Annotated in this window: 57 protein-coding genes; 23 read left to right on the forward strand and 34 right to left on the reverse strand. The window is 51.7% G+C overall.

The annotated features are described in order from the left end of the window. Positions 1-83 precede the first annotated feature (83 nt). A complete protein-coding gene (locus HAP95_RS13630) occupies positions 84-341 on the reverse strand; it encodes a GlsB/YeaQ/YmgE family stress response membrane protein (RefSeq protein WP_226832786.1) in 258 nt (85 codons plus the stop codon). A gap of 242 nt (positions 342-583) precedes the next feature. Here HAP95_RS13630 and HAP95_RS13635 point away from each other — a divergent pair, with 242 nt between their 5' ends. Beyond that, on the forward strand, positions 584-1576 hold the full coding sequence (locus HAP95_RS13635) for a sulfotransferase family protein (RefSeq protein ID WP_215884703.1): 993 nt from the start codon (positions 584-586) through the stop codon (positions 1574-1576). Positions 1577-1618: 42 nt separating this feature from the next. Further along, positions 1619-2419 (forward strand): glycosyltransferase family 25 protein, encoded by an 801-nt coding sequence (locus HAP95_RS13640; RefSeq protein WP_215884704.1) that lies wholly within the window; start codon positions 1619-1621, stop codon positions 2417-2419. Here the strand turns inward: HAP95_RS13640 and HAP95_RS13645 are convergent. The 7 genes from HAP95_RS13645 to HAP95_RS13675 form a co-directional block, all read right to left on the reverse strand. Beyond that, entirely contained in the window at positions 2382-2930 is a 549-nt protein-coding gene (locus tag HAP95_RS13645) for an HdeD family acid-resistance protein (protein ID WP_215884705.1), read from the reverse strand. The two genes, HAP95_RS13640 and HAP95_RS13645, sit on opposite strands and share 38 nt — an antisense overlap. Before the next feature lie 13 nt (positions 2931-2943). Further along, a complete protein-coding gene (gene glgP, locus HAP95_RS13650; protein WP_226832787.1) occupies positions 2944-5475 on the reverse strand; it encodes an alpha-glucan family phosphorylase in 2532 nt (843 codons plus the stop codon). An 82-nt stretch (positions 5476-5557) separates the two neighbouring features. After that, positions 5558-6478, reverse strand: a complete 921-nt coding sequence (locus tag HAP95_RS13655; RefSeq protein WP_215884707.1) for a beta/alpha barrel domain-containing protein — start codon at positions 6476-6478, stop codon at positions 5558-5560. Positions 6479-6604: 126 nt separating this feature from the next. Further along, the gene (locus HAP95_RS13660) at positions 6605-6949 is read right to left on the reverse strand and encodes a hypothetical protein (protein ID WP_215884708.1); all 345 of its coding nucleotides are present in this window, start codon (positions 6947-6949) and stop codon (positions 6605-6607) included. 52 nt (positions 6950-7001) lie between these two features. Further along, a complete protein-coding gene (gene ppk2, locus HAP95_RS13665; RefSeq protein ID WP_215884709.1) occupies positions 7002-7847 on the reverse strand; it encodes a polyphosphate kinase 2 in 846 nt (281 codons plus the stop codon). A 138-nt stretch (positions 7848-7985) separates the two neighbouring features. Further along, positions 7986-9065: a cytochrome d ubiquinol oxidase subunit II gene (locus HAP95_RS13670; RefSeq protein ID WP_215884710.1), complete on the reverse strand. Its 1080-nt coding sequence runs from the start codon at positions 9063-9065 to the stop codon at positions 7986-7988. Between the two features lie 11 nt (positions 9066-9076). Continuing rightward, positions 9077-10525: a cytochrome ubiquinol oxidase subunit I gene (locus HAP95_RS13675; RefSeq protein WP_215884711.1), complete on the reverse strand. Its 1449-nt coding sequence runs from the start codon at positions 10523-10525 to the stop codon at positions 9077-9079. A 291-nt stretch (positions 10526-10816) separates the two neighbouring features. Here HAP95_RS13675 and HAP95_RS13680 point away from each other — a divergent pair, with 291 nt between their 5' ends. The 8 genes from HAP95_RS13680 to HAP95_RS13715 all read left to right on the forward strand — a co-directional run bounded on the left by HAP95_RS13680 (position 10817) and on the right by HAP95_RS13715 (position 17228). Then, complete coding sequence (locus HAP95_RS13680) at positions 10817-11434, forward strand: SPOR domain-containing protein (RefSeq protein ID WP_215884712.1); 618 nt, start codon at positions 10817-10819, stop codon at positions 11432-11434. Positions 11435-11490: 56 nt separating this feature from the next. Beyond that, on the forward strand, positions 11491-12162 hold the full coding sequence (locus HAP95_RS13685) for a Crp/Fnr family transcriptional regulator (RefSeq protein WP_226832788.1): 672 nt from the start codon (positions 11491-11493) through the stop codon (positions 12160-12162). Positions 12163-12329: 167 nt separating this feature from the next. After that, a complete protein-coding gene (locus tag HAP95_RS13690; RefSeq protein ID WP_215884714.1) occupies positions 12330-12809 on the forward strand; it encodes a hypothetical protein in 480 nt (159 codons plus the stop codon). Positions 12810-13244: 435 nt separating this feature from the next. Then, a complete protein-coding gene (locus tag HAP95_RS13695; RefSeq protein ID WP_215884715.1) occupies positions 13245-14699 on the forward strand; it encodes a cytochrome ubiquinol oxidase subunit I in 1455 nt (484 codons plus the stop codon). 89 nt (positions 14700-14788) lie between these two features. Next, complete coding sequence (locus HAP95_RS13700; protein WP_215884716.1) at positions 14789-15871, forward strand: cytochrome d ubiquinol oxidase subunit II; 1083 nt, start codon at positions 14789-14791, stop codon at positions 15869-15871. 79 nt (positions 15872-15950) lie between these two features. Further along, the gene (locus tag HAP95_RS13705; RefSeq protein WP_215884717.1) at positions 15951-16250 is read left to right on the forward strand and encodes a hypothetical protein; all 300 of its coding nucleotides are present in this window, start codon (positions 15951-15953) and stop codon (positions 16248-16250) included. 15 nt (positions 16251-16265) lie between these two features. Then, complete coding sequence (locus tag HAP95_RS13710) at positions 16266-16487, forward strand: hypothetical protein (RefSeq protein ID WP_215884718.1); 222 nt, start codon at positions 16266-16268, stop codon at positions 16485-16487. Positions 16488-16517: 30 nt separating this feature from the next. Further along, the gene (locus tag HAP95_RS13715) at positions 16518-17228 is read left to right on the forward strand and encodes a Crp/Fnr family transcriptional regulator (protein WP_226832789.1); all 711 of its coding nucleotides are present in this window, start codon (positions 16518-16520) and stop codon (positions 17226-17228) included. 148 nt (positions 17229-17376) lie between these two features. Here the strand turns inward: HAP95_RS13715 and atpC are convergent, their stop codons facing one another. From atpC to HAP95_RS13780, 13 genes are read right to left on the reverse strand one after another with little or no spacing between them, the layout of a single operon-like run. Then, positions 17377-17892, reverse strand: coding sequence for an ATP synthase F1 subunit epsilon (gene atpC / locus HAP95_RS13720; RefSeq protein WP_215884719.1), 516 nt, complete (start codon positions 17890-17892; stop codon positions 17377-17379). 27 nt (positions 17893-17919) lie between these two features. Continuing rightward, a complete protein-coding gene (locus HAP95_RS13725; RefSeq protein WP_215884720.1) occupies positions 17920-20229 on the reverse strand; it encodes a plasma-membrane proton-efflux P-type ATPase in 2310 nt (769 codons plus the stop codon). Between the two features lie 28 nt (positions 20230-20257). Next, positions 20258-21553: a phosphopyruvate hydratase gene (gene eno / locus HAP95_RS13730; protein WP_215884721.1), complete on the reverse strand. Its 1296-nt coding sequence runs from the start codon at positions 21551-21553 to the stop codon at positions 20258-20260. 14 nt (positions 21554-21567) lie between these two features. Next, the gene (pyk, locus tag HAP95_RS13735; protein ID WP_226832790.1) at positions 21568-22995 is read right to left on the reverse strand and encodes a pyruvate kinase; all 1428 of its coding nucleotides are present in this window, start codon (positions 22993-22995) and stop codon (positions 21568-21570) included. Continuing rightward, positions 22992-24383 (reverse strand): FAD-dependent oxidoreductase, encoded by a 1392-nt coding sequence (locus tag HAP95_RS13740; protein WP_215884722.1) that lies wholly within the window; start codon positions 24381-24383, stop codon positions 22992-22994. Before HAP95_RS13740 ends, pyk begins: the two co-directional genes overlap by 4 nt. Positions 24384-24398: 15 nt before the next feature. Next, positions 24399-25355, reverse strand: coding sequence for a 1-phosphofructokinase family hexose kinase (locus HAP95_RS13745; RefSeq protein WP_215884723.1), 957 nt, complete (start codon positions 25353-25355; stop codon positions 24399-24401). Beyond that, positions 25352-26359 (reverse strand): bifunctional enoyl-CoA hydratase/phosphate acetyltransferase, encoded by a 1008-nt coding sequence (locus HAP95_RS13750; RefSeq protein ID WP_368356594.1) that lies wholly within the window; start codon positions 26357-26359, stop codon positions 25352-25354. The genes HAP95_RS13745 and HAP95_RS13750 overlap by 4 nt, the downstream gene beginning before the upstream one ends. Further along, positions 26325-27512 (reverse strand): acetate/propionate family kinase, encoded by a 1188-nt coding sequence (locus HAP95_RS13755; RefSeq protein WP_215884725.1) that lies wholly within the window; start codon positions 27510-27512, stop codon positions 26325-26327. The genes HAP95_RS13750 and HAP95_RS13755 overlap by 35 nt, the downstream gene beginning before the upstream one ends. After that, the gene (locus HAP95_RS13760) at positions 27500-28690 is read right to left on the reverse strand and encodes a 2-oxo acid dehydrogenase subunit E2 (RefSeq protein WP_215884726.1); all 1191 of its coding nucleotides are present in this window, start codon (positions 28688-28690) and stop codon (positions 27500-27502) included. Before HAP95_RS13760 ends, HAP95_RS13755 begins: the two co-directional genes overlap by 13 nt. Then, positions 28687-29679 carry an alpha-ketoacid dehydrogenase subunit beta gene (locus tag HAP95_RS13765; protein WP_215884727.1) on the reverse strand — a complete coding sequence of 331 codons (993 nt, stop codon included), beginning with the start codon at positions 29677-29679 and terminating at the stop codon, positions 28687-28689. Before HAP95_RS13765 ends, HAP95_RS13760 begins: the two co-directional genes overlap by 4 nt. Then, a complete protein-coding gene (locus HAP95_RS13770) occupies positions 29676-30740 on the reverse strand; it encodes a thiamine pyrophosphate-dependent enzyme (RefSeq protein ID WP_215884728.1) in 1065 nt (354 codons plus the stop codon). Before HAP95_RS13770 ends, HAP95_RS13765 begins: the two co-directional genes overlap by 4 nt. Further along, entirely contained in the window at positions 30733-31083 is a 351-nt protein-coding gene (locus tag HAP95_RS13775) for a carboxymuconolactone decarboxylase family protein (protein ID WP_215884729.1), read from the reverse strand. Before HAP95_RS13775 ends, HAP95_RS13770 begins: the two co-directional genes overlap by 8 nt. Before the next feature lie 37 nt (positions 31084-31120). Continuing rightward, positions 31121-33700: a plasma-membrane proton-efflux P-type ATPase gene (locus HAP95_RS13780; RefSeq protein ID WP_215884730.1), complete on the reverse strand. Its 2580-nt coding sequence runs from the start codon at positions 33698-33700 to the stop codon at positions 31121-31123. A 256-nt stretch (positions 33701-33956) separates the two neighbouring features. On the opposite strand from HAP95_RS13780, the gene HAP95_RS13785 reads away from it, so the two are divergent. The 5 genes from HAP95_RS13785 (at position 33957) to HAP95_RS13805 (ending at position 40430) form a co-directional block, all read left to right on the forward strand. Further along, a complete protein-coding gene (locus HAP95_RS13785) occupies positions 33957-35336 on the forward strand; it encodes a dihydrolipoyl dehydrogenase (RefSeq protein WP_215884731.1) in 1380 nt (459 codons plus the stop codon). A gap of 62 nt (positions 35337-35398) precedes the next feature. Beyond that, positions 35399-36433, forward strand: a complete 1035-nt coding sequence (locus tag HAP95_RS13790; RefSeq protein WP_215884732.1) for an HlyD family secretion protein — start codon at positions 35399-35401, stop codon at positions 36431-36433. Between the two features lie 3 nt (positions 36434-36436). Further along, the gene (locus HAP95_RS13795) at positions 36437-38209 is read left to right on the forward strand and encodes an ATP-binding cassette domain-containing protein (protein ID WP_215884733.1); all 1773 of its coding nucleotides are present in this window, start codon (positions 36437-36439) and stop codon (positions 38207-38209) included. Further along, on the forward strand, positions 38206-39321 hold the full coding sequence (locus HAP95_RS13800) for an ABC transporter permease (protein WP_215884734.1): 1116 nt from the start codon (positions 38206-38208) through the stop codon (positions 39319-39321). Before HAP95_RS13795 ends, HAP95_RS13800 begins: the two co-directional genes overlap by 4 nt. Beyond that, the gene (locus HAP95_RS13805; RefSeq protein ID WP_215884735.1) at positions 39321-40430 is read left to right on the forward strand and encodes an ABC transporter permease; all 1110 of its coding nucleotides are present in this window, start codon (positions 39321-39323) and stop codon (positions 40428-40430) included. The genes HAP95_RS13800 and HAP95_RS13805 overlap by 1 nt, the downstream gene beginning before the upstream one ends. On the opposite strand, the gene HAP95_RS13810 is transcribed toward HAP95_RS13805, so the two are convergent. From HAP95_RS13810 to HAP95_RS13825, 4 genes are all read right to left on the reverse strand, one after another. Beyond that, a complete protein-coding gene (locus HAP95_RS13810) occupies positions 40372-40917 on the reverse strand; it encodes a GNAT family N-acetyltransferase (RefSeq protein WP_215884736.1) in 546 nt (181 codons plus the stop codon). The two genes, HAP95_RS13805 and HAP95_RS13810, sit on opposite strands and share 59 nt — an antisense overlap. Further along, positions 40914-41201: a type II toxin-antitoxin system TacA family antitoxin gene (locus HAP95_RS13815; RefSeq protein WP_215884737.1), complete on the reverse strand. Its 288-nt coding sequence runs from the start codon at positions 41199-41201 to the stop codon at positions 40914-40916. The genes HAP95_RS13810 and HAP95_RS13815 overlap by 4 nt, the downstream gene beginning before the upstream one ends. Positions 41202-41782: 581 nt before the next feature. Further along, the gene (locus tag HAP95_RS13820; protein WP_215884738.1) at positions 41783-43066 is read right to left on the reverse strand and encodes a type II toxin-antitoxin system HipA family toxin; all 1284 of its coding nucleotides are present in this window, start codon (positions 43064-43066) and stop codon (positions 41783-41785) included. Beyond that, positions 43063-43455: a helix-turn-helix domain-containing protein gene (locus HAP95_RS13825; RefSeq protein ID WP_215884739.1), complete on the reverse strand. Its 393-nt coding sequence runs from the start codon at positions 43453-43455 to the stop codon at positions 43063-43065. The genes HAP95_RS13820 and HAP95_RS13825 overlap by 4 nt, the downstream gene beginning before the upstream one ends. 199 nt (positions 43456-43654) lie before the next feature. Here HAP95_RS13825 and HAP95_RS13830 point away from each other — a divergent pair, with 199 nt between their 5' ends. From HAP95_RS13830 to HAP95_RS13855, 6 genes are all read left to right on the forward strand, one after another. Continuing rightward, positions 43655-43981 (forward strand): type II toxin-antitoxin system TacA family antitoxin, encoded by a 327-nt coding sequence (locus HAP95_RS13830; protein ID WP_215884740.1) that lies wholly within the window; start codon positions 43655-43657, stop codon positions 43979-43981. Then, entirely contained in the window at positions 43932-44267 is a 336-nt protein-coding gene (locus HAP95_RS13835) for a GNAT family N-acetyltransferase (protein WP_215884741.1), read from the forward strand. Before HAP95_RS13830 ends, HAP95_RS13835 begins: the two co-directional genes overlap by 50 nt. Positions 44268-44545: 278 nt before the next feature. Further along, positions 44546-44779: an antitoxin gene (locus HAP95_RS13840; protein ID WP_368356592.1), complete on the forward strand. Its 234-nt coding sequence runs from the start codon at positions 44546-44548 to the stop codon at positions 44777-44779. Then, positions 44776-45183 carry a type II toxin-antitoxin system VapC family toxin gene (locus tag HAP95_RS13845; protein WP_215884742.1) on the forward strand — a complete coding sequence of 136 codons (408 nt, stop codon included), beginning with the start codon at positions 44776-44778 and terminating at the stop codon, positions 45181-45183. The genes HAP95_RS13840 and HAP95_RS13845 overlap by 4 nt, the downstream gene beginning before the upstream one ends. A 162-nt stretch (positions 45184-45345) precedes the next feature. Beyond that, positions 45346-45561: a type II toxin-antitoxin system TacA family antitoxin gene (locus tag HAP95_RS13850; protein WP_215884743.1), complete on the forward strand. Its 216-nt coding sequence runs from the start codon at positions 45346-45348 to the stop codon at positions 45559-45561. After that, the gene (locus HAP95_RS13855) at positions 45515-45784 is read left to right on the forward strand and encodes a GNAT family N-acetyltransferase (RefSeq protein WP_215884744.1); all 270 of its coding nucleotides are present in this window, start codon (positions 45515-45517) and stop codon (positions 45782-45784) included. Before HAP95_RS13850 ends, HAP95_RS13855 begins: the two co-directional genes overlap by 47 nt. A gap of 211 nt (positions 45785-45995) precedes the next feature. On the opposite strand, the gene HAP95_RS13860 is transcribed toward HAP95_RS13855, so the two are convergent. The 9 genes from HAP95_RS13860 to HAP95_RS13900 all read right to left on the reverse strand — a co-directional run bounded on the left by HAP95_RS13860 (position 45996) and on the right by HAP95_RS13900 (position 55157). After that, positions 45996-49499 (reverse strand): pilus assembly protein, encoded by a 3504-nt coding sequence (locus HAP95_RS13860; protein ID WP_215884745.1) that lies wholly within the window; start codon positions 49497-49499, stop codon positions 45996-45998. Between the two features lie 2 nt (positions 49500-49501). After that, on the reverse strand, positions 49502-50023 hold the full coding sequence (locus tag HAP95_RS13865; RefSeq protein WP_215884746.1) for a pilus assembly PilX family protein: 522 nt from the start codon (positions 50021-50023) through the stop codon (positions 49502-49504). Positions 50024-50025: 2 nt separating this feature from the next. Then, positions 50026-51204 (reverse strand): PilW family protein, encoded by a 1179-nt coding sequence (locus HAP95_RS13870; RefSeq protein WP_215884747.1) that lies wholly within the window; start codon positions 51202-51204, stop codon positions 50026-50028. A gap of 1 nt (position 51205) precedes the next feature. Beyond that, on the reverse strand, positions 51206-51757 hold the full coding sequence (locus tag HAP95_RS13875) for a type IV pilus modification PilV family protein (RefSeq protein ID WP_215884748.1): 552 nt from the start codon (positions 51755-51757) through the stop codon (positions 51206-51208). Further along, entirely contained in the window at positions 51754-52317 is a 564-nt protein-coding gene (locus tag HAP95_RS13880; protein WP_215884749.1) for a pilus assembly FimT family protein, read from the reverse strand. The genes HAP95_RS13875 and HAP95_RS13880 overlap by 4 nt, the downstream gene beginning before the upstream one ends. Then, on the reverse strand, positions 52307-53560 hold the full coding sequence (locus tag HAP95_RS13885; protein ID WP_215884750.1) for a type II secretion system F family protein: 1254 nt from the start codon (positions 53558-53560) through the stop codon (positions 52307-52309). The genes HAP95_RS13880 and HAP95_RS13885 overlap by 11 nt, the downstream gene beginning before the upstream one ends. 356 nt (positions 53561-53916) lie before the next feature. Continuing rightward, positions 53917-54138: a hypothetical protein gene (locus tag HAP95_RS13890; protein WP_215884751.1), complete on the reverse strand. Its 222-nt coding sequence runs from the start codon at positions 54136-54138 to the stop codon at positions 53917-53919. Continuing rightward, positions 54128-54340 (reverse strand): hypothetical protein, encoded by a 213-nt coding sequence (locus HAP95_RS13895; protein WP_215884752.1) that lies wholly within the window; start codon positions 54338-54340, stop codon positions 54128-54130. The genes HAP95_RS13890 and HAP95_RS13895 overlap by 11 nt, the downstream gene beginning before the upstream one ends. Positions 54341-54422: 82 nt before the next feature. Beyond that, the gene (locus HAP95_RS13900) at positions 54423-55157 is read right to left on the reverse strand and encodes an EAL domain-containing protein (protein ID WP_215884753.1); all 735 of its coding nucleotides are present in this window, start codon (positions 55155-55157) and stop codon (positions 54423-54425) included. 364 nt (positions 55158-55521) lie between these two features. On the opposite strand from HAP95_RS13900, the gene HAP95_RS13905 reads away from it, so the two are divergent. Together HAP95_RS13905 and HAP95_RS13910 are read left to right on the forward strand one after the other, a co-directional pair. Next, positions 55522-56259 carry an SDR family oxidoreductase gene (locus HAP95_RS13905; protein WP_215884754.1) on the forward strand — a complete coding sequence of 246 codons (738 nt, stop codon included), beginning with the start codon at positions 55522-55524 and terminating at the stop codon, positions 56257-56259. A gap of 167 nt (positions 56260-56426) precedes the next feature. Beyond that, the gene (locus HAP95_RS13910; RefSeq protein WP_215884755.1) at positions 56427-56801 is read left to right on the forward strand and encodes a tyrosine-type recombinase/integrase; all 375 of its coding nucleotides are present in this window, start codon (positions 56427-56429) and stop codon (positions 56799-56801) included. The last annotated feature ends 255 nt before the right edge of the window (positions 56802-57056 follow it).

The raw sequence follows: 57056 nt of genomic DNA on the forward strand, positions 1-57056 counted from the left end.
CCCGCCATGCCAGCCACTGACTGGCCGCGCCCAGAATAACCAGACCTGCCAGAATCAGCATGATGTTCATAACGGTTTATTTTTTAGAGTTTTTTGATTAGCTTGACGATAAACAAAAGAATAATGGCACCAATAAAGGCAACAATAATGGCACCGATAATGCCCGCCCCAAAAAGGCCAATCAAGCCAATCGTCGTCAGGACAAAGCCACCGATGAAAGCGCCGATGATGCCGACAATGATGTCTCCGATGGTGCCAAACCCCCGGCCTTTGATGAGTAATCCGGCCAGCCAGCCAGCGATTCCACCGACGATGAGAAAAACAATAATGTTCATTAACATGGTTCAATCCTCTTTGAATTTTAGTAATAGCCTACGAAATTAACACATAACGCCTTTTCAAGTCATTATAAATATATATAGATACTTATATGTTATCATAAATCAAGCTTTTTTATTCTTACAAAAAGGATTTTCATATTTCTTAACAATTTTGATTGTTGCTATGTCTTATCTGGAGTGGCCCTAAAACCTTACACTGTGCACTGCAACCTTGGTCTTTAGCCTGTTTTCAGGTTGACCATGTGTTTGTGGAGCTTTTTTATACAACATTACAGCGTGTAAGAGGTTTTATAGTGATTAATGAGTTTTTGGAGCATGCCCCCGATGGTCAACAAATTCAGAGAACTATCGTAACGGTCATCGGCATGCATAGAAGTGGTACGAGTGCCATTGCCAAAGGTCTGGAGTGTTTGGGGCTCAATATGGGGGATGCTTTGATTGCGCCCGGAGAAGACAATCCGAGGGGCTACTGGGAAGATGCCGAGGTCTTGCGAATCAACAAGGAAGTTCTTGAACGTTTAAATATTGCGTGGAATGACATCCGGATTGTGCCGGAAGCTCTTTTTTTAGGTGCAGCACTGAAAGATCTCCATGCTCAGGCGGAAAAGTTATTGATCAGTCGTGCAGATCAATACGCCATGTGGGGATTCAAAGATCCTAGAACTTTAAGAGTCTTGCCTTTCTGGTTGCATGCTGCAGAACAGTCAGGGGTTAATCTTCAGTTTGTCGTCGCTCTGCGGCACCCTTATGCCGTGGCGCTATCGCTGCAAAAGCGCAATGGTATATCCCTTACGAGAGGCCAATTGATGTGGGCGGCATATATCTTACCTTTTCTGCCGCTTATTAAAAATTATCCTCATGTTTTTATTTCATATGATGATTTGTTGGAACAGCCAGCACTTATCCTGGAAAAAATCGCTTTACATCTGGCGCTTTCGATAGACGAGAATAAACTCAAAAAATATGTTGAACAGTTTTTAAGTCAATCTCTAAGACATCATTCTGTTTCGCTTCATGATGAAGATTATACCAAACAGGTGTTGCCATTGCTCGATGAAATATATCATATTCTAACCGCCATTAAACAAAATGAAAGTAACGCACAGTGGGTTCTATGGGCAGCATGTTATGAAGAATATCAACGTTGTCAAAGCATTCTTGAAGAGCTCGATGCTGAAAGCGATTACCACTGGAAACGGCGAGGAAGTTTCCTGAAGAGGTTGATTTATGGTTAGGCATAACGGTAAGAATATCAACACAGGGAAAGGATCATTGCATTGAAGAAACGTATGCCTCCTATTCATGTGATTTCCATGGCGAGTCACCCTGAACGCCGTCATCATATTTCAGCAGAAGCCAGGCGTTTGCAAGTACATTTAAATTTGTTTGAAGCTTGTGCACCTAGGCACATTGCTGATTACCCCAATTATTATGATCGGGCGTACCGAAAAAAGTATTTCGGATATGAAATGGCCCCTGGCGAAGTCGGGTGTTTTATGAGTCATCGTGCATTGTGGCAACTATGCGCACAATCAGAGGATGTGGCTTGGTGTATTCTCGAGGATGATGTAGTACTAGGGCCTGATTTTGTTGGAAAAGTTGCGCTCGCTATGGATACTGCCGGGGAGTGGGATATTTTGCGTCTGATGAGTGAACGTTGGGATCGGCGTGGTAAACTGTATCGTCGTGTGAATAATGAATTTCGGCTGATGCGTTACGTTCGACAGCCACAGGGAACGGCTGCCTATCTTATACGACCAGAAGCCGCCAAAGTATTACTGAAACATACTGAAAAAATGCGTGACGCAGTAGATAAGATGATGGATCAATACTGGTTGCATGGATTGCGCATGTTGGTTCTTGAACCTGCTCTTGTTTCTATTGATGAGAAGCTGCAATCCATTATTCAAGAGCGCGGATGGTCTGCGGAGCACCGAACATCTCGTCCATTCTGGCGACGTCTGCAAAGAGATGTCAGGAATGGCTGGGAAAGTCTCTGCGCAAGGAGTTATCTGTGGGCACACACTTTCAAGAAAATATTTATCCGGGTTTTATATTGCGCAACATCAGCAGAATGATTCCATCAAATATCAGGTTGACGCCCACAAATATGCCGACCAGGATCAATGAACCTCGAGGCCAGGTGACAACGAAGAGAAGGGCAATGAAAATATCTACAATACCACTAAATATAGACCAGCCCCGCCCATGCCCCGGATAGATTTTCATTTGCGTGAAATTTCGGTAAGCATCAATGATGAAATACAGAATGAACATCAAACCAATTGCAGCAATTCCTGCTTTCGGTAAGGCAATCATGATGCCACCAGTGATAAAAAGCAGTAAGGGTTTCAGCCAGTCAGCCAGTTGATGCTCGTGCATCTGAATGCTGTGTGCAATCCAGGTGAATCCGGCAATAATCAGCATGGCTGCAATAATGCCATCAGTTACTGCAGAAAGAATAATTGGGCTTAAAAGTCCAAATATTCCGATTATAATTAATAAAATGGCTACAGGTAGTAAGTATTTACCGAACATTTTCTTTTCGGTTTCAATGATATTCTGCAGATCAGGAATGTTGGGATTCAATTTTTTGTTCCTTTTAACGGTACCAGAGTATTTCCGCACTCTCCATGGGCACCAGGCAATTTTCATGGCAAGGAATGATGCGCGGGGTGTAGTCTGCCAAGTCACGATCAGCAGGTATGTCCAACGTGTAATTGTAACTGTTGACTGCTCCACTCAGTGCTTCACCACGCTGCATGGGAACCACTTCTAAAGGATATTGATCACTTCGGTTGGCAAATAGTTCCACGCTGATAGATTCCGCATCCAGATCGTCCAGATAAACATGCACTTCAAAATAATGTCGATTATTTTCCGTACGGGCATGGAGATCGCCAAAATGAAGAAGAGACCAGTGCTGACGAATGTTTTTTTGCCAGGTACAAATTTCCTCAATCTGACTTTTTTCACTACGAGCGGCGAGGAGACGTCCAGCGGGTTCGTACAGCGTGGACACATAATCGCGAAGCATCCGGTTACTGCTGAACAAAGGGGTAAGCCGACTCATGCTTTCGCGAATTTTCTGAATCCAGGCTTGCGGGCAACCGCTGGCATCGCGATCCTGATAAAAAAGAGGAACAATCTCATTTTCCAACAACCGGTAAAGTACTTCTGCTTCCTGGATATCCCATTGTGGATCATCATCATGTTCGGCGCGGTCACCGATAGCCCAGCCGGTTTCCTGACAATAGGCTTCAGCCCACCAGCCATCCAGCTCGGATAAATTAAGTCCGCCATTGACCAACACTTTCATGCCACTGGTCCCGCTGGCTTCCCAAGGGCGGCGCGGCGTATTAATCCACAAGTCGACGCCCTGAACCAGATGCTCGGCCACCAGCATGTCGTAATCGGCAATAAAGACAATATGATTGGCCAGCTCGGGATGTTGATGAATAAACAAGGTCCACTGCTGAATCATATTCTTGCCCACTTCGTCCTGAGGATGAGCCTTTCCGGCAATGAGCAGTTGTACCGGGTGATGTGGATTGGTCAGCAATTGCCTCAGTCTGTCGGGATCACTCAAGAGCAGATTGGGACGTTTATAGGCAGTAAAGCGACGTGCAAACCCGATCGTCAGCGCATTAGGATCCAATGCCAACGCTGCACGTTCTTGATCCTCCAGCGGCGCGTGCGCCTGCGCGAGTTGTTGCTGAAGCCGTTGCCGCGCGAAATGGATCACCTGCTGACGGCCTTTGCTGCGTAATTCCCAGATCAAGCTGTCGGGTGTTTTACGGAATTCTGCTTCGAGATTTTGCAAGTCGCCCAGCCAACGTTGCTTACCGCAACAGGATGTCCACAGGGCATCCGCTTCAGCAGAATCCCAGGAGGGCATGTGCACACCATTGGTGACATGGGTTACTGGAACCTCGTCAGCGGGCCAGCGTGGGAAAAGCGGCTGAAACAGACGTCTACTGACTTCTCCATGCAGGCGGCTGACGGCATTGACAATAATGCTGCCGTGAATCGCCAGCCAGGCCATATTAAATGGCTCATGCGGATCATTGGGATTTTCCCGTCCCAGCGCCAGGATGCTTTCCACATCGACACCAAAAGCTTCTGGGGCTCCTGCAATGTAACGCGTCATTAATTCTGCAGGGAAACGGTCAAAACCAGCAGATACGGGGGTATGCGTGGTAAAAATGTTTCCGGCCCGAGTGGCATTGAGAGCACATTCAAACGCCGAGCCATGATCGCGCATATGGCTGTATGCGCGGGCCAGAATGGCAAATGCGGCATGCCCTTCATTAAGATGACAAATTTCGGGTTGAACACCCAGACGGCGCAATAATAGCCAGCCACCGATGCCAAGACAGATTTCCTGCTGCAGGCGGGTTTCCGGACCGCCTCCATATAACTCAGCGGTTATACCTCGATCCGCCGGAGTATTCAGGGGATCGTTACTATCCAGTAAATACAAAGTTACCCTGCCTACCTGGGCTTGCCAGGCACGTAATATGACTTTTCGGCCAGGGAAGGGGAGTTGCAGGCGCAACCATTCTCCTTCGCTGTCACGAACCGGGGTGACAGGCATCTGGGTTGGATCGTTATAGGGATAAAATTCCTGTTGCCGACTGTTTTCATCCAGCGTTTGGCGAAAATAGCCCTGTTGCCAGAGCAGGCCAATACCCAGCAATGGGATGCCCAGGTCACTGGCGGTTTTCAGGCAATCGCCAGCCAGGATTCCCAGCCCTCCAGAGTATATGGGCAGGGCTTCGGAGAGTCCGAATTCCATACTGAAATAGGCTACCTGCCGGAAAGAAGCCGGAGCATGATTTTGTTCAAACCAACTGCTTTGGGCTAATTGTTCCTGATGCAGCGCAGTAAATGCCTTGAGCTGTTCAATGAATGCTGTATTTTGCGCCAATTCTTGTAAGGTTTGACTACCGATATTCTGTAAAATCAACCAGGGATTGCGCGTTTGCTCCCAAAGTTCTGGCGCTATTTCGGACCAGAGGGAGTCGGCAGCATGACTCCACGACCAGCGTAAATCCAGAGCCAGATCAGCCAGGCCACTGAGAGATTCCGGCATTTGCGGGAGCAGGTAACAGGGTGCAATAGTCACAAACATTTCTCCGCTATGTCAGGGCTTGAGCTTATCGTGATATGGCTTGGCGATCCGAAAAGGTCATTGATATTCCGCAATGAAACGGTCAATGGTTTTCTCCCAAAAATTTAACGGCTTCTTCTACACTCTGGTTGTTTACTACCAAGGCATGAATTGCCTGACAAAAGCGGATGGCATCCGGTTGACTGCGTTGATGAACATTTCGGCCTGTTGCACAGCCTTGTGTGCCACCAATATGCATTTGCTCAGACAGGCGCTGCAAAAAGCTTTTCGAGTCGGTTTCTGAACCTCCCGCACAAATGACCTGGGTACGTCCCGCTGCCGCAACGGCCTCACCCAGCAGGCGGGCATCCATGTTTCCCTGTGCATCCAAGGGGGGATTCACCTTCGCAAAATCAGCACCGAGACAAGCAACGAGGCCGCTGGCTCCGGCAATCATATGCGGATCCTGTTCCTTGTTACCGACGGCCTGTCCCCGAGGATAAGCCCAGATAACCGCCAAAAGACCCATGGCATGGGCATCCTGGATGATACGCGCGGCTTCAGACAACATCTCGGGCTCATACAGTGAACCGGGATAGATGGTATAACCGACGCCAACAATTTTCAGGCCAGAGTGCCGGACAAAATCATATACCTGAGCCATGCTCTGCCACTGCAAACTGGCAGGATCACGCTGGGCGGTTTTCACCAGGTGGGTTTTGCTGTTGAGTTTAAGCAGATAGGGCACTTCAGGATAATCCATTCCATAGTGGCTGATCAGACCCATCTGAGCCGCGAAACAACCTACCGGGGCCGCACTGGCAATCCGAAAAAGATGCTCGGGGTCGGCATCGTCCGCAGCAACCTGTCCTCCGACAAAATCATCATTCAGGTGTTCGACCTTTTGATCGCCTGCCATTAAAAAAAGACGCCCGCTTTCTTGCGTGGCGAGTTGGTAGTTTTCTGTCCAGCGTTTAGCGCTGTCAACGGGAATACCCAAAGGGGGATGCTTGAATTGAGACATGCCTGTCAACTCCTTTTTCATGGTTAAAAGGGAAAATGTGGTTGACTTGATTATAGGAGATGGACGTGAACCGTGAGCGTTTTGGTCCATCTCGTTGTTGCAATTAAGTGCTTTGACCTAAAGATTTTACTTGGCTACATCTCGCTGCTTGGCTACACGGTGGCTCAGGACGGCAATTTCATGGGCGAGAAGGTATTGATCCTTGGTGACCTCCCATTCCCGAGCCTGCTCCGCATCGTAGTTTTCCGGATCACAGAGAGCAGAAAGCTGTTCACAATTCATACTGTCATTCAGGAAGCCAATCAGCTCCACAAGCTGATCGTTGCCCAGAACGCCCACGGCAGCATTCAGGGATAATCCTTCTTTTTTGCTGAGTTGTTCTGCTGCCGCAATAGTTGCTGCATCCAGGGAGTCCTGATTTTTGAGAGAGAGGGCGCGAGACAGGGCTGACGTTAAATCAATAATGGACATATTTCCTCCGGGTCAAAATGAATTGGGAAAAGTAATGGAGATGGCTGAATCGTTATTCCTGAATCATGGCATTGTCCAGATAAAGCGCTTCATATTCAAAAACAATGGATTGATCAGGAAGTACCTGCATTTCGTCCTTACCGGAGTAGGACAGGCGACTGAGTATCCCCTTAATGAGTTGCAACCGGGCTCTCTTTTTATCATTGGCATTGACAATAATCCAGGGTGCGAAAGGAGAATGACTGCGGGCAAACATGATATTGCGTGCTTCGCTATAATCCTTCCAATGTTTCAAAGCTTTTTCGTCAATGGGACTGGTTTTCCATTGCTTGAGTGGATCATCCTTGCGAGACTCAAGGCGTTTTTTCTGTTCGTCGCGGGAAATATCCAGATAGAACTTGAAAAGATGAATGCCGGACCGCACCAGCATACCTTCAAAATTATTGACTTCGGCGAAAAACTCTTCGTATTGCTGGTCCGTACAGAATCCCATCACCTTTTCAACGCCCGCACGGTTGTACCAACTGCGATTGAAAAAGACCATTTCTGCGGCTGAGGGCAGGTGTTCAATGTAGCGTTGAAAATACCACTGACTTTCTTCCTTGTCCGAAGGCTTACTTAATGCAACCACCCGGGTTTCGCGAGGACTGAGGTGTTCGATGATGCGTTTGATGGAACCATCTTTACCGGCTGAATCCCGACCTTCGAGTATCACCAGTATTTTTTCATTTTTACGAATAATATCTCTTTGTAATTTGACCAGTTCAATCTGGAGGGCACGCAGTTCTGCCTTGTAATGGGCTTTTTCATCAGAATGATTTTTTTCGTGTGCGTCTTGCGTTTCCTGTGCATCGTGTTGAAGTGACTGCGTAGTACTATTTTTTTTATTCCTAGACATCTCGGGACTCCTGCATGGTTTGTGCTGCCAAGGTAATGGTAGAGCATACCTGACTATTATAGAACATTTCCATACGATTATGTGAAGCTAAAAAAAGGGGCCATACGGCCCCAAACAGAACATCACCAGGGAAATGGCTTAATGACTTTCATAACCTGCCAGATGGGTGATGCGCTTGCGGAACACCCAGATTTGATAAACGTTATAAGTAATCATCACGGGCACAAATCCAGTCATGAACAGGGTGAGAATGGCCAGATCATTCGCCGGATTACCGCCCTGACTGATGGTCCAGGTTTGCGGGATGATGTAGGGGAAATTGGTTGCCCACATCCCTCCCCACATGAACAAGACAATGGCCCCACACCAAAGCAGTGCGGCGAAATCACGGTGGGCTGCGTGATTGCTCATCATTTTGTAGGCAGAAATCAGGATGGCAATGAGCAGGATCAGCCATCCGAACCAGCCGCTCCCCGTCCATTGGGCGGCATCGGGCATGATTGCGTAGGACCAGATCAAGGTGATGACTACCGCCGCCAGCGCCAGGAAGGAAAACAGAGTGGCAGACTTGTGGGCCTTGAGATAAATAGGATCATCCTGCTCAAAACGGGCACAAAGGTACAAGGTGCCTGCCAGACCACCGGCGATCAAAGCCCCAATGCCTGTCCAGATGCTGAAAGCAGAAAGAAAGCTCAGGGCGTTGCCGGAAAAGTGCGGAACCGTATTCACAAACGGGTCATTGGCCACCTGAATGCCTTGCGCGTTGCCGGTATTCATTTGAAAGCCCAGCAAGGTAGCTCCAAGTGCAATCCCCGCAAAAAGGGCCGCGACCAGACTGCCAAGGCCAAACATGAAGCCCCAGAATTTGCGGCTGCTTTGGGCGTGGACATGAAATTCAAAGGCCACCGCCCGGGAAATGATGCCCCAAAGCGCAAACATCAACGGGATCATCAGATAGTTGAATGTGGACCCATAAACCAGAGGAAAGGCCCCGAAAATCACGCCACCGGCCACCACCAGCCAGGTTTCATTGGCATCCCAGGTGCCCGCCATGGAGGACATGACGGCCGCCCGATCATTCTCATTGTTGAGGAGCAGGGAAAATACACCGGCTCCCAGATCTGCACCATCGAGAACAATATAAATGACGAAGAAAACCCCTAACAAAATCCACCAGAATGTACTTAAGGTGCTATGAATACGAAATATTTCATGCATGGTATCGGTCCTCAGTTCAGCTTGTTCATTGTCGGTTTGGCGAAAGTCGGCTTGGCAATTCCGCCACCGGATGGATGTGCATCATGATCCGAAGCACCAATGACCGGGCTGGTCATATCGGGTCCTTTTTGGATAACCCGGGTAAAGAAGTACCAGGCACCCCCCCAAACCATCAATTCGAAAATGATGTAGCCAATCAGCCAGAAGGATTCAGCAGTCACACTCATGTGGCTGACACCTTGCCAGGTCCGCATCAGGTTATAAACGACCCAGGGCTGACGGCCGATTTCACGCGTCCACCAGCCGGTCCAGACGGCCAGATAGGGTAAAAAGCCGCTGAATACCATAAGGCGCAGGAACAGCGGATTTTTGCGCAGATGTTCCGCCGTCAATTTCCCCCGCAGGCGCAACCAGTTACCCCAGAGTGCCATGAAAAACAGGAAGAAGCCGATGGTGACCATCACCCGGAATGCATAAAAAGGGACCCACACATTGGGCCGATCATTCGGGGCAAAATGATCCATGCCGGTGACTACGCCGTCCCAGGTATGGGTTTCCAGCAAGCTGAGGACATGGGGAATCTGGATGGAGAACAGATTCTTCCCAGCGGAAACATCAGGAATGGCAATCAGATTCCAGCTGGTATTGGGTTTGCCATCGGGCAGATAGGTGTGAAAATGGCCTTCCATGGCGGCGAGAGAGGTCGGTTGATCGTGCGCCACTTCCCGCCCCAGTTCGTCACCAATAAAAATCTGCAGCGGGGTGATGATGATCAGGGCCAGCAAAGTCGGCTTCAGGAGTTTGGTGAACAAATTGGCCTGGCGATTTTTCAAAATAAACCAGGCGCTGACCGCCGCAAAGAAAAACAGGGCTAATTCGACGGTGGCTACCCACATATGCGGGAAGCCAATGTTAAAGTTCGGGTTAAAAATGGCTTGCCACCAGTTGGTGACCTGAAACAGACCATCTTTCAGAACAACCCCGGTCGGCGACTGCATCCAGCCATTGGCGACCAGAATCCACATAGCTGAAAGGCTGGACGAGAGGGCGACGTTGAATGTCGAAAAAGCATGCATCCCCTTACCGATTTTTCCCCAGCCAAAAATCATCAGGCCAATGAAACCGGCCTCGTACATGAAGGCGGTAATGGTTTCAAAGCCGAGAATGTTTCCGAAAAAAGGGCCAACAGCCTGGGAAAAAGGACCATAGAGAATGCCAAAGGCCATTTCCATGGTCACGCCCGTGGCCACACCAGCGCCGAAATTGACGATAAACAGCTTTTCAAAAAAGCGTTGCAGGCGATACCAGTGTTCATTGCCGGTCTTCAGCCAGGCAATTTCCAGAAAAAAAAGCAGCCAGGACATGCCAATGGTCACCGGAGTCCACAGAATATGTAGCGAGGTAATCCAGGCAAAATCGAGGCGACTGAGAAGCACGGGTAAAGTGTCTTCAATAATCATAGTTGAATCCTTAGTGAACGGTTATTTTTAGGTGTTGCCACCGAAGATAAAAGCATCTTTTGTTCCTGACTGAATTGCTCGGATTCAACACATATAAAAACATGAGCTTATATTATTATTCGGTGATCTATTTTGGCTCGCCGGTTTATATCACCCACAATAGACCGGTTCATATGAACCATGATGGTTCATATGAACCGGTCTATTCAAGCTAGGCTTGTGCGGATCAAAATTGTAGTATGGGCATACCTTGAAGATCTTCGGAGCGCGGGTGAACCGCCAAAAAAACGCATGAAAAATACAGATACTGTCTCCACACCGACCCAGGTATTGCAAAGCAGACACAACCGCTTAGGTGTACTGCTTTTGATCGTCTTTTTTCTGGTCATTTTGCTGGCTCTATCTTTCATGTGGAAAGCGTGGTCCGTTGCTGTACCGGAAAAAGCCAAAATGAGTACTTCAGGTGCTAGCAGCGTGTTTCTGACCTTGCCAAAAACGGTTGCCGCAACCGGCCCCACAGTTTCCACAGCAAAATCGCTGTTGATCACTTCGGCAACCCGGTCCGTTTTTTCTTCACAGATAACTGCACCTTCAGCGCCAAGCCCTGCTAAAGTTCTGGCAGCTGTTCCTGCAGCCGTAAAACCGGTAAAAACTCCCCATCCTTGTCAACAAGCGGGCTGGTATGTGCAACTGGGTGCTTTTGGAAAAGTCAGTATGGCTGAACAATTGCTGCAGCAAGTGGATAAAGCGGGTGTCAAAGCCTGCGTGGGGACGCTTTCGGTCAACCACCTGTTTCGTGTGCTGGTGGGGCCGCAATCCAGCAAAAGCGAGGCGGGATCAGCGGCCACGGGAATTGGCAAAAAATCCGGGCAGAAGGGTGCCTATCCGCAGTATTGGGCTCCTGAATAAATGGTTTCATGAATAGCGAAATTACCATTAAACGCTCTGATTGCCTGCAATGTCGCATGCGTGACCAAAGTATATTTGCCGGACTGGATACCGAAGAACTCTGCAGTCTGGGTATGGAAGTGCAGGATATACATTGTAGGCATGGAGACGTTCTTTATCGGATGAGAGAACCTGCCCGTTATGCTTATACCTTGCGTAACGGCGCGGTAAAGCTGGTAAGTTCTCTGGAAAGCGGTCAGGAAGTGATCGTTCGTTTGCTTCATCACGGAGATCTGCTGGGTTTTGAAGGCATGCAGGGAGAATGTCATCGCCATAGTGCTATTGTTCTTGCTCCGAGCCAGCTCTGTCGACTTGATCTGGCAGAACTCCAGCGCTTGTCGGAACGTCTGCCCAAAGTCCGGGAGGCCATTTTGCAGCGTTGGCAGGATGCCCTGCAAAAAAGTGAAGAACGGATTATTGAACTGGGCGCTAAACGGGCCGAGGCCCGGCTGGCGACTTTTTTGCTGCAGTGGGCACAGCGCTATCCGCAATTGCGCAGTTTACCTTTCCCGTTGACGCGAACAGATATCGCCGCCTTTCTGGGTCTTTCTACCGAGCATGTCAGTCGGATTATGGCAGATTTCAAGCGTCAGGCATTGATTCAGGAGCAGGGTGGTCAACTGGAAATCCTGAAGCCACAAAGTCTTGCGCATATCGCCGGCATGCCGGATGAGCACAAACCCGACTAAATCAGTCAAAATTGATTTTTCTCAATGCCGCTCTGCTGTGGCTGCAGGATACTCTCCCTTAAGTAAGTTCTGATGATGTTGTATTCACCAGATATCAAAAACCATTGATGTAGCTGTACCGGCTAACCGCCTGGGCGGCCTACAGGCTCAACTTAAGGAGTATCTATATGTTCTCACAGCAAAATATGAATATTGGTATGCGTGGGGCGGGTCGTGATCCTGTCCGGGCTACCCGTCACCAACATGACCAGAATGTTTTCCATCGCCTTCTGGCGTTGCACGATGATATTCAGCGTGATCTGGAAATGTTGCCCGATGGGATTCGCTCGCGAACCCGTTCGCACAATCCGGAAGTGGTCACTTTATTGCATGATCACGTTCCTGCCATGAAGCAGCGCTTGCACGAAAATTTTGGCCTGCGTTTTTGGGATCCGGCTTTCGCCGAGCTGTTCGCTCAGCATGACAAAGTGCAAATGGAAGTCAGCCTGATTCCAGATGGCGTAATGATTGAAGAACGTAGCGATGATCCTAATGTGGTGACCCTGATCCAGGCCCACGGACAAGTGATTAATTTGTTCGTCGCCCATGGTGAAAAGCAGGCGCAGCAGGAAAGTCCTTTGCCGGCAGAGTACCGCCGGGTTTTGTAAGAGGCTTGTCCGTAGCCCAAAGTCCCTAACAGGTCAGCGACGTATTGTTCTGCGCCGCCGTCGAAAAGTTGCTCATGTCATTGTAACCGGTATTGTCGATGAACGTGCTTATCCCGAGACCCTTCCGCATTTGGAAGGGGGGCGTCACGGATAGTGCTTACAGGCATGGGCAAATTCCCTCTCGTTATCAGTTTCGAATTTCAGCCAAAGATTATCAATAGTCATTTTCGTGGACGGCTGGTGCATATGACCATGGTCAATTAGATTTTTGGTGGTTGAAATACACAATATAAGAATGACAAAAATCATTTCAGATCAGTAATATATTGATTGTTATAGAGCCAATAAAATGGCACAGATTATGCTGCATATGAGAATGCTGACTGGTATCTTAAAGCGGTCATCATGCCAACTTTTTCGTTGAAGGAGTTTGTTATGCTTGTTGAAAACTCATTACCCATCCTGTTGAGTCGACTCGACTTTGCTTGGATTACTTCTATGCACATCCTCTGGACCCCATTAACCATCGGGGTGTCCTGGATTCTTTTCGGGTTGGAAGTGGCCTGGCTGCGTTCTGGAGATGAACGATGGTATCGCTTGAATCGTTTCTTTGAAAAAATCTTTATTGTTAATTTCGGGGCCGGTGTGGCTACCGGTGTCACCATGGAAATGGCTTTTGGTATTCTTTACGGGCCGTTCTCGCAGGCCGTGGGTCCCTTCTTTGGGAATATTCTCGGCTTTGAAACCATTACTGCCTTTATGTATGAAGCCGGTTTCATTGGCCTCATGGTTTTTGGTTGGAACAAGATCGGCAAAGGTATGCATTTGTTTTCTACCTTCAACGTGGCGTTTGCTTCCAGTTTGTCGGCCTACTGGATTCTGGTGGCCAATGGCTGGATGCAGACTCCCGATGGCATCGTGCTGAAAGACGGCCTGTTTCAGGTGACGAATTGGTGGAGTGCCATTTTTAATGAGAGCAATAATTGGGGCTTTCCCCATATGTGGGTGGCTACCATGATCTTGGGCTTTTTTGTGTTGGCCGGGACCAGTGCCTGGTTTATTCTCAAGAATCGTCACGCCGATTTGTTCGTCAAGATGTTGAAGCCTGCTATTCTGGCGTTATTGATCGCGACGCCGATACAAATCTGGTTAGGGGATAGTCTGGGGGTCGATGTGGCCCATAGTGAACCGACCACACTGGCCGCCATGGAAGGACATTTTCATACTTATCTACCCGATGGTAAACCAAACACTGCCTGGAATCTGATTGCCATTCCCAACGCCGCCAACGATGCAAGTCTGTTTTCGATTCGGATACCCCATGTATTAAGTCTGCTGGAAACACACACCTTAAATGGCGTGGTTCCCGGTCTGGATCAGTTCCCGGCCAAGGATCGCCCCGATGTCTGGGTGCCTTTCTATTCCTTCCGGATCATGGTAGCCATCGGCTTCTTCCTGTTCTTTATGGCGCTATGGGGCACCATGCTCATCCTGCGTGGCCAACTCACCGTGGCAGGATTGCGTAAACGTCCCTGGTTTTTGCGGACGATGGTCTTTAGTGCTTTTTTACCGTATTTGGCCATATGGACGGGTTGGTGGACCCGCGAAGTAGGGCGTCAACCCTGGGTGGTTTATAACCTGATGCGCACCTATGAAGGCACCAGTCACATGGGGCTGGGACAGGAAATTGTCTGGTTTCTCGGATATGGCGTATTTGAACTGACCGTCTGGGCCGGTGCCTGGTATTTCTTCTCCCGCGTGATCCGCAAGGGTCCTGATCTGGAAAGTCCTTTACCGGGTGAGCCAGAACAGGATTCTGATCAGGAACACGCCGGTGGTGGATTGGCGAAACCGACCTTTGCCAAACCCACCTTCGGAAAATCTCATTAAGTGCTACCCGTACCCCGCAGTACGCTGCGGGGTACGTCCCGGAGGCCAAGCGCGGCTTCCAGGGATTTTGATTGAAGGAGTAATACAACATGTTTGATCTTGCCAGAATCGCCACCACCTTGACGACGTGGTGGTGGCTGTTACTCAGTCTGATGTTTCTCTTCTATATTGCCCTGGATGGTGCCGATCTGGGCGCCGGGGTGTTTGCTCTTTTTTCTCCGGAAGAGCAGGAACGTGGCGCCATTATGGCTTCCATGGCCGGTATGTGGGATGGCAATGAAACCTGGCTGGTCGTGGCCGGTGGCGTCCTGTTTGGCGCTTTTCCTCTGGTTTATGGATCGGCTTTCAACTATCTGATGATTCCTTTGATGTTCGCCTTATGGGGGATCATTTCGCGGGCTGTAGCCTTTGAGTTTCATGTCCATGCAACCGGAAGTAAGCGTTTTTGGGGTTGGGCATTTGCCGTCGGGAGTTTTATGGCGCCTTTTGGAGCTGGTGTGGCCTTGGGAGCCACTTTGCAGGGCTTTCCCATGCAGGCCGGTGCGGCCATGGCCAAAGGGGCTCCAGGCCTTTTTGTAAATTCGCCCGTTCCACATTTTACCGGGACGGCACTCACTTTTCTGACCCCCTTCAGTATCTTCACCGGTTTTGGAGCCGTCATTACGGCCGGGCTGGCAGGCGGTCTTTACCTGTGTGCACGCTTTGAAAAAGGCGATCCGATCAACGTCAAGGCACAGCGCTGGACGACTCTTTTCTCTTATCTGGCCTTGATTGCAATCGTTATTACTCTGGTATGGTCCTATGCCATTTTCCCCTGGGCAGCCGCAAAATGGACAGGTCCTTATTGGTGGGTATGGGCTTTGTGGCTCTTGGTGGTCCTGTTTTTCGCCTTCAAATCCATGATGAACCATTCCATGCAAAAAGACTTTGTTGCCTTGCTGTGGGGTGAAGGGGTTGTGGTTCTCCTGTGGTTTGCTATGTGGGCCACCATGTTTCCCTACATTGTTCCGGAAACCTGGACCATCCAGGCGGCCGCCAATCCGGCTAATTCCATTGCCGTGTTTACGTTGTTCATGACCGGGTTTGTGCCCATCATGATTATGTACAATGCCTATCAAATCTGGGTATTCCGGGGTCGTACGACGAAAATGGCCAGTTACGGCGGTCATTAGAACCTGAAGGGAAGGGCAGGCTTTTCGCTGTCCTTTCCCCATGTTGCGTAGCAGACGGAAACTATTCATGGAGTTATTTATGAAAATCAGATCTTCTTTAACGGTTCAGAGCGAACCCGAAGCTCAACTCGATGCCCGTGCCATTCTGGATATTCTCGATGTACTGGAAACACGCCATGATCTGGTCAATGAGCAATGGTATGCGTTGCGAGCAGAACTCACCACCCTGAATGAAGAGCAGGTGTTGGATAATCAGTCTCAAAAAAAGGTGTCCGATCGCAGTTTGCTCATGGAGCAGGAGTTGTCGCGCTATCAGCGGTTTTTCCGGGTGCTGCGGCAGAACCTGATCAGAACGCGGAGCGAGCAGTGCTTCCCGTAAGAGGTTTGCGAATCCATGCTACAACAAGACACTTTTATCAATGATATGAACCGGATTCTCGGCTGTTTGCGGGGAGGCCCCATGACAGCTACAGAAATGGCTAGTATTCTCCATTTGGGTATGGAGCGTATCCAGCCCGTTATTCACCAACTGGCGGCCCAACAAATTATTGGTGCACCCCGTTGTATTACGGATGTGCATGATCAGCAGATCCCTCTTTGGGAGATGAAAGAGTAATCCGTTTTTCAATCGACGAGGATGAACCTATTGCAAAATCCGTCGTGGAAAATGACTGGCGAATCAGACTGTTTACTTTGCCCAATGCGCCAACTCAGCATTTTTGCAGGGCTCACCATAGAGGATCTGTCTCCTCTGGGTATGGTGGTGGAAGATATTCACTTACCGGCAGGAGCCACTCTCTATCGTCAGGGAGAAAACGCACGGTATGCTTTTACATTACGATCCGGCGCGATGAAGCTCAGCGTTCATAGGCGCCATCAGGATGAAAACCGTATTGTGCGTCTGTTGAGATATGGCGATTTGCTGGGATTTGAAGGCCTGAATCAAGCGCGCCTTCATTATCAACATACGGCGACGGCTCTCGATGCATCGGATTTGTGCTTGCTGGATCTGACTGCGTTAAATCGCTTGTCCGAAGATCGCCCGAAAGTTCGCCAGGCATTAATAGGGCGATGGCAGAGTGCGTTGGAAGAGGCGGAGTTTCAACTGGTTGAAATCGGCGCGGGAAAAGCCGAAGCCTGCGTCGCTGCGTTTTTATGTCATTGGTGCAGAGTGTTTCCCGACGGTGCCTGGGTACCCTTTCCTATTGAGCGCAAAGAACTGGCGGATTATCTGGGATTTTCTGCTGCACATGTTTCAAGGGTTATGGCAGATTTCAAACGCAACGGTTATGTTAAGGAATCCGGTAAACGGATCAACATACAATATATCCCTTTACGGCGTATTGCCGGGGCCTGAATAACGAAATCCAGTCTCGGGATGTTCAATTTTGGTCCGAAACCCATGGTGAAAAGCAGGCGCAGCAGGAAAGTCCTTTGCCGGCAGAGTACCGCCGGGTTTTGTAAGATCGCTAGTTCAGGGACTATCAGCTATCCATTTGTAAGATTCAGTCTTCCAATGTTTGTACATTAATTTCAGGGACGCCTTCCAGAGGAGGGCGTTCCCAGCGGTATTCCAGCTTTTCATTTCCCTGTCGCGCCTGCTGATATTTTTGAAAGGCCCTGAGCTTGGCTATTTCACCTTGCAACGCCAATTCAGCGGCGACAAAGTCCATTTCCGAGGCCTTACGCTCTTTCAGAATGCGCTCAGCGGCGCTGATACGATTTTGGCTGAGTTTGGGATCAATATCGCTTACGCGTAGTCCGTTGTTGGCCAGAACAGTAACCATTTCGTGCTGAACCTCAACCAGTCCGCCTTCAATGAAAAGAATTTCCTGTGGCCCTTCAACGGGGGTGATGCGTAATTCGCCAGCCCGGAGAATGCTGATTAACGGCGCATGACCGGCCAAAATGCCCAGTTCACCCAATTCACCGGGCACGACCACAAAAGTGGCCAGACCGGTATAGATTTCGCCATGAACATCGACGATCTGAAGACGAAAATGACGTGGCTTTTCGATCATGGTATTTCTTTGCTCCAGATAAAATACTTAGGTGTGCGTCAGTTTTTGTAGCAGGGGAACCTTGATCTGGTCCAGCAACAGCGTATAGATAACAGTCGCTCCCAGCAGACAAAGTACAAAAATCCAGGGAATAGGGGCCATCAACCATCCCACTATTGCCAGAAAACTGACAATCAGGATGTCTATCAGACTGGCGACGCTGAGGAATGTTCCGGGCCTGGAGGCCCAGAGATGACCGCGCTCCCGGACCAGAAAGACATTGGCTAATCCTGAGAATACCAGGCCGAGAAAATCCAGAGTCTGTACTGAGGGGGTAGGTAAATGGAGGCTACGGCCCACGGCATAGACCGCAAATATATAGACAAGCCAAGCGATAGCGACAGCGAGGGAGGAGAAGACCAGGGTACGGATTGCCCAGCGATCCGGTTGGGGTGAGGGACGGACGTTATCTTCTGCCAGGGACATGGTCACAAAATCGTTGGCAAAGAGCAGCAACAGGACCAGCAGGGGAGTGACCACAAAGCTGCGGAAAAATAAAAATCCCAGACTCAGAAACAGGGCCACCTGAAAGACTTTGACAATTTTGTTCAGGGTATAGGTGAGCATGCGCTGGTACACGCGACGGCCGGTGATAACCGCTTCCAGTACCCCTTGCAGTCCGGGGGTGGTCAGTACAATGCTGGCAGCGGCCTTGGCCACATCGGTGGCGCTTTCCACCGCTACCCCCATTTCTGCCTGCTTGAGTGCGGGAGCGTCATTCACCCCATCGCCGGTCATGCCGACAATCCGGCCCTTTTTTTGGAGCCCCTGGACCAGATGGAACTTGTCGGCAGGGAAGACCCCGGCATAAACCCCGCAATCTTCTGTGATTTGCCCCCGTTCGCAGACCTTACCGTCAATACCCAAGGTGCTGGCGACGCTTTGCGCGGTCTGGACGCTGTCTCCCGTCACCATCCGGACCTGCACGCCCAGTTTCTGGAGTTGTTGAACCACGTCCTTGGCATCAGGGCGGATAGGGTCTGACAGGGCCAGCAAACCCAAAAAGCGGGGCTGGCCATCGGGTCCTGCCGCAACAGCCAGTACTCGTGCGCCGCTGGCGGCCAATTGTGCAGTGCGACTTTCCCAGTCTGCATCATTGCAGAGCTTGGCGATGATTTGCGGGCTACCCTTCATGGCGCGCCACTGATTGCCCTCCTGGGTAAAGGTGCCTTCAGAGCGCTTGCTGGCCGGATCAAAAGGCACGAACTGCGCACGGGTTGGCGGACTGATTGGCCTTTTGTTACTTTCCTGGAGAATGGCCAAATCAATGGGATCCTGGGTAGAACTGTCACTGGCCAGGGCGGCCATGCGCAGCAAGTCCTCCTCTTTGACATCCGGCCAGGGCTGAACCTGACTGAGGCTGAGACGATTCTGGGTAAGGGTGCCGGTTTTATCGCTGCACAAATCGTTCATGGCCGCAGCCTCTTCCACGGCGGCCAGGCGGGTCACCAGCACCCCGCGATGGACCAGATGCAAGGAAGCAATGGCGGTGGCGAGGGTGAAGGTGGCTGGCAGGGCTACAGGTACGGAGGCGACCAGCAAAATCAAGGCGAAGGGTAAAATGTTGGCGAGCGGGATTTGTTGCACCATGGCATAGGCGAGAATGGCGAGCACCAGCAGAACGTCCATGGCGACCAGATAGCGCACAATACTGAGAACCAGTTCTTCCAGATGGCTTTTGGCACCCGCGCCACGGACCAGTTCGGCGGTTTTGCCGAAATAGCTTTTGGCCCCGGTAGCGGTGACTTCCCCACTGGCCTCTCCGCGTTTCACGATGGAGGCGGAATACAGGGTGCTGTCTGCCGTACAATCGACGGGCATGGATTCTCCGGTCAAGGCGGATTGATCGACCAGGACATTACCATCCGTCAGCTGCAGATCGGCGGGAACAATATCCCCCACGCGCACATGAACCAGATCACCCGGAACCAGTTCGGCAGCTGCCAGAGTTTGCCAGTTGCCATCCCGGCACACCCGGGCCTGAATACGCAGGCGCTCACGCAGCAGGGCCAGGGCGTTTTGGGCTTTGCGTTCCTGGCTGAAGCCCAGTATCCCGTTAAAAAGTAACAGTAATCCGATAATGATGGCTTCCGGCCACTTGGCGAGCAGCACCTCCAGAACAAAGGTGGCTTCCAGCATCCAGGGGACAGGCGCCCAGAATTTGTGAAGGAACAACAGCCAGGTTTTGGGGGCTTCCTCGACGACGGCATTGGGTCCGTATTGTGTCAGACGTTTTTGCGCCTCGGCACTGCTAAGCCCGTTGCTGGTGTGAATGGAAGAACCGGATTCAAGACTCATGGCTGCTGTTCCTCGCGTGTCAACTGCTTTATTCGCGCACTGGCCGCACAAAGGCCTTTTTACCGGCAAAGCTGGCGGCCGTGCCCAGTTCTTCTTCAATCCGCAGTAACTGGTTGTATTTGGCCACCCGCTCACCCCGGGCTGGCGCTCCGGACTTCAGGTGACCGGTGTCCAGGGCCACGGTCAGATCGGCAATAAAATCATCGGTAGTTTCGCCGGAGCGATGCGAGACGAAAGCCCCCCAACCATGAAACTGGGCCAGCCGGGTGGCGGCGATGGTTTCAGTCACTGTACCAATCTGGTTGAGCTTGATCAGCGTTGAATTGGCAATGTTGTCTTCAATGGCCTGAGCAATGATTTTCGGATTGGTACAGAAAATATCATCACCGACCAGTTCGATGCTGCTGCCCAGTTTTTCATTGAGCAGTTTCCAGTTTTCCCAGTCATCTTCTGCCAAACCATCTTCCAGCAAAACTACCGGATAATTACGGACGATTTCTGCATAATAATCGACCATTTCGGCACTACTCAGGGCCCGGTTTTCCGTGCGTAACTGGTATTTTCCGTCTTTAAAGAATTCCGAAGAAGCCGGGTCAATGGCTATGCCGCAATCTTTTCCGGGTTCAAATCCGGCACGGCGGATGGCCTCGACCAGCAGGTCATAGGATTCATGATTGGAATCGACGGCGGGGGCAAAGCCGCCTTCGTCACCGACACCGACAGAAAGATGTTTTTCCAGGAGCAGGGCCTGCAGGGCATGGTAGATTTCCGCACCCCAGCGGAGAGATTCGCGGAAGCTGTCAGCCCCATAGGGAACCAGCATACATTCCTGAAAATCGGCCCCCTGCCAGTGCGCATGGACGCCGCCATTCAACACATTAAAACAGGGCACGGGCAGGCGGGTAGCACCCGGTCCGCCGAGGTAAGCATAAAGCGGCAGGTCACAATAATCAGCGGCGGCACGGGCGCAAGCCATGGAAACGCCCAGAATGGCATTGGCACCGAGCTTGCCTTTGTTATCGCTGCCATCCAGACCGATCATGGTCTCGTCAATGGCTTTTTGGTCGCGTACATCCAGATCCTGCAAGTCGGGGGCAATGATTTCTTCAATGTTCTGAATGACCTGACGAACGCCTTTGCCACCAAAACGATGGGCGTCGCCATCACGGAGTTCCACGGCCTCCTTGCTGCCGGTGGAAGCTCCCGAGGGTACGGCGGCGCGGGCGTGTTGCCCATTGCTGAGATACACTTCCACTTCTACTGTGGGGTTGCCGCGCGAATCCAGAATTTCGCGGGCGATAATGTCTTCAATCAAGCTATCCATAAAATACTCTCCTGTTATTGCGTGGCAGAAACATCCAGATGAATGATTTCCAGGCGGTTGGTTCCTCCCGGGTGACCCTTGCTGGGTCCTTGTGTCAGTAAAATCAAGCCTTTTTCAACAGCGTTACTGAGCAGCCAGCGGCGCGCCGCCTCTTCCCAGCCACTTTCAGGGCTCGGCATTTCTATAGGATAGACCCCATAGTGCAAACAGAGGCGCTGACAGGTTGCAGCATGGGGACTCATGGCCAGAATCCAGGGTTCAAGACGAAACCGTGCAATGCGTGCGGCCGTTGTTCCGGTTTCTGTAGGGGTTACTACAAATAAAGGATTCAGCCGCTCGGCGCTGTGCCGAACATTGCTGGCAATCATGGATTCCACGCTAGGCGTATCCTGCAGATCGTCAGCACTCAGGGGATTGAGTTCCGCCCGGTTTTTTTCGGTAACGCGCGCAATTTCCGCCAGCATTTTTACGGCTTCTACCGGAAAATCGCCCATGGCGGACTCTTCCGAGAGCATGATGCAGTCCGTACCATCGAGGATGGCATTGGCTACATCGGTCACTTCCGCACGGGTTGGCCGTCGGTTATGCACCATAGACTCCAGCATTTGCGTGGCGGTGATAACGGGTTTACCCACGGCCCGCGCCTTACGGATCAGACGTTTCTGGATAATGGCAATTTCTTCGATAGGCACTTCCACGCCCAGATCCCCGCGCGCCACCATGATGGCATCGGTGGCGTCGATAATCGCATCAATATGCTTCCAGGCCCGCGCTCTTTCGATTTTGGCGACCAGAAAGGGATGAAATCCCAGAGCATTGGCTTCGCGGCGGGCGGCGTGCAGGTCTTCGGCGCTTTCCACAAAGGAAACACTCAGACCGTCGACCCCGGCCTCCAGGGCAAATGCCAGTAATTTCCGATCGGCAGCGGTGAGCGCGCCACCCTCCAGATAAACACCCGGTAAATTGACGCCTTTATGGGAAAGCAGTAAGCCACCCACGATCACCAGACATAAAACGCCCTGCGCATCATGTTTTTCTACCCGAAGTTCCAGAAAACCGTCATTCAGATAAACCGTATCGCCCTTGACGAGAGGCTTGGCAAGGCGCGGCAGTTCCAAAGGAATGGCTTGGGCTGTGCCCGGCGCGCCGGGAGCCAGCAGAACATGATCCCCATGTTTGAGAGTGACCGGGGCAGGCAAGCTGCCAATGCGGATTTTCGGGCCGGGCAGATCGGCCAGAATGGCGACGCGATGCCCGGTCTTGCGGGCGGCATCATGGATGCGGGCAATACGCGCCCGATGTTCATCGGCGGTGCCGTGGGCCAGGTTGAGGCGGGCGACATTCATACCCGCCCGGATCATCTGTTCCAGGACCTTGGGCGCATCAGATGCGGGTCCGATGGTGCAGACAATTTTGCTGCGATGTTTGGGGAGCTTCATCATTGGCTGTCATCCACGCAGGGGTGGAGGAGGGCGTAATGGCGTTGCAGGGCATCTCCAGTTGCGGCAACCAGCGGATGCAAGGAAGGGGTCAGGCGCGGCTGGCTGCCAAACTGCATGCTGACCAGATCGGGTGCGGTAGCATGCATCTGAATGGCAAGGCCGATGGTATTGACCAGTTCCCCGGTGGTGGCACCGCCCAGGACCTGTCCGCCCAGGATTTGCAGGGAGTCAGCAGCAAAAATGACGCGGCAGAAAATTTCCGTGGTGTTGGGCATGGAGGCCGGATGATGGTCGGGCAGGCGGGCTTCTCCACTCAAAATCGGAAAACCTTCCTGTTCGGCCTGATGTTGGGTCAACCCGGCCACCCCAAAGGCCAAACCATCAATTTCACTGGCGTAGACGCTTACCGAGCCGGCATTGGAGCGCAATTGACGCAGGCCATACAAATTCATTCCGGCAATGCGACCTTCAGCGGCGGCTTGTGAGGCGATCATGGCATGATTGGCTTTGCGCGTAAAAAAGTCCTGTTTGTGGGCACAATCACCCACAGCAAAAATATGCGGATCTTCCCGCGTGCGTTGAAAGGCATCGACCCAGATACCGCCAGAGCGGCTCAGGGTCAGGCCCATGGCTTTGGCCAGATCCACCTGGGGACGGGTGCCGATGGCAATCAGAACGGCATCAACCTCCAGGCCATCCTGTCCGGCGATCTGCACTTGGCCTACCCGTTTGCCATCAGCGTCGGCAATGAGGGCTTCCACCTTGCAACCGGTATGAATATGGACGCCGTGCGCGCTGAGCTGCTTTTCCACCGCCGTGCAGGCATCCAGATCAAAGGCCGCCTGCATCAAATGGGGCAGCATCTCGACAATGTGGACCTCAATACCGCGCTTGCGGATTTCGTCGGCAAATTCCACACCGATAAACCCTCCGCCAATAATCGCCAGCTTTTTGATTTGCGGGATCAGGGTACTGAACAGTTTGTCGAGATAGTCATAATCCTTGTGAATACTGAAAACGCCTTCCAGTTGGGTGCCCGGAATGGGCGGAATGAAGTTTTCGGCCCCGGTAGCCAGAACCAGACGTTGCCAATGGATGAGATCGCCGTTTTCCAGGGTGGCAGTGTGCGCGCTGCGATCTATGCTGGCGACTTTACCAACCTGAAGTTGCCCCCCTGCCGCGAGCAGCGGCGCACGTCCGGCCATGTCTTCTTCGGTGCCCCCCAGGGTGCCGAAAATATAGGGAATCCCGCAGGGAATGACGGCGTCCGTTTCGGGACGGAGCACCAGAACCTTTTTGTGGGGAGAAAACTGGGCGGCGGTCATGCCCGTCATCATTCCGGCGGGACCACCGCCAATAATCAGAATATCCGTTGTACTTTCCGTCATGTCATAAAACTCCTTTTAAATGTCGAGCATCTTGACGTTGACCTGCTGCAGCAGGTCAACCACCTGACTGTGGGTAAATATTTCCGTACCAGGCCGTGCCGCCGTGCCGCTGCCACAAGCAACGGCCAGCCGCAACGCCTCGGCGGGACTTTGCTGGCGTGCCAGCGCTGCCACCAGTCCGGCAACCATGGAGTCTCCGGCGCCAACGGTGGATTTGATCGCTACGGTTGGGGCCTTGGCCAGATAACTGCCGTCGGGACCAACCAGCAGGGCGCCATCACCGCCCAGCGAGACGCAAACGTACTGGACGCCTTCCCGTTGAATGGCGCGGGCTTCCTGAGCAACGTCTTCCAGTGTCGGTAACTCGCGCTGTCTGAGCACAGATAACTCATAGCGATTGGGTTTGATGAGAAATGGCTGGTGGTGAAGGGCCATTTGCAATAACGCGCCATGGGCATCGACAATGGCCTTGCCATTATTAGCCTGCACCTGATCCACCATGTCGCCATATATAGGATCGGGCACCCCCGGAGGAACCGAGCCGGTGAGCACCGCATATCCGCCCTTGCAGAGTTCCAGAAAGGTTGCTTTGACGGTACTGAGCGCGAGCTCGGAAACCCGTGGACCGATACCGGTCACTTCAAACTGCGCAGGGGGATCTCCCTGGAGAATGGTGGCATTGATCCGGGTTTCGCCTTCCACATGCACGCAATGCGGGCTGTCCAGTTGATGCTGCAGCAGCTTTTGCAACAGTTCGCCAATATTCCCGGCCACGATGCAGCAACTATGGGCGCAGACCAGGAGCTCCTTGAGCGCGCGGGCCACATTCACGCCGTTACCGCCAGGATCATAGCGCGTCGTGAGGGCATGACTTTTCTGATCGGGAATCAGGTGCGGCACTTCATAGGCAATATCTACCGCCGGATTGAGGGTGAGGGTGGCGATGGCCTGACATGGCTCAGATTCCGTCATTCAGAATGGGCTCCCGTTTTGTGGTAGTGAATCAGTGCAGCCAAGGCCGCCGAAACCAGTCGGGCCCGGGCAGGATCAGCCCGGGAGGTGAGGATGACGGGCACTTTGGCACCCATGACAATGCCAGCCATGGTGGCTCCGGCCAGATATTCCAGGTCCTTGGCGAGAATATTGCCAGACACCAGATCGGGTACCAGCAGGATATCGGCATCTCCCGCGACTTCGCTGCGGATGCCTTTGATCTGCGCCGATTCTTTGGAAATGGCATTATCAAAAGCCAGGGGTCCATCGACCAGCGCATCGGTAATTTGACCGCGCTCGGCCATTTTGGAGAGACAGGCGGCATCCATGGTCGAGACAATAGCCGGGTTGACGACTTCTACCGCCGAAAGAATAGCGGCCTTGGGGTGGGCGACATCCAGAATATGCGCGAGGTCAATGGCATTTTGCAAAATGGCGGCTTTGGTCGGCAAATCCGGGGTGATATTGATGGCCGCATCGGTAATCAGCAGCAGTTTGTGATAGCTGGAAATATCGGTGACGAATATATGGGAAAGACGTTTTTCCGTACGCAGTTTGGCGAGAATGGGATGGAGAAAAGCATCACTGTGCAAATGCCCTTTCATCAGCGCTTTTGCTGCTCCCGAAAGAACCATCTCCACGCCCTTGGCGGCGGCATCATCGGGATTGTCGGCGGCGACGATCTGAAAGTTGGGACAGGTACCCGAATCGGCCTCCATCTGTTGGAGCAGATGCCGGATTTTATCCGGATCGCCGATGAGAATGGGTTCAATAATGCTTTGTTTTTTGGCTTCACAGGCACCGCGCAACACATGTTCCTCAGCCGCATCCACCACCGCTACAGGAATATCCGGGAGGGGTGCTATGGCAGCGAGCAGATCATCGAAGTGTGGATAGGACATCTTTGATTCCTCCGGGGTTGGGTTTATCCATATAACGTATTGAGATTCATGGGGTACCCGTGCCCAGTAGGCGCAGGGTATGGCGAGCGATCATCAGATCCTCATCGGTAGGCATCACCAGTACCTCAATGGGGCTTTCCCGGGCGGAAATCCTGCGGGCCGCCTGAGCGACGGCGGAATTGGCCACGGGGTCCAGATGAAACCCCAGCGCTTCCAGAGGGCGACAGATGGCCCAGCGCACGGCCGCTGCGTGTTCGCCAATGCCGCCGGTAAAAATCAGGCGCTGAACGCTGCCCAGCACCGCCATGAGGCTGCCGATATGCTTGCGGGCACTGTAGGCAAACTGGGCAATGGCCTCTGCCGCATGCGGATTCTGTTCACGTTGCTGAAGCAGGGTCTGCATATCGCCGCTACAGGCCGAAATCCCCAGCAATCCGGAAAGATGATTGAGCAGCCGCTCCAGTTGCGGCGCGGTGTAGCCTTTTTCGACCATTAAATAAAGAAGAACACCGGGGTCCAGATCCCCGGAGCGGGTGCCCATGACCAGGCCACCAGTGGGGGTTAATCCCATGGTGGTGTCCAGACAGTGGCCATCCACAACCGCCGCCATGCTGGCCCCATTCCCCAGATGGGCAATGATCGTAGGCGCTTTCCCCTGATCCGGGAGCTGGCTGACAATGTACTCGTAAGAGAGGCCATGAAAGCCATATTTGCGCACCCCTTCTTCCCAGAGATTGCGCGGCAGCGGCAGCCGTGCGGCGACTTCCGGCATGCTTTGGTGAAAAGCCGTGTCCAGGCAGGCGACCTGAGTTTTCTCCGGCCAGATTTTTTGCAGGGACTCGATGGCGGCAATTTCAGCCGGCAAATGCAGGGGAGCAAAAGCCAAGGCATTGCGCAGATCGTGCAGGACGGCCTCATCAATGCGCACATGCGCCTGGCGATGCGGTCCGCCGGAAACAATTCGGTGACCAATGGCATCGGGATGGGTGATACCCCGTTCGGTCAATGCCTGCACAATGGCCTGCAAAGCGGCCGATTGATCCGGGAAGGCTTGTTGTCGGTCCAGTACCCGTTGACCGGCCTGTTCCAGCCATATTCTTCCCACGCTTTGACCAATGCGTTCTACGGCTCCTTCAAGCTGCTGCCGCTCAAGCCCTGTGCCGAAAGCAAACAGGGCAAACTTGATGGAAGAGGAGCCACTATTGATGGACAAAATCTGGGTTATGTCAGCCAAGACAGGTCCTCCAGACGTTTGCCCAGACGTTGCAGAAAACGCGCCGCATCTGCACCGAAAATAACCCGATGATCACAACTCAAGGTGAAATCCGTCAGCCCGTCGCTACCGGCAGCAGCCACCGCCAGAATGGCTGCTGCCCCCGTGGGCACAATGGCATTGAAGCGCTCAATTTCCGGGAAAATTCCCAGATTGGACAAATAAAAGCTGGCCCCCTGATAGTCCCTGGGCGTGACCCGGCCTTTTTTGATTTTGCCCAGCAGGATGCGCCAATCCTCGGCGAGCTCGGATAATGCCCGACCTGCAGCATCCCGCAGCACCGGAGTAATCAGCCCTTCACCGGTATCCACGGCAATCCCTAAATCTACCCGCTGCCGCTTGGCCAGACCCTGGCTGGTCCAGACGTGATTGAACCAGGGATCTTCGGCGACGCAAAGGGCACAGGCTCTGCCCAGCGCCAAGGTGAAACTCCACTTGTTGTCCTTGGCTACTTTTTGCAAGGGGGCCAGATCAAAGCGGCTGCTGATCAAAAAAGTCGGTGTATGGAGGGTGGCTGACATGTTACGGGCGACGGCAGACCGCAGGGCACTGGGCTTTTCCATCTGGTAGGGTGGACCCATGCGCAAGTCCACGTCCTGAGGCGCTAACGCTACAGCCAGCACCTGACTGGCATGTACCACACCATCCGCTCCCGGCGTGATCTGGCGCGGATCCAGATTCAGATCTGCCGCCAGGGCGCGGGCGTAAGGAGAAATCAGCGCCCCGTCGGCATGGTCGCCGGACTTTTCCGATCCTGTCACGGGACTCTGCCTTGTCGGTGCAAAAGGGGTTGCCTGGGACGGGTCTGGAACGGGGTTTGCTGTTCCCGGTACCGGAACAGGCACCGGTACAGCTTGCGCAGCCACTTCATGAGGCTCCGGCGCAATGGTCGGCTCATCTTTTTGGTCAACGATGTACCCGATAACCTGGCGTACAGGAATATCCGTGCCCGTAGCCGCCAACGGTCCAGCCAGAAAACCATCCGCAAAGGCTTCCACGTCCAGAATCGCTTTATCCGTTTCTACTTCGGCAATGGCCTCGCCCTTTTGGATGGTATCGCCAACGGACTTGTTCCAGCGCGTCAGACGACCGGTTTGCATGGTATCCGACAATACTGGCATGGTAATGGGATTTTTCATGACTGACCTCCGGGCGTGCCCAACATTTGGCGGACTGCGCTAATGATGTCTTCCGTACGCGGGATGCTGGCCGCTTCGAGTTTGCCATTGAAGGGGGTGGGTATATCCAGGCCGGCCACCCTCTGGATGGGTCTATCCAGAAAATAAAAGCAGCGTTCCTGAAGGGTGGCGCTCAATTCCGCACCCGCTCCGGCAAAACGGCAGTCTTCTTCCACAATCAGACAGTGATGGGTTTGCTGCACGGATTGCACGCAGGTATCCCAGTCGATGGGCGCCAGACTGCGCAAATCAATGACCGTCATTTCAATGCCTTCTTTGGCGAGAAACTCCGCAGCTTCCAGAGCCAGAATCACCATCCGGGAATAAGCGATGCAGGTCACGTCCCGTCCGGAACGACGGAGCAGGGCCTGATGAATAGGTGGAGCAACAGCCTTTTCATTGACATCGCCCTTACTGAAATACAGCAGTTCATGCTCCAGGACAATGAGCGCATCATCACTATGAATAGCCTGACGTAATTGCCAGTAGGCATCCTGGGGCGTGGCCGGAACGGCTATCCGCAATCCGGGCACGTTCATCAGGGTATGCTCCAGGCGCTGGGAATGCTGGGCACCCAGTTGCCGGGCAATACCTCCCGGCATGCGAATGGTCAGAGGCATGGGAAATTGCCCGCCGGACATGAAAGGAATTTTCGCAGCCATATTGATGATGGCGTCAATGGCAAACAGGGCAAAATTGATGGTCATGATTTCGACGACCGGGCGCAGACCCAGCATGGCGGCACCCACACCAAGGCCGGTAAAGCTGTTTTCGGAAATAGGCGTATCGCGCACCCGCCATTCGCCATATTTGGCCATGAGACCTTCCGTCACCCGGTAGGTCCCGCCATAAAGACCCACGTCTTCGCCCAGCGTGATGACGGTCTCGTCCGCCGCCATTTCTGCATCCATGGCACGATTCAGCGACTGCCAATAAAATAGGTCGCTCATGGGGCTGTCTCCATCAGTACTTCATAACGGCGGTTGTGATGAAATACGGACCAGGCATCCTGCATATCCGGCTCCGCGCTTTGTTGGGCAAAACGGACGGCGTCATCTACTTCCGCCTGCACTTCCTGACGTAATCGAGTAATTTCCGCCTTGTCGAGATGCCCTTCCTGGCAGCAATGGTCACAAAAGTGGCTGATGCAGTCGGCCCCGACGGCGGCCATGGCGTCTGCTGAGGGATAAGCGGACTCTGCTTCGTGGATGGCTGCGGCAATGGGATCGTTGGCCTGGTAGGCATTCAGTTCCACGTTGGGGCGATAGCTCGCCGGATCAGCCATAGAGTGCCCGCGATAACGGTAGGTTTCCAGCTCCAGAAACTGGGGGCCGTCGCCGCTGCGGACCCGCTCCAGAGCCTTTCGGGCAGCAGCATGCACAGCAAGAACATCCATGCCATCCACTTTTTCCGCCGGAATCCCATAGCCGCAGGCGCGCTTATAGACCTCGGTAATGGCCGAATGGCGGTGAATTTCCGTGCCAATCTGATAATGATTGTTCTCACAGACAAAGAGAATGGGAAGTTTCCAGAGAGCCGCCATATTCAGGGATTCATGAAAAGTACCCTGGTTGACCGCTCCATCGCCAAAAAAGCAGATCACGGCTTCCGGCAGACGACGGTAGGCGACGGCGTAAGCCGCTCCCAGGGCGATGGGAAAGGTTTCGCCGACAATGGCATAGCCCCCCAGAAAGCGCCGACTGGCATCAAAAAGATGCATGGAACCACCCATTCCCTTGCTGACGCCGGTAATTTTGCCATGCAATTCCGCCATGATTTCCTGAGCGGGAATCCCCCGGACCAGGGCATGGACATGCTCCCGGTAGGTACTGACGACATAGTCCCCCGGTTCGGCGGCATGCAATACGCCTACCGCTACCGCCTCCTCACCCGGATACAGGTGCAAAAAGCCGGCAATCTGTCCTTGGGCATACCCCTGTGCAGCGGCCTCTTCAAAAGCGCGGGCACGAAGCATGTCCCGGAGCATGGCGCGCATCTGCAGTCTATCCATGGTGGTCCTCCGGCAGTAATTCATCCAGCGCCTTGTTCAGGGGTACCAGATACATCAAGGCCGGGCCACCATGCATAATGACCGCCATGAAACCGGCACTCATGATTTCATCGCGACCGGCTCCGGCTTCAATGGCGTTTTTCGTGTGCAAGGCAATGCACCATTCACATTGCGCGGCCACCGACAGGGCCACGTTGATCAATTCCTTTTGTACCGCACTTAGGGCCGGGTTTCCTTCCGCCTTCCCCATAAAGCCCAAAAAGGAATTGATTTCCGCTGGATAATCCTGCTTGAGATTTTCCATCAGCTGCTTTACATCGGCGATACGTTCTTTAGCGGTCATGGTATTTCTCCGAATCAGGGTGTGAACTACGGGAACATTATTTTGAATCTCCGCCTCTCATAAAATGGGTAAAAGCCTGCCGAATGTTCCGTTGAAACCCTGCACCATCCCGTTCAAACTGCGTCAGCGCGGGTTGCAGAGAGAGATTGAGGGTGCGCAAAAACCGGCTCTGATGTTCTGCCTCATGATCCATCAGGCGATGAATGCCCAATTTGGCAAGGTCGGCCAGCAGCATCCACACCATGTTGTATGCCCATACCAGTCCAATGGTCGTCCACGGTACCGCCGTCATCAGCCAGCCCAAGCCAACAATAGCCACGCCCACAATCTGGGTACCCAGAATGGCCAGCAAGAGAATGGGAGCAGGGTAGGGTGGGCGCCAGAAAGGCCCGCGCACCCGGGTCAGGAACAACAGGAGATGTCCGCCGGCAATCAGCTGCAGGAACATAATGCTCTGTGCTTCCGGCAAAGGAATATGAAACACAAAGCGGGTGATAAGATAGAGTCCAAAAGTACCAGCAAAAGCCAGGAGACCCATGGCCGAGGACAGGCTTAGTACTCTCGGCATTTCCCAATGAACGGGTGATTTCTGTACGGCAGTATGGTCCCAGGCAATGGTCATGATGGGAATGTCATCGAGCAGGGAGAGCAGGACCACCATGATGGCCGTCAACGGATAGGCGTTGAAAATCAACATGGCAATGACCACAAAAAACAGAATATCCAGAGTCATGGCGATTCGATACACGGTATAACTGGTCATCCGCTCAAAAATACGCCGCGCCTCTTCAACAGCTTTGACGATAACATTCAGTCCCGGAGCCGTCAGGATCAGGGCAGCAGCACCGCGTGCAGCGTCGGTGGCTCCAGATACAGCAATACCCACATCCGCCTGTTTCAACGCCGGAGCATCGTTCACCCCGTCACCCGTCATGGCGACAATATGCCCGCGTTGCTGCAAGGCTTTGACAATGGCGTATTTGTGTTCAGGAAATACCTGAGCAAAACCATCGGAGTGTTCGATTTCATCGCCCAGTGCCTGGGATAACGCCCCGCCCTCGGCAAACTTCGAGAGACGGTCATCAACGGTCAGAATATGGGTGCCCAGATTGAGTTGGCCGGCAATTTCACTGGCAATGGCCTGATGATCTCCAGTCACCATCTTGACTTCAATGCCGTGTTCCTGCGCCTCCATGATGGTTTGCTTGGAATCGACCCGGGGAGGGTCCAGCAGGGAAAGAATGCCGAGAAAATTCCAGTTCTGCCCATCATCGTCGGAACGGACCACACCCAACGTACGGAACCCCTTGGCGGCGGCGTCTTCCACCACTTTTTCGGCCTTGCCGCGCTCGCTGTCAGTCAGTTTGGCCATGTCAATGAGGACTTGAGGTGCCCCCTTGCTCACCCGAAACTTTTGTCCGTCGCTTCCGTGAATTTGTCCTTCCGTACGCTTGGAGATGGGATCAAAAGGAATGAATTTGTCCTGGGTGAAAGCCGCCAGAGTTTTATCGCGCTCGGGAAGTCCGGCAAGCACGGCATTATCAATGGCATCGGCGTCTTCGGCCTTGCTCGCCAAGGCAGCGGCGAGAATGATTTCCTGCGCGTTTTGTGCAGTAAACAGGGCACTTTCACCCAGGGTGATCTTGTTTTGCGTTAAGGTTCCGGTTTTGTCCGAGCAGAGAATATCTACTCCGGCCATTTCCTCAATAGAAGTCAATTTGGAAACGATGGCCTTCATGCGCGATAGAGCAAGAGCCCCCAGGGCCATGGTGACCGACAACACCGCCGGCATGGCGACTGGAATGGAAGCCACCACCACGACCAGGACAAAAGCCAGCAGGGTTAAAAAAGGCAAGCCACGGACTAATTCTACAATAATCAGCAATAATGAAAGGGATAGTGCCAGAACAATTAAAAAGTTACCGATATTGAGTACGGCTTTTTGAAAGTGCGAAACGGGAGCGGCTTTTTGTACGAGGCTCGCCGTGCGTCCGAAAAAAGTCGCAGAACCTGTTGCATAGACCAGTCCCAGCATTTCACCCTGCTTGGCAATGGTTCCGGAGTAGGCCACATCTCCGGGTTTTTTATTGACCGGTAAAGACTCGCCCGTCAGAGCCGATTGATCCACGGACAGATAATCACCAGATATGAGTTTGATATCTGCCGGTAAAATATCCCCCAAGCGCAGACGAACGACGTCACCCGGCACCAGTTGCGCTGCGTCAATGTTTTGCCATTGTTGATCCCGCAGGACCCGCGCCTTGAGGGCCAGTTGATTTTTCAGCGCCTTGAGGGCGTCATTGGCGCCTTTTTCTTCCCAAAAGCCAATGCCACCGTTGATGAGCAGCATGGCAAAAATGACGAAAAAGCTCTTCCAGTCGCTGTTGATGGCCGACAAAATGGCTGCAACTTCAATCATCCAGGGGATCGGTGCCCAAAAGTAGGAAATCAATCTACGCCAAAGCGGTGTTTCTTTTTCTTCCAGCAGGTTGCTGCCAAATTGCGCCAGACGGGCACTGGCTTCGCTGCTGCTTAAACCTTTATCGCTACTTTCCAGAGCCTGAAAGCTGGCATCCAAATCCAGGCTTTCAAAACTCTTTGCATCAACCGGTTGCATGCGACGGTCTCCCTTTATGAAAATTCTCCGCTACCCAAACTCGTTTTGTAGCTGCTTCACAATTCAAATCTCAATATCCTAATATAAGATAGCATAAGATTCGGTCGGTCAATCGGGCTTCACATTGTTTATGATCATGAGTATAGACAACGTGAGAAAACCATCATGAATTTTAATGGTATATTCATATCTGCCTGTTTCTTTTTGTGGGCTATGCTAGGCTTTATGGGTTGGATTCAACGTGGAGAGCAGCAAAATGACCGTTAATGAAGTGGATTTGTTGTGCGTAGGCGCTGGTGGAGGGGCTTATCCGGCCGCTTTTCGTCTGGCAAAAGCCGGAAAAAAAGTGCTCATGGTCGATCCGAAGGGGGTCATGAGTGGAAACTGTCTGTATGAAGGTTGCGTTCCCTCCAAGGCGGTTCGTGAAACAGCCGCTTTCTACCAGGATGCTCAGCGTTTTCAGCCCTTCGGTCTCGCGGGCAATCTGCAAGTGGATTTTGCCGCCATGATGCAGCACAAAGATGCCATTCAGGAGCGGCGTTATGCCCAGCACGCAGCAGAACTGGCAGCAGAACCCCGTATCCGCTTGACCAAGGGACTAGCACGCCTGATAGATCCTCACACGGTGAAAGTAGATACGGATGCGGGAACGGATACCTATCATGCCCAGCATATCCTGATAGCCAGTGGCTCGGATGTGTTCACTCCGCCCTTGCCCGGTGCTGAATGGTGCTTGACCAGTCATGATCTTTATAAACCTTCGCCAGCCATGCGGACCTTTCCCAAAAAAATGCTGATTATTGGCGGCGGTTACATAGGTCTGGAAACGGCGACATTTTTTGCTGCCTTGGGTACTGAGGTCACCTTGCTGCAAAAAGGTGCACAAATCCTGAACGGCATGGATCCGACTATGGTCAATCTGTTGCTGCCTTTGCTTCCCAAAGGGCTTGAACTACGCACTAATGTAGAGGTGCAGCGCGTTGAAAAGACAGGCACTGGTCGTCGAGTTGTCTGGCTTCAGGACGGCGAGGAACAAAATCAGGAGGTCGATGCAGTCCTGCTCGCCGTAGGGCGTCGTCCGGTCATTCCAGAGGGTGCAGAAGCGCTGGGCATTGCGTTTGATCATCATGGTATTCAGGTGGGCCCCAGTCTGCAAACCCGCTTTCCGCATATTTATGCGGCAGGGGATGTCAACGGGCGGGTGCCTCTTTTTCATGCGGCGGTGCGCCAGTCTCTGGTGGCAGGCCACAATATTCTGGCGGGGAATGTTCCTGCTGATTATGCGGATTTTGACCATGTGCCCACAACGGTATTCACCTTGCCGGCGGCTGCTTATATTGGTCTGACTCCAGCCAAAGCGCCTCCCGGATCATTGCTGGAAGCCCACTATGCATTTTCGGAAGATTCCAGAGCGCAAATTCTGGAACGTATGGATGGCGAAATACGGCTCTTCTTTGAGCCTGGAAGTTTGCGGATTCGTGGTGCCTGGATTGTGGGCATTGACGCAGGTAGTCTGATTGGTCAGGTCGGTACGGCCATTGCCGGCGGGATGACGGCCTATGACCTGGCCCGCTTTGCCGATCAGCATCCGATGTCAGCCGAGGGTATTGGCAAGGCCGCCCGCAGCATAATGTAGATCACCCTATGCGATTGGTATCAGCACCATTGTCGGGTTTTCAGCCGAGGAGTATTTAACGCATGGCTATCCAGAAAAAAAAGCTGATCATTGTGGCGGTAGTGGCTCTCGCCATTGCGGGTGCAGTCGCCTATTGGCAAACACGACCGACTGCACCCAGCGATCAGGTAACGGTTTATGGTAATGTCGATATTCGTCAGGTGCAGACAGCCTTTGATGATAATGGCCGGCTGCTCAATCTCCTGGTTCAGGAGGGCGACCGGGTCAAAAAAGGCCAGCCATTGGCAGACATTGATCCAGTGCGCTTTCAGGATTCGGTAGACAAAGCCAGCGCCGCTGTTGCTGCTCAGGAGCAGGTTTTAGCGCGCCTTTTGGCGGGTTCCCGTCCCGAAGAAATTGCCGAGGCTCGGGCGCAGGCTACAGCCGCCCGGGCAACGCTGGCGAATGCCGAAATCACCTGGAAACGCCAGGAGTCTCTTGCTGCCCAGCAATTTGTCCCTCAACAAAGTGTCGATAACGCGGCGGCTGTCCTGAAGACCGCCCGTGCCAATGCCGACCACGCCCAACAGGCATTGGCTCTGGCTGTCAAGGGACCGCGCAAGGAGGACATTGCGGCAGCACGGCAAATGCTGCGGGCCGATAAGGCGGGTTTGTCTTTGGCGCAGCGCGAGCTGGTAGACACGCGTCTCTACGCACCCGATGCCGGCGTGGTTCAGGACCGTATTCTGGAGCCGGGCGATATGGTTTCTCCGCAGACGCCAGTGTTTACCCTGGCGCTGGATAATCCGGTTTGGGTACGTGCCTACCTGCCGGAAAAAGCGCTGGGTCAGGTTCGCCTGGGCATGAAAGCAAATATTCAAAGTGATTCCTTTCCCGGCAAAACATTTTCCGGCTGGGTGGGTTTCATTTCACCCACCGCAGAATTTACGCCCAAGACCGTGCAAACCACCGAATTGCGCACCGAACTGGTCTATCGAGTGCGGGTTTATGCCTGTAATCCCCGGCATCAGTTGCGTCTCGGAATGCCCGTTACCGTGCATGTCTCCTTGCAAAACAATCATCCGCAAAAATTGTCTGCGCATCCCTGCGGAAACTGAGTCGTGAGCGAAGCTGTTACGCCGCTGCATTTTGCTGATGTCAGCAAAAGCTTTGCCCGTGGCAAGGAGCGGGTGCAGGCCCTGGATCATCTGGAGATAACTTTGCAGGCAGGCAGCATCACTGGACTACTGGGGCCTGACGGTGCCGGTAAAACCACCTTGATGCGTCTGGCTACGGGTCTGCTTTTACCCGATAGCGGTACCGTGAGTGTGTTGGGTGCTGACACCCGCAGTCAGGCCAATGTGATTCAAAATCAAATCGGCTACATGCCCCAGCGTTTTGGTCTGTATGAAGAACTCAGCGTACAGGAAAACCTGGACCTTTATGCGGATTTGCAAGGATTGAGTCGAGAGGCGGTGCGGAGCCGCCAGCAGGAGTTGCTCAAGCTGACGGCACTGGGTCCTTTTGGTGCCAGGCCTTCCGGAGCCCTATCCGGCGGCATGAAACAGAAATTGGGCCTGGCCTGCGCCCTGTTACGGGCGCCGCAATTGTTGCTGCTGGATGAACCTACAGTGGGCGTGGACCCCATCGCCCGCCGTGAACTCTGGGAAATCATTCAGGGATTACGTGAGAAAGGCCTGACCGTGCTGATGAGTACCGCCTATTTTGATGAGGCGGAGCGCTGCGATGAAATTCTCCTGTTACATCAGGGTAAATTGCTCAAAAAAGATACTCCGGCGGCATTCAGCGCGCCACTTGATGGGCGCTGTTTTCTGGTAAGCGACGAGACGGTCAGCAAGCGGCATCTCCGCGAAACCTTGCAAGCCCGTCCGGGTATTCAGGATGCGCGTATTCTCGCCAATGGCGTGCGGGTACTTTGCCGAACCACGACGCAGCCGGAAGCGTGGGCGGGAGAGAGCTGGCAAGCGGTTGCCCCGTCCTTTGAAGATGCTTTTGTGGATTTACTGGGTGCTTCAATGGCAACGCCTGATGCACCGGTGACTTCCCATACTGCGGCGGCAGAGCCAGTACAGCAGGCTTCTCCTATGCCGCCCAGGGACGAATCCACGCCGGAAACCGTCATTGAGGTACATGATCTTTGCAAGTTTTTTGGTCATTTCGAAGCCGTCAAGGATAATAGTTTCAGCGTTCAGAAAGGGCAGATTTTTGGTCTGTTAGGGGCCAATGGTGCCGGTAAAAGTACGACTTTCCGCATGCTTTGCGGTCTGCTCCCCGCCTCTTCGGGTACCTTGCGCGTTGCCGGGGTGGACATGCGCCACGCCAGCGCCGAGGCGCGGGCACGCATAGGTTATGTCTCCCAGAAGTTTTCTCTCTATGGCAATCTCAGTTGTGATCAGAATCTCAGCTTTTTCTCGGCAGCCTATGGCTTACGCGGGGCTTTGCGACGGCAGCGACTGGATTGGGCGCGGCAGGAATTCCAGTTGGAAGACTATCGCGACGTCAATGTGGACGAGCTTCCCCTGGGCATCAAGCAACGACTTGCCCTGGCTTGCGCCTTGTTGCACGAACCCCCCATTCTTTTTCTGGACGAACCCACTTCCGGCGTCGATCCCCTGGCCCGGCGGGAATTCTGGAAGCGGGTCAATGCACTGGCAGAAGCCGGGGTGACGGTGATGATTACCACCCACTTTATGGATGAGGCCGAATATTGCGACAATCTGGTTCTGATGTCGCTCGGCGAAGTACTGGCCCAGGGAAGTCCTGAGCAGGTGCGCGCCCAGGCCCGCAGTGAAGAACACCCTGACCCCAGCATGGAGGACGCATTTATCCTCCTGATTCAGAATCATGAAAGTCAAATCCGGAGATCCTCATGAATCTGCAGCGCCTGCGCGGCCTGATTCGTAAGGAGTTCATCCAGATTTTGCGGGACCCTTCGGCCATAGCCATTGCCTTTGTCTTACCGGTATTCCTGCTGTTTTTATTTGGCTACGGTGTCTCCCTCGATGCCCGTCATGTGCCCATAGCGGTAGTCGTGGATCAACCTACCGCAGAAACCAGTGCGTTTGTGGGTGGGCTACAGCATTCACCTTATTTCAAGCCGGAAATATATGGCAGTCTGCATCAGGCCCGAGAGGCAGTCATGGACCGTAAGGCCGACGGGATTGTCTGGCTGCGCGCCGATTTCAGTCGCCAGGTCATTCAGGGCAAAACGGCGCCCATCGGGGTGTTGGTCAACGGGGTGGATGCCAATAATGCCCGCATTATGGAAGGCTATATACAGGGCGTTTGGCAAAACTGGTTGCAACAGCGTGCCCTCAATGCGGGCAAGCCGCTGATTATCCCGATCAATGCCGAACCTCGCATCTGGTTTAATCCGGCCTTGCGCAGTCGGGATTTTTTAGTACCTGGTTTGATTGCCGTTATCATGACGCTCATTGGCGCCTTGCTGACCGCGCTGGTGGTCGCCCGTGAATGGGAGCGCGGGACCATGGAGGCCTTGATGGCTACACCGGTCACCATGGGCGAGATTTTGCTGGGTAAACTGATTCCTTATTTCATCATGGGTATGGGCGGTTTGTTGTTGTCGGTGGCTCTGGCCGTCTGGCTTTTCGCTGTGCCGCTGGTGGGGAGCTTCTGGGTGTTGCTGGTCTGTTCGGCGCTTTTTCTGCTGGCGGCGCTGGGCATGGGTCTACTGATTTCCAGTGCGGCCCGCAACCAGTTTGTGGCAGGGCAAATTGCCATCATCGTCACCTTTTTACCAGCCTTCATTCTTTCCGGCTTCATTTTCGACATCCAGTCGATGCCGGCCCCGATCCGCTTCATGACCCACATTGTCGCCGCCCGATATTTTGTCAGCATCCTGCAAACGGTGTTTCTTGCAGGGGATGTGTGGTCCATCATTCTCTGGAATAGTCTGGCCCTGTTGTTGATGGCCCTGTTTTTTCTGGGGGTTACCTGGCGACGTTCGCGCAAGAGGTTAGACTGATGCTGGCACGCATATGGGCCTTGGTGATCAAGGAATTTCTCGCGCTCATGCGCGATAAAAAAAGCCGTTTTGTGCTGATAGGACCACCGATTATCCAGTTGCTGGTGTTTGGATATGCCGCTACCTACGACCTGAACCATATTCCCTATGCGGTTTATAACCAGGACAGCGGCTTTGCTTCCCGGCAATTATTGGGCGATTTTCAGGGATCTACAGCCTTTAAGCAGGTTGCAACCATTGACAACGAAGGACAAATTGCTCCGCTCATCAATAATGAAAAAGCCTTGCTCGTCCTGAATATTGGCCCGCACTTTACCCGCGATTTGCTCATGCATCATCCGGCACCCCTGCAGGTGATCATCAATGGTCGCAACTCCAATACGGCCACCCTGGCACTGAATGATGTGAATACGGTGTTGATGCACTTCGATCTGCGCTGGGCGCAGGAACACCACTGGGGGAAGCCACCGGCACAACTGGTTGTTCGTTCGTGGTTTAATCCTAATCTGCTGTCGCGCTGGTTTATTGTGCCGGGTATTGTGGCACTGCTGGTGCTGGTGGTGACGCTGCTGGTAACCGGCTTGTCCGTAGCCCGAGAGCGTGAACAGGGTACCTTTGATCAATTGCTGGTGACGCCCATGCGCCCCGTGGAAATCTTACTGGGTAAGGCCATACCCGGTTTTGTGATCGGTGCGCTGGAAGGGCTGTTTATTGTTCTGGTGGCGGTGTTCTGGTTTCGGGTGCCTTTTGTCGGCAGTATCCCCGCTCTTGCCCTCGGTTTGGCCCTTTTTCTGCTGGCGGGAGTAGGTATCGGCCTGATGATATCTTCCCTGTCGGTCACTCAGCAGCAGGGCTTGCTGGGCGTGTTCATTTTTCTGGTGCCGGCCATCATTCTTTCGGGTTTCGCCACCCCCATCGCCAACATGCCCGAAGCGGTTCAATACCTGACCTATCTCAACCCCATGCGCTATTTTCTGATTATTGTGCGCGGGGTTTTTCTGGAAGGAGACAACATCCCCATGCTCTGGCCCCAATACTGGCCCCTGGCCATTATCGCCCTGTGCTCCATGGCGGCTGCCTCCTGGCTGTTTCGACATCGGATGCAGTGAAGCGTCGCGCGTCCCTTAGTAGCAGGATGAGTTGCCGTTCGTTGTCTGGCGTCGGTTCGAATCCGAAACGGCGATAGAATGCATCGGCATCGGCGTCAAGGGGGTGCGTCAGTAAAGCCCGGATGCCCGCATGCTCGGCAATTGCAAGAGCCCGGTGGATAGCATCTTGCAATAAACTAAAGCCGATACCTTGTTTTTGATAATCGAGATCCACGGCAAGACGTGCCAGAATGACCAGCGGGATCGGGTACTGACCCATTCCCCGACGAATGCGCTCTGGTGCATCGAGTGTGTCGATTTGGCCCACAGTCAGGCTGAAGTAACCGGCAACTCGGGTTTCATCACAGACCACGAAGGTTCTCGCCGAGCCGCTACCTTGCGCTTGGCGAGCGTGGCGCAACAGCCAGTCGGTGAGGCCAGATTTCCCGCAGTCAAAATCTTCCAGCCGATGTTGCACATCGAGTGGCTGCGGCGCGGATAAGTTCATTTCTTGGCCCATACCGAAGGTCGGGAGAACAGGTCGGCCAATCCGGGGTTATCAGATTCCGGCCGGTCCAGCATTTCCAGGATCGCTTGATACTGACTGCCGGTCACCATGAACAGTCGCTGATCGAGCAGGGTCTGCTCGGCGGCCTGGTAAGCGGCATCCAGAATGAAATCGGTCAGCGATTTATGTGCGACCTCGGCGGCGCGACGCAGTACGGTTTCCTGAGCCGGTGTCGCGCGCAGTCCGAGGCGGGCCGAGCGAGTCGTAGTGTTTGTGGTCAGCATGACAACGGTCCTCCTGATGTACGTTGGGCACAACGTTAGTACAAATGACGCTACACGTCCAGGCGTCGATCGGCAAAATGAAGCCAGCTTAACCAGCGGAGCCAGCGCTGTTTAACACTGGAAAGCGTCATCGCTCCCAGCGTCAAGGAGCTGCGGACGCGGCTTGATGGTGTTGAAAAGAGCGTTCAGGAAGTCGGCCAGCGTGTGGATCGTCTTGATGGTCGCGTGGAGCATCTGACGGAACGTATGGAACAGGGCTTTGCCCGCATGGACTCTCGGTTGGATGCACTTATCCCGACGCAATCACTGCGCGCCTGGAGCGCGAGGTCCAGGAATTGCGGAAAGCCTAACATCCTCTGGCGTCGGTTCGAATCCTAAACGGCGATAGAATGCATCGGTATCGGGTACTGACCCACAGTCAGGCTGAAGTAACCCGCTTCATGTACATCCATGTATTCACAGTGCTACTCAAATGAGCCAGAATATAATCGGGCATGGATAAAATGGGGGCACCATAGTGATCACGAAAATTTTCAGAAACGGTAATTCGCAGGCCGTCCGCATCCCGGCGGAATTGGCGTTCAAGAACAGGGAGAAAGAACCTTTTTGCTTTGGTCCGAAAAACTGTGCTCCCAGAAATCGATCTCTTTCTGTGACAATCCCAGGTCCTGCAAAACTTCACGCCAACCTTGCAGCGCTTCACAACACGCGTTGACAATGTGTGTAGCTCTGGATGGATCCAGACCAAAGGCCTCCACCATGGAAAGCGCGTTCTGCAAAGTGGCCTGACGCCCTTCTTTACCGAGAGCGATGGATAAGTCGAATTGGGTATGTAGACCGGGGCGACTATGCGTTGGGTTGATGTCATATGCCGGTGATAATTGCCAGGTTCCGTCCACGCCCAGAATCACCGCATGATTACGCAGATGGTCATCGGTATTTCGGATCAGCCAGTTGAATATCATTCTCCGGAAAAGCTCCGTCGATCCAGACAGATCCCCGAACATTCTCAGGTGGCTGGCCAGGGCAGGATAACTGCCTAGCCGGTTTTCGCCTTCATCGAAATTCAAAAGAGACAGGCCACTGACCATGGCCAGATGTCGCCTGTTTTCTGGTGTGCCGATCCGATCAAAGCGTTGCGACAGAAACACATGGCGGCCATCCTGGAGTGGATACAGTTGGGTATTAGGCGTCGTGATCCCGGCACGGCGGGCCAGAATCATGGAGGCCTGCTCCAATAGAGCCACGTCATAACTGTCCCGATAGGCAGGCAGCTTGGCCAGCCACATTTGGCCTTGGTGATAAACCGACAGCTTCGGGCGAGCGCCCCCCATACTGGTTCTTTGTACCAGAAAATCCGCCAGCGGCTGCAGGGGATAGGATGATGGGCCTTCCTGCTCCAGCGACTCGACCGCCTGCACAATCGTGGCCAGGTCCAGCACGTCATCGGTCCTATTCACAGGCGCGGGGATCACCGGACCGCTTTCCAGGTCTCTGGAAAACGCCAGAAATCCGGGACGATCCTGAACGTCCGCCTGCAACAAGTCAGAGAATTGCACGGACTCTACAGAAACACCCAGCTTTTTGGCATAAACCAGCGTGCCCCAGTAATCCGGCAGGGCATCCCGAATCGGTCCCGGTAGTCCCCGGTTCATCGTCTGGGTAAATATAGGTGGGCCGTTTTTCCGCCATGTGGGCATAGGGGCGATGGGCGGCAAATCTTCGCGTTCACGGTAACTGCGCACATACTGAAAGGTGCTGATGGCCGCGCTTTCGTGGTAGGTCAGAATGCCGGCCAAATGCCTTTGTGTCGCATCCGGGCAGACGTACACATAGAACAACGGCGTATTATCAGATCGGCTCATAGCCTATCCGCCAGATCATCGGGTGAAACCCCTCTGGATCGACGGCGGGTACGCAGACTTTGTTCGAGGGTCGCCCCCTGGTAGTCACGGTCATACAACAGCAGGTTATCGAGGTCCCCAAGCATTCCCAGTAAAGACAAAACTGCTACCCAGGTGCCAATGGCAGTACCCGGGTCCGCCTTTTCCATTTTGCGGTAGGTGACAATGCTCACCTGCAGTAATCGGGCAGTTTCGTCTTGTGACCATCCACGGCGTTTACGGGCGCGTTTCAGCCGCTCGGCAAGGCTCAGCAGAGAGGACTCCATACGGCGGGATTGACCCTGAACCGACTCAGCCCGCTGCAGATTTTTGTTAGGCACAATATCCATAATGGATACTATAATATCCACTATGGATCTATTTAGATACAATTTTATGGATGTGTTTGTCCAATTCGAGGTCCCGGTATTGCAGCTCCAAAGGCTGGTCATTCGACAGTCTTGAGTAGCAGGAGTTGCACATCGAGTGGCTGCGGCGCGGATAAGCTCATTTCTTGGTGCCATAATGGCGCCAATCAGCAATTTTTGATGGACGATTGAGGTGCCGACCATGTCTGGTAAAACTATCGAACGCGGCAGGATTTCCGCTCGGGTACCTGTGCAGGTCCAGAAAACCCTGGAGCTGGCAGCGTCGATGGTTGGTGCGACCACCAATCAATTCATGGTCCAGTCATCCCTGCGTGAAGCCGAGCGTATCATCGAACAAGAGCGGGTCATCCGTTTATCTGCCCAAGACACAGAGACCTTTATTCAGGCGTTGGAAAATCCGCCACCACCCAATGCTGAATTGAAGGCGGCACTGCAACACTATAGGGAAGCCAGGCGAGATGATGAAGATACAGGCTTTAACTGGCATCCACGACCGAAAGGGCTTTGATTGTGGTGTCGAGGCCCTGAATCTCTGGCTTCGGCAGACAAGACAGCGCCAGATTCCTGTTACCCGACTGGGGAGGCTGGCTATTCGTTCCAATCTGCAAGGGCAGGGGCTGGGGCGTTTATTGCTGGCTGATGCCGTCAGCCGCTCTCGCAATGCCGCATTGTCAGTAGGCAGTGCAGGCATATTTGTAGATGCCAAAAATGCAAATGCCGTGCAGTTCTACAAGCGCTATGGCTTTATTGCCTGCCATGAGCAACCCCACAAACTGTATTTGCCCATGTGGTGATCCACGCTTGCGGTGTTGCAGCGAAGCGTCGCGCGTCCTTGAGTAGCAGGATGAGTTGCCGTTCGTTCTCTGGCGTCGGTTCGAATCCGAAACGGCGATAGAATGCATCGGCATCGGGTACTGGCCCATTCCTCGACGAATGCGCTCGGGAACATCGACTGTGTCGATCTGGCCCACAGTCAGGCTGAAATAACCCGCTTCATGTACATCCATGTATTTACAGTACTACTCAAATGAGCCAGAATATAATCGGGCATGGGTAAAATGGGGGAATCATAGTGATTACGAAAATTTTCAGAAACGGTAATTCGCAGGCCGTCCGCATCCCGGTGGAATTGGCTTTCAAGAATTGGGAGATGGAGCTGGTCATCGAGCGTCACGGCGATGAACTGTGCATTCGCCCAGCGCAGCAGCGTATGGGGAACGTCCTTGAAAAATTTGCCAGGTTTTCTTCGGATTTTATGGCAAATGGACGTGGTGACAACCAGGAAGATGAACGCGAAGCATTATGAAGCCGAAATATATGCTCGACACCAACATTTGCATTTATCTGATGAAAAGGCAACCACCATCGGTGCGAAAAAAATTTGAAGCATGTTTTGTGGGGGATGTCGTTATTTCAGCTATTACGCTGGCTGAACTTGAATACGGCATCACCTGCTCGGCAGAAAATCAGCTTGCCAATCAGGCGGCTTTGGACGATCTGCTGCAGGATATTCCCGTCGCAGCATTCGACTCCCGGGCCGCCCGCGCCTACGGGCCGGTCAGATGGGCCACCAGAGAACGCTCCCGTGACGCGCTCGACAAACTGATCGCTGCCCATGCTATTGCCTTAAACACTACCCTGGTAACCAACAACGAGGCCGACTTTTGTGTGTTCCCCGGCCTGACTGTGGAAAATTGGGTGGATAATTGAAGCGCGCACTGGCATACAGAACAAACACCTAGGGGCGACGGCAATGGAAAACAATGAAAATCTGGTTTTGGCGGGCAAGGGTGACATTCCACAAGCCATAGCCATACTTGATCGCCTGGATGCGACAGAATACCGTACTGCACGCTGATCGCCGCTCAATTCATGGCCCAGTCATCCCTGCGTGAAGCCGAGCGTATCATCGAACAAGAGCGGGTCATCCGTTTATCTGCCCAAGACACAGAGACCTTTATTCAGGCGTTGGAAAATCCGCCACCACCCAATGCTGAATTGAAGGCGGCACTGCAACACTATGGGGAAGCCAGGCGAGACGATGAAGATACAGGCTTTAACTGGCATCCACGACCGAAAGGGCTTTGATTGTGGTGTCGAGGTCCTGAATCTCTGGCTTCGGCAGACAAGACAGCGCCAGATTCCTGTTACCCGACTGGGGAGGCTGGCTATTCGTTCTAATCTGCAAGGGCAGGGGCTGGGACGTTTGTTGCTGGCTGATGCAGTCACTCGCTCTCGCAATGCCGCATTGTCAGTAGGCAGTGCAGGAATATTTGTAGATGCCAAAAATGTAAATGCCGTGCGATTCTAAAAGCACTATGGCTTTATTGCCTGCCATGAGCAACCCCACAAACTGTATTTGCCCATGTGGTGATTCACCTGATGGCATTGACGCGAATGATGAAAACCACGAAAGCAGTCTGGTGTCTTAATCGTGGACTGGATCAAGTTGATCGCCATCTCCGGAACGTAAAAAGTTTGAAACGTGTTTTGTGCGGGGCGACCCCCGCCAAATTTGATTTTCAATAATTTATTACGCGCCAGCCTATTACCTTGACAGTGCTGCCATTTTGATAGAAAGCCGGGAACTGTCCGGATGAACCAGTATCACCTGCGGCAGATTGTATGAGGGTTCTGCCATTAGTTGAGATAATCGTCGGTGTATATGCTGTGCCATAACCTATGAGTATGGGTCCAGTAGCACTTGTACCGTTTAGGTCAAAAAAGCCTGAGGGAAAAGCACCATTCAAAAGTTTATATAGAAAATAATAGGCTGTATTTTCGCCACAAGTGTTAGCGGCAGGGCTCACAGTGACTGGAGCAATAATGGCACCATTGTTGATGGCAATGGGTGCAGAAATAACAGAGGAATTGGGGAGTCCTGTGATTGTTTGTGGGGTATTAGTAGTTGAATATGTTTTGCTACCACCGGTATAGCTTGCCCATAAAGCTTGCCAGTTATTAGCAGACTTTTGAAAGACGGTAAAACCATTTTGGCCTTGTACGCTTAAGTAATAATTACCTAAATAATAACTGGTAGTCATATACTGAACTACAGAGCTTAAACCTGAGCTGCTTGAAGCCCATGGTGCATAAGAGGCGGCATTTGCACTAGTGCTAGAACCAAAACTAGATGCAGTAATAACCGGAGGAAAGCTGGTTGAAGAAATTACTGTGGAATTTGTACTGGTTCCAGAAATTTGGGGAATATTTGTAACCGGCATTGAATAAACATATCCATTCGAGCTTCCCAGGTAGATATTATTATTTGTATCGATACTTAAAGCACTGGAAGCTACAAAGGGTAATTGATCCTGAAAAGAAACGCCTGAACCTACATTAACACCAACTAAATAACTTGTAGATGTAGAATTGATATTATTATTGACTACCCATAATGCCCAAGTTTGTCCAAACTGAGAACCTGGAGAACTAATCTGGTAAAAAATGGGTGATTGCGTAATCGGCTGAGAAAAAGAAGGTCCAAGATCATTTTCATAGATAACCGAATTCAGGTTGGCCGTATTGTTAACCGTAGAAAGCTTTAGGTCATATAATATGCCACCACCTAAAGCACTACCCACTACATAAGTATTCCAATTTCCATTGGCATCGGTCGCACTGATGGACTTGAATCCACCTTGCATGCTTTGACCGCGCCAAAATGTATTGTAGGATTGTAGCTGATTGAGTAAACCATATGGGACCCACGACCAGGTTAAAGATGGAGAACCTCCCGTAGCACCATTGTAGCTAATACCATATAAAATTCCGTCATTAGAAGAAAACAAAACCATATTCTTGCGACTTGTATTTGAACTGGCAAAGCTTGTGTAGCTGTTACTACCATTGCCAGCGGAAAGCATAGCTGAATTATCAGGCGGAAGAATAATCTGCGGCGTACTGGTAGTGGGCAGGCCTAGTGTCCAATTGGGGGCCCGACCTCCTAGATAAGTGCTATTGCTTGAAGCGGATGGATTCACTGTGTAATTTGCTATGATGCTAGGCGTTAAACCGTTAGCTAAATTTGTTCCAAAAGCATTTGGGTAGGAAGTTGCCGCACTCGATAGAAGGATTGCAGACCCTGATATAATACTACCACTAGAACTAGTGGGTGCTGTGGTATAAACCGGTGGCGTAGAGCTAGAAACAGAAGAGGATATTACAGTGTTTGCGTCCCACACAGCATTTGAAGTGGTGGATGCGGTTACACCGTTTGCATTGAATGGGAATGCAAACATATTGCCCTGTCCGTTACTTTTATTGATGTTTTCCTGAACAAATTCCAATGAACTGCTGGTTGCGGTACCAGTTGCAGCAATAGGCGAAGTGATAGTGTTACTTAAAATATTGGCAACAATTGATGATAACGCCGAATTTAGTTGTGAGGTAGACTGTGCTGAGTAATAATATCCAGTGCCTCCAGCTTGGGCCATTGCAGTCAAAATTGCTTGCCCCTGGGTAGCCTCGGTATTTTGGCTTGTGCTTTCAGCAGTATTGGGGTTGACGGCAGAACCAACCCCTAATACATAGGTTTTGATACCAGCACTGTTTAAATTTGCTATTTGTTGAATTGCTTCTACAGCAGCATTATTATAATCGGTTGAACTGCTGCTCGCTGTGGCTGCGGTGATGAGTGGAAAACCAAAAGTAGTAGCTGCTTGACTCCCAAGAGGTGGGTATAGGTGCCCATTCAAACCCTGTGTAGGTTGACCGTTGGTAATAATAATGACATATTTCTGTCCACAGGTTGACGGAGGTGCATTGTTTCCTGTACGTCCAAAATAATTTAATGCTGTTTTTAAAGCACCAGCCATTGGCGTATGACCAGCCCCAGCTTCAATAGGTACCGATGCCTGATTGTAATTAAAACCGCTGGCCGGGTTCATTAATGGTGCTGGTTCTATGGCACTAGCGATTTTCGATAACGCCGCACTTGAACCAATCAGGGCAATTATATTTCCTTGAGGTGTGCTGCTACTTTGTGTTTTCACTGTGCTACCAAAAAACGCATAACCTCGAGCTGCTGTCCAAACTTGCGGCGTTTGTGTCAAATATCCAGGATTCGAGGGGCCAAAGGTACTGTATCCAGAATAATATGTGGATGCATTATATTTTGTATAGGGAGAATTAATGGGTGATATCAATTGATTTTCATAATTTGATATTGTATATTTATAAGTTCCTTGGTAACTATAATATATATTATTTCCTAAATATGAAGAAGAATAAAGCACGCTATTTATTAATGGATTGTCACTGCTATCAGTTATTTCTAGGTATTTATATTGATAGGATGGGGAATTATTATAATAATTATGATTAAAATAATTGTATGCAATATATTGGCATGAATTAGAAGAATTTTGGTAGCACGGATTTATTGCATAGTTTATCCCTAATATACCAGAAGGCGCCGTTGATGAAAAAGAACTTGAGTTTAATCCATTAGAAAACATATAATATATCGAAGAATTTAGATCGTTTAGACTCGCTGAATATTTATAATCTTCAAGACCAAACTGGATGCTGTTGGTGTAATTTACATTTCCTATTATATTGGATATGGCTTGCTTGGCAGCATTTAACATGGAAGGGCTATTATCAAGATAGGTAGAATAACCTGTCTTTGAAACTGTTTGGCAAGCGCTTAGAGCAGGTGCCGTAAAACCTGATGTATTATCACAGTTCACCGTGTAAGGAACCGAACTGTTTGCGTTGCCATATGCTATGGGAGTAGTATCTCCTGAATTATAGTTCACTGGTGATGATGAGCTGTTATTCTCCGCTACGACACCAGAGCCGGTCATAATTGCTCCGGAAAGACCGGTAATTGGATCTTCTACAACGCCTGCCATACCTTGGGAGTTGTCAATAATGATCATTACCTGCGGTTGACTTCCAGAAGGCGTGTTATTGATATTCACATCCGGTTGTTGGGGGGTTGCCCATGCGCTCAGAGGCAGGCATGTTACGGTACCTATCAAAAAACTGGCTAATAATTTGTTATGTAATTTTATCTGCATTTTTATTTCTCCAGGTTGGCTTCGATCGTAACGCCCAAACCACCACCATTGGTATTAGCAGCATGTACATATGCTATGTAGTAATATGTCCCATTTGTCGTATTTGGACCAATTGGATAAACAACGTAGTTAACATTAAAGCTAAAGCTGCCGTAATTAATTGGCATCGATCCACAATTATTAGTTTGGGCGCAAGTCTGCCAAAAACTAGCTGTTGGTGCGCTTGGTCTAGTGCTTCCTGAAGTTGGTACTACGTACCAAGGGCTTATATTTCCGGTTGGAGGATTTGCCCCCTGTTGAGAAAGGAGGTTACTAGCTTCCAAGACTCCCTGTTCTGTGGCTTCTTGTGCGGCATTCTGTACAGCCAAATTAGAGGCTATCAAGCTGTTGTTTTTATTCATATATAAATACGCTAGAAGGGCGAGCGTCACCGCAAATATTAAAACCAGTACCACTACTAAAATAGCCCCGTCTTCGCCGTGGTCTGATGTCTTTTCTGAACATGTTTTTTTAATTTTAGACATTTTTAATTATCCTGCAAGATTTGATTGCGCACAGGAATGATGTCCTGAAATAAATGATATTCATAGTTTCTGCAGCTACCCTGCAAACAACCTGGACCGTTGCTTGGGACAGTATATGTAGTACCCAGAACATTGAAGGTTTCAGGGCTCAAGGTGTTTGGCAAGTACTGCGATGAACGGATTAACATTGCGATTTGTACGGCGACAATACTCTGCGTTGATGGCGTATAGAGATTCGGCGTAATCCACGTTATCACTCCATTGGTATTTACACCGTACTGAATCTGAAGATCAACTACACCTATCGCTAAAGCCTGTGGGGTAGGTGTACTTCCGGAGCTGGTAGTGTACTGGGTCAAATATAATGTTGGTGTCCCTACCTGTGAAGAACCTGGTGGTGTATCCAAAATCTGAAACTGATTAACAACAAAACCAGCATTCCCTAAATCATAAAGTGGGGCATTAGTAAAGTCGCCTGCTGATATTGTTGATCCAGTAACGCCACTTAATTGTGAGAAAATTTGATTCGTATTGATCTTTGCGCAGGATGCTCCGCCTGAGTTCATGGTGATGGTGCCGTTCCCGCCGTTCCCGCCGTTCCCATTCCCATTACACGAGCCGCTGCCACCCACAGTGGAAATTTCTCCAAAAATACAGGTGCCACCGCTGGATGCGGGGACAATCAAAGCCATATCTCCAGGTTCCAATGGGGCGCTGTTATTTACCTGAAGACTTGCTGAGTTCAGATTGGGAAGGCTGGCGACTGTTGTTGCCGGGGCACCACCAAAACTGCCACCACCGATCACTGTACTAAAGGTATAAGGATTTCCATAGGTATAACCAGTACTCTGAACAGAGGCCGTGATGGCTGTCAAAGTTAACGGTCTATTTCCTGTATTCGAGTAGCCTACCACCCCATTCGGACACTGGGTGTAACTCGGCAACCCATACCCCGCCGACTCAATAGCCTGACGCATAATCGCCAAAGCATTGCGGCCGCGCTGCCACATTTCGCCGCTGGCAGATTGCTGACTGACGCTTTGGCTGGTCGTCAGAAAAAAGGTGAAAACAGCGGTAGCCAGTAAGCCCACCACAACCAGAGAAACCAGTAACTCCACCAGAGTCAGGCCGTTTTCATGGCATCCGACATTGGGGTGTTGCGAGGAAGAAAGTCGATTCATGTCAGTAGCCCACTATGCTTTGTGTGGTATAGGTTTGTGCGCCACCCCAGGTGACGGTTACGGTGGCCGTGCAGGGGCACCCATTACCGTTGAGCGATGTAACAGCCAGAGTCACTTGACTTTGTGCGGGCATTCCGTAAGCACTCATCACTGCTGAAACGGGGTTCAATAAAGTAGTATTATTGCTGTTCTGACTGGCGTTGACTGTTGCGCCATTTAGGCTCAGCGCCTGCGCACCATTGGCCCGAAGTACGCCCATGGCACTCTGGGCAATTTCGTAGCCGGATGTCAGATTCTGATTCTGGTTGGTCATGGCAAAACTGCTGAGGAATATACTCAAAATACCCAAGGAGCCGATGGCGAAAATCGCCAGCGCGGCCATGGCTTCAATGAGGGTTAAACCTGCCTGGGTGGCGGCTTCAGCGTTGCGAAGGGAAGGCGCTATGCACTGCTGGCTGATTGGACAGGAACCTTGATCAAAACGGGCCGACTGGGTTGTTTGGGTGGGATTGAGCACCCGGTTTTTCCGGAAAGCGAAAGTGTTTGTTCTCATTGCAAGTTACACACGCTGCTGGCGGGGCCACTGGTGGCACAGTTGCGCACATTGCCCGCGCCACTGAGCAGCGTTAGCCAGTATCCATAGGTAGCGGCATTCTGGCCCGCATTACCAAAGGTCACGGCAGACCCGGTAATCGTGTTATTGCTGCCATACACCATACCGGTTGGGGTAATACTGAAGGTTGCACCGCTAATAACGCTGCATACCGTGTTGGGATAACGGCTGGCAAATTCCGTTGCAGACATCTGCGGGATTTGCTGTTTGACGTTGCTGGCTGCGGGGGTAATGGTCCACGAGCAACCTGTGCCACCACTGGTTACGGACACCTGCACCGGGTAGCCACTACGGATGGCATATCCTTCCGCCCAGGTAATGTCCTGCTGCAAGTGACCTGAAGCACCCTGAATGGCCGCCCGCACCATCCAGATATTGTACTGGGGGATGGCAATAGCCGCGATAATAGCCATGATGGCAATAATCACCATCAGCTCTATCAAGGTAAAGCCTTTACCCAAGATTCCGGGCAGGGTTTCGGGCAAGCCTTCACCCCCCATGCGTCACCACCGCGCCCATCTTGAAGATCGGCATATACATGGCGACCACCAGGGTGCCGACAATCACACCCAGTACTACCATGATCATGGGCTCCATGAGGGTGGAGAGGCGATTCACGGATTCTTCCACGTCGCTTTCGTAAAAGTCAGCAACTTTGCCGGACATGGTTTCAATGGCGCCGGTTTCTTCGCCAATGGACAGCATTTGCGTGGCCATGATGGGAAAGACGCCATCGGTTTTGAGGCGGGTGCTGATGCGGCCACCGGCGGCGACGTCATCGCGGGACCGTAATACGCTTTTTTCGATGATGATATTGCCGGAAACCTTGGAAAGTGTGCCCAGGGCTTCAAGAATGGGCACACCCGCCGCCTGCATGGTGGACAGGGTGCGCATGAAACGGGCGACAGCGCCTTTCAACAAAATGTCACCGAGCACCGGAATTTTCAGGGAAATCCGGTCAATGACGGTTTTGAAGGGCAGACTGCGCTTGTAGGTGAAAATGAATAACCACACGGCGGCAATCGGCAGGAGTACCACAATATACCAGTGGCTTTTCATCCAGTTGGAAATGTTGATGACAATCTGGGTGAGCAGGGGCAGGGTGGCTCCAAAGCTGCTGAACAGTTGCGAAAACACCGGAATCACGAAAATCATCAAAATCACCACCACCACCAGCATCACGGTAATGATGGCTGCCGGATAAAACATGGCCGATTTGACCTTTTTGTTGAGGGCCAGAGTTTTTTCGCGGTATTCGGCCAGACGCAGCAAGATGGTGTCGAGAATGCCGCCTTGTTCACCGGCGGCGATCAGGGACACAAACAGGCGGTCAAAATATTTGGGGAAATGCGCCATGGACTGGGAAAGGGATTCGCCTTCCTTAAGATGCTTAAGGATACCCTTGAGCAATTTTTTCATGGCCGCGCCCTGGGTGGCGCTAATCAGCAGTTCAAAAGCCTGTACCAACGGTACCCCGGCGTTGATCATGGTGGAAAGCTGGCGGACCATGACGACCAGTTGGGCTTCCTTGATCCCTTTTTCGCCAAACAGCGGTTGGGGGACCTTGCGGATGGTGACCGGCACCAGACCCTGCTTGCGCAGGGAAACCCGCACCACATTGGCGCTGGCAGCATTCATTTCGCCTTTTTTCTTGTCCTTGGCGCCGGGCAGGGTGGCTTCCCAGACAAAGTCGTAGGTCTTCGCCTCTTTCACCGTCGCCTTTTTTCCTAGTGCTGTTGCCATCTGTTCACCTTGTCCATCCCCGTCTTTCTTCCCAATTAGCACATGCCCACTATTTTGCAAGGGGCGAGACACCATGAATTTCATGGGCCCTTCTGAGAAGATACAAACGAGCTGTGCTCCAATTTTTTCCGGTAAGGTTTTGCTTGGTGGTTCAGCATACAGGTGGGGACACAGCGTATGACCGTACCTTGGAATACTTTGGGTGGGATGAATAGATAGCCACGGCACGTGGAGGGTAATTGATAAACTACCCAAGCACGCGCGCGATGGTAAACAATAAGAATAATGTATGGGTAACCTGGCTGATCGACCCTTTATTCAGGTATTGCAGACGACGCCTTTTGGCAGCCTTTCCGTTACGCCGGGCCGATATCTGGATCCAAATCAAGCGGATCACCCCATTCATGCCGGACCTCACCCCTTCTTTTACCTGGGATGCTGATCCCTTTAAATACTTCCTGAAAAGGCTTCAAGTCTGCCGGTATGGATGGCATGCTATCCAATGATTCCATAATCTTGCCCGCTTCGCGCTCGGTCATTGTGGCAACGACCATTTTATCTTCAATATTAATCTGCATGAGATTCTCCTTGATAAAATGACTTCGGTTGACGGAATTCATTATCCATGGAAAGTACTGCTTCTGCAGAAAGATAGGCGAAATCCAACGTCGAGCGATTAAAGTCCCCTGCTTTTTTAAGCAGGGCATCAGACACTTTATCAGCCTCAGCTTTGCTCATACTCAGTCGAAAAGTACCATCGGACTGTTTTTTAAGATCCATCAAAATCTCCTTGTGTATTTACATGTTACAGAAATTCCAAACATATTTTTGTAGACCATTAAAACCGGGTATTGTTCCGTTATTAAGAGTCTCCTGCTGAATGCGCGGAGGTTATGTAACATTGATTAGGCACCTCTGGCAGAGATTCAAACCCAGGCTTCGCAAACCAATACCCCTGAAACAGATCAATACCCTGCATACGCAACCAGCTATATTCTTCAACGGTTTCCACACCTTCTGCCAGAATCCCGATATTCAGTTCGCGGCAGGTCAGTTGTATACCATGCACTATGGCCTGACGACGCTCGTGGCGGTCAATATCAATAATCAACTCTCTGTCCAGCTTGATATAGTCAGGCAAGTAGTTCGCCAACAAATTAAGCCCTGCATAACCAGCACCAAAATCGTCAATGGCCGTTCGAAACCCTAATTTCTGGTAATAATCAATAATGCGGCGAAGATGTTCATGGTCCTGGATTTTTTCTCCTTCGGTAACTTCAAAGACGATCTGATTGATGGGGAACCCGTATTTTTCTGCCGCCCAGAGGGTGGTGCGGATACACTGCTCAGGCTGATAAACCGCGTTAGGAAAAAAGTTGATATTCAGATCACAGGATATTCCCAGTTCTGCTGCAAGTTGCACGGCTTTTATCCGACAATTCTGATCGAAGCGATAGCGATTGGCGTCGTTAAGTTGTTCCAGGATCGAAGACGCAGGCTCACCTTGCGGGCCGCGAACCAGCGCCTCGTAGGCAACCACCCGGCGTTCACCCACATGAACGATAGGTTGGAATGCAAAAGTAAAGTCAAAGCCCAAAGGCTCCTCCTCTTTGCAGAGGTTGCAAGAGGGGATTAGAGAAAGCTTATCTGGTGTGTGCATGGATGGGTAGTCTCCTGATCTTCAAAAGTAGTATTGCATCTTAAAGTAATCTTAAGAGTCTGTTTATATATAAATCCTATTATGCTTAATTATAACTGTAATGTAAAGCGTAAAATGATTCGGAAATTCTTTTCTAATATAAATTTAAACGATAGATATTTTTTTTGATGAGTATAATATTATTATGGAAATATTGAGCGCGATCCTCTATTCAGAAACAAGAGATCTATGTAGGATCTTAGCGATGACAAAATAATCAATGACGCCAGAAACGATAACCATTCTTCGCAGGAGAAATTATATGAAACCTTGGTTGATTGTAACTGGTGCTTCGGGTTCGCTTGCTGAAACTATTATTCCTTTAGCCTTAAAGCATGACTGGCGGGTATTGGCAGTCACCCGTCAAAAAAATTTGCCCGCTATTTTTGAGTCATCAGAAATAACGATTCTTCAGTCCGACGTATCGACTATGACGGGTACAGATTCGGTTGTGAACTTTTTCAAGGAGCGTGATGAAGTTCCTGAGGGACTTGTGCATCTCGCGGGTTCTTTTTTATTAGCCGGATTATTGCAGACTTCTGAGACACAATATCGTGCTTGTCTATCAGCCAATCTGGATTCTGCCTTTTTTATGTTGAAGGCGTTTGTGACTATGCGAAGAAAATATGGTACCGGCGGTAGTGCAGTTTTCGTATCATCGGTGGTATCAGAAAGTGGAGTCGCCTTTCATGAAGCGGTCGCTGCTGCAAAAGGTGGCCTTGAATCCCTAGTCAGGGCTTCTGCAGCCACACATGCCCGCGACGGGATACGCATTAACGCAGTCCGCTCTGGCCTAATGGATACAAGGGCTGCAGCGCATTTATTGCGCAATGAACAAAGTCGTAAAATGGCTCAAAAACAGTATCCTCTTGGTGAGTTGATCCAGTCAAATCAAGTTGCAAAGGCTATTTTATTCTTGCTTGAACAACCACAAATAACGGGGCAAATTTTATCTGTTGATGGTGGATTTAATGCCATACGCCCATTGGTTACCACTTGAAATATTCCGATTTTGCAAAACCAATCCCATGATGACGCCGGTTACCGCTATTACGGTAACGACCCACACGTCTTAAGGATATCTTGCCGCATTGGGGTACACGTAAAGCTGAAAGTATCACCCGCAAAGAAGTCGTGGCCCTTCTGGATCGGATTGCCGCAAGATGAGTGCCTATAGCAGCCAATCGTACCCTGGGTGTCCAGTCTCCATCCAAGGAGCGCCAGAAAGATCGCGTCTTGAATGATGAGGAGATCGTTCTGTTCTGGAAATGTCTGGACCCTGCAGCCATGTCGCTCATGACAAAATTGGCGTTGCGTTTTATGCTGGTTACCGGTCAGCGTTTGGGAGAAGTTTGTCATTTGACTCGGGAACAGATCGACGGGAATTGGTGGATAATGCCAGCTGAGTTCGCAAAAAATGGTCGTGCGCATCGTGTGGCACTGTCACCGTTGGCAATGAGCATCCTCAATGAAGCACAGTTTATGGGGATTGAGCGCTATTTGTTTCCTTCATTGAGGGTGACGGAGGAGGGGAGGGACTGAGAAATGAGCCCAACAGCACTGTCACGCGCATTACATAAAAATCTATCGGGAATGCAAATCACACCCTTTACGCCACATGACCTCCGATGAACCGCTGCAACACACATCGGCATGCTGGGGCATAACCGTTTGGTGATCTCGAAAATACTGAACCACGTAGAAGGTGGCGTAACAGCCATTTATGGTCGTCACACTTACGACACGGAAAAGCGTGCTGCACTGGAAAACTGGTCTACGAACCGTAAATTTAACGCA

This window comes from Acidithiobacillus sulfurivorans (assembly GCF_018853815.1).
In the GTDB taxonomy this organism is placed as follows: domain Bacteria; phylum Pseudomonadota; class Gammaproteobacteria; order Acidithiobacillales; family Acidithiobacillaceae; genus Acidithiobacillus; species Acidithiobacillus sulfurivorans.

What these genes read in the sequence shown, in the direction of transcription:
- HAP95_RS13630 (WP_226832786.1), bottom strand. Translation starts at nt 341, where the DNA reads ATGTTAATGAACATTATTGTTTTTCTCATCGTCGGTGGAATCGCTGGC.
- glgP (WP_226832787.1), bottom strand. Translation starts at nt 5,475, where the DNA reads ATGTTTGTGACTATTGCACCCTGTTACCTGCTCCCGCAAATGCCGGAA.
- HAP95_RS13655 (WP_215884707.1), bottom strand. Translation starts at nt 6,478, where the DNA reads ATGTCTCAATTCAAGCATCCCCCTTTGGGTATTCCCGTTGACAGCGCT.
- HAP95_RS13660 (WP_215884708.1), bottom strand. Translation starts at nt 6,949, where the DNA reads ATGTCCATTATTGATTTAACGTCAGCCCTGTCTCGCGCCCTCTCTCTC.
- ppk2 (WP_215884709.1), bottom strand. Translation starts at nt 7,847, where the DNA reads ATGTCTAGGAATAAAAAAAATAGTACTACGCAGTCACTTCAACACGAT.
- HAP95_RS13670 (WP_215884710.1), bottom strand. Translation starts at nt 9,065, where the DNA reads ATGCATGAAATATTTCGTATTCATAGCACCTTAAGTACATTCTGGTGG.
- HAP95_RS13675 (WP_215884711.1), bottom strand. Translation starts at nt 10,525, where the DNA reads ATGATTATTGAAGACACTTTACCCGTGCTTCTCAGTCGCCTCGATTTT.
- HAP95_RS13680 (WP_215884712.1), top strand. Translation starts at nt 10,817, where the DNA reads ATGAAAAATACAGATACTGTCTCCACACCGACCCAGGTATTGCAAAGC.
- HAP95_RS13685 (WP_226832788.1), top strand. Translation starts at nt 11,491, where the DNA reads ATGCGTGACCAAAGTATATTTGCCGGACTGGATACCGAAGAACTCTGC.
- HAP95_RS13690 (WP_215884714.1), top strand. Translation starts at nt 12,330, where the DNA reads ATGTTCTCACAGCAAAATATGAATATTGGTATGCGTGGGGCGGGTCGT.
- HAP95_RS13695 (WP_215884715.1), top strand. Translation starts at nt 13,245, where the DNA reads ATGCTTGTTGAAAACTCATTACCCATCCTGTTGAGTCGACTCGACTTT.
- HAP95_RS13700 (WP_215884716.1), top strand. Translation starts at nt 14,789, where the DNA reads ATGTTTGATCTTGCCAGAATCGCCACCACCTTGACGACGTGGTGGTGG.
- HAP95_RS13705 (WP_215884717.1), top strand. Translation starts at nt 15,951, where the DNA reads ATGAAAATCAGATCTTCTTTAACGGTTCAGAGCGAACCCGAAGCTCAA.
- HAP95_RS13710 (WP_215884718.1), top strand. Translation starts at nt 16,266, where the DNA reads ATGCTACAACAAGACACTTTTATCAATGATATGAACCGGATTCTCGGC.
- atpC (WP_215884719.1), bottom strand. Translation starts at nt 17,892, where the DNA reads ATGATCGAAAAGCCACGTCATTTTCGTCTTCAGATCGTCGATGTTCAT.
- HAP95_RS13725 (WP_215884720.1), bottom strand. Translation starts at nt 20,229, where the DNA reads ATGAGTCTTGAATCCGGTTCTTCCATTCACACCAGCAACGGGCTTAGC.
- eno (WP_215884721.1), bottom strand. Translation starts at nt 21,553, where the DNA reads ATGGATAGCTTGATTGAAGACATTATCGCCCGCGAAATTCTGGATTCG.
- pyk (WP_226832790.1), bottom strand. Translation starts at nt 22,995, where the DNA reads ATGATGAAGCTCCCCAAACATCGCAGCAAAATTGTCTGCACCATCGGA.
- HAP95_RS13740 (WP_215884722.1), bottom strand. Translation starts at nt 24,383, where the DNA reads ATGACGGAAAGTACAACGGATATTCTGATTATTGGCGGTGGTCCCGCC.
- HAP95_RS13745 (WP_215884723.1), bottom strand. Translation starts at nt 25,355, where the DNA reads ATGACGGAATCTGAGCCATGTCAGGCCATCGCCACCCTCACCCTCAAT.
- HAP95_RS13760 (WP_215884726.1), bottom strand. Translation starts at nt 28,690, where the DNA reads ATGAAAAATCCCATTACCATGCCAGTATTGTCGGATACCATGCAAACC.
- HAP95_RS13765 (WP_215884727.1), bottom strand. Translation starts at nt 29,679, where the DNA reads ATGAGCGACCTATTTTATTGGCAGTCGCTGAATCGTGCCATGGATGCA.
- HAP95_RS13770 (WP_215884728.1), bottom strand. Translation starts at nt 30,740, where the DNA reads ATGGATAGACTGCAGATGCGCGCCATGCTCCGGGACATGCTTCGTGCC.
- HAP95_RS13775 (WP_215884729.1), bottom strand. Translation starts at nt 31,083, where the DNA reads ATGACCGCTAAAGAACGTATCGCCGATGTAAAGCAGCTGATGGAAAAT.
- HAP95_RS13780 (WP_215884730.1), bottom strand. Translation starts at nt 33,700, where the DNA reads ATGCAACCGGTTGATGCAAAGAGTTTTGAAAGCCTGGATTTGGATGCC.
- HAP95_RS13785 (WP_215884731.1), top strand. Translation starts at nt 33,957, where the DNA reads ATGACCGTTAATGAAGTGGATTTGTTGTGCGTAGGCGCTGGTGGAGGG.
- HAP95_RS13790 (WP_215884732.1), top strand. Translation starts at nt 35,399, where the DNA reads ATGGCTATCCAGAAAAAAAAGCTGATCATTGTGGCGGTAGTGGCTCTC.
- HAP95_RS13800 (WP_215884734.1), top strand. Translation starts at nt 38,206, where the DNA reads ATGAATCTGCAGCGCCTGCGCGGCCTGATTCGTAAGGAGTTCATCCAG.
- HAP95_RS13805 (WP_215884735.1), top strand. Translation starts at nt 39,321, where the DNA reads ATGCTGGCACGCATATGGGCCTTGGTGATCAAGGAATTTCTCGCGCTC.
- HAP95_RS13810 (WP_215884736.1), bottom strand. Translation starts at nt 40,917, where the DNA reads ATGAACTTATCCGCGCCGCAGCCACTCGATGTGCAACATCGGCTGGAA.
- HAP95_RS13815 (WP_215884737.1), bottom strand. Translation starts at nt 41,201, where the DNA reads ATGCTGACCACAAACACTACGACTCGCTCGGCCCGCCTCGGACTGCGC.
- HAP95_RS13820 (WP_215884738.1), bottom strand. Translation starts at nt 43,066, where the DNA reads ATGAGCCGATCTGATAATACGCCGTTGTTCTATGTGTACGTCTGCCCG.
- HAP95_RS13830 (WP_215884740.1), top strand. Translation starts at nt 43,655, where the DNA reads ATGTCTGGTAAAACTATCGAACGCGGCAGGATTTCCGCTCGGGTACCT.
- HAP95_RS13835 (WP_215884741.1), top strand. Translation starts at nt 43,932, where the DNA reads ATGATGAAGATACAGGCTTTAACTGGCATCCACGACCGAAAGGGCTTT.
- HAP95_RS13845 (WP_215884742.1), top strand. Translation starts at nt 44,776, where the DNA reads ATGAAGCCGAAATATATGCTCGACACCAACATTTGCATTTATCTGATG.
- HAP95_RS13850 (WP_215884743.1), top strand. Translation starts at nt 45,346, where the DNA reads ATGGCCCAGTCATCCCTGCGTGAAGCCGAGCGTATCATCGAACAAGAG.
- HAP95_RS13855 (WP_215884744.1), top strand. Translation starts at nt 45,515, where the DNA reads ATGAAGATACAGGCTTTAACTGGCATCCACGACCGAAAGGGCTTTGAT.
- HAP95_RS13860 (WP_215884745.1), bottom strand. Translation starts at nt 49,499, where the DNA reads ATGCAGATAAAATTACATAACAAATTATTAGCCAGTTTTTTGATAGGT.
- HAP95_RS13865 (WP_215884746.1), bottom strand. Translation starts at nt 50,023, where the DNA reads ATGTCTAAAATTAAAAAAACATGTTCAGAAAAGACATCAGACCACGGC.
- HAP95_RS13870 (WP_215884747.1), bottom strand. Translation starts at nt 51,204, where the DNA reads ATGAATCGACTTTCTTCCTCGCAACACCCCAATGTCGGATGCCATGAA.
- HAP95_RS13875 (WP_215884748.1), bottom strand. Translation starts at nt 51,757, where the DNA reads ATGAGAACAAACACTTTCGCTTTCCGGAAAAACCGGGTGCTCAATCCC.
- HAP95_RS13880 (WP_215884749.1), bottom strand. Translation starts at nt 52,317, where the DNA reads ATGGGGGGTGAAGGCTTGCCCGAAACCCTGCCCGGAATCTTGGGTAAA.
- HAP95_RS13885 (WP_215884750.1), bottom strand. Translation starts at nt 53,560, where the DNA reads ATGGCAACAGCACTAGGAAAAAAGGCGACGGTGAAAGAGGCGAAGACC.
- HAP95_RS13890 (WP_215884751.1), bottom strand. Translation starts at nt 54,138, where the DNA reads ATGCAGATTAATATTGAAGATAAAATGGTCGTTGCCACAATGACCGAG.
- HAP95_RS13895 (WP_215884752.1), bottom strand. Translation starts at nt 54,340, where the DNA reads ATGGATCTTAAAAAACAGTCCGATGGTACTTTTCGACTGAGTATGAGC.
- HAP95_RS13905 (WP_215884754.1), top strand. Translation starts at nt 55,522, where the DNA reads ATGAAACCTTGGTTGATTGTAACTGGTGCTTCGGGTTCGCTTGCTGAA.